The organism is Streptomyces sp. NPDC031210 (genome assembly GCF_055570395.1).
This window is the reverse complement of sequence record NZ_JBVIHH010000003.1, coordinates 1-49174: the sequence shown is the minus strand read 5'-3', so window position 1 is coordinate 49174 and position 49174 is coordinate 1. Positions and strand designations below refer to the sequence as shown.

At 67.1% G+C, this 49174-nt stretch carries 53 protein-coding genes and 7 pseudogenes; 26 read left to right on the top strand and 34 right to left on the bottom strand.

Annotated elements, in window-relative coordinates; translation table 11 throughout:
- Positions 1-999: SDR family oxidoreductase (locus ACZ45Z_RS07380; protein ID WP_468358705.1), on the bottom strand; the 999-nt coding region annotated here is incomplete at its 3' end.
- An 829-nt stretch (positions 1000-1828) separates the two neighbouring features.
- Positions 1829-2326 carry a hypothetical protein gene (locus ACZ45Z_RS07375; RefSeq protein ID WP_468357589.1) on the bottom strand — a complete coding sequence of 166 codons (498 nt, stop codon included), beginning with the start codon at positions 2324-2326 and terminating at the stop codon, positions 1829-1831.
- A gap of 312 nt (positions 2327-2638) precedes the next feature.
- Between ACZ45Z_RS07375 and ACZ45Z_RS07370 the strand changes: the two genes are divergently transcribed.
- Positions 2639-3127, top strand: a complete 489-nt coding sequence (locus tag ACZ45Z_RS07370; protein ID WP_468357586.1) for a ricin-type beta-trefoil lectin domain protein — start codon at positions 2639-2641, stop codon at positions 3125-3127.
- 489 nt (positions 3128-3616) lie between these two features.
- On the opposite strand, the gene ACZ45Z_RS07365 is transcribed toward ACZ45Z_RS07370, so the two are convergent.
- A complete protein-coding gene (locus ACZ45Z_RS07365; RefSeq protein WP_468357583.1) occupies positions 3617-3871 on the bottom strand; it encodes a hypothetical protein in 255 nt (84 codons plus the stop codon).
- Positions 3872-4002: 131 nt separating this feature from the next.
- Here ACZ45Z_RS07365 and ACZ45Z_RS07360 point away from each other — a divergent pair, with 131 nt between their 5' ends.
- The 3 genes from ACZ45Z_RS07360 to ACZ45Z_RS07350 all read left to right on the top strand — a co-directional run bounded on the left by ACZ45Z_RS07360 (position 4003) and on the right by ACZ45Z_RS07350 (position 6284).
- Positions 4003-5472: a hypothetical protein gene (locus ACZ45Z_RS07360; RefSeq protein WP_468357580.1), complete on the top strand. Its 1470-nt coding sequence runs from the start codon at positions 4003-4005 to the stop codon at positions 5470-5472.
- Between the two features lie 8 nt (positions 5473-5480).
- Positions 5481-5870 carry a hypothetical protein gene (locus ACZ45Z_RS07355; RefSeq protein ID WP_468357577.1) on the top strand — a complete coding sequence of 130 codons (390 nt, stop codon included), beginning with the start codon at positions 5481-5483 and terminating at the stop codon, positions 5868-5870.
- Positions 5871-6032: 162 nt separating this feature from the next.
- Positions 6033-6284 (top strand): hypothetical protein, encoded by a 252-nt coding sequence (locus ACZ45Z_RS07350; protein ID WP_468357575.1) that lies wholly within the window; start codon positions 6033-6035, stop codon positions 6282-6284.
- A 290-nt stretch (positions 6285-6574) separates the two neighbouring features.
- Here ACZ45Z_RS07350 and ACZ45Z_RS07345 read toward each other — a convergent pair whose 3' ends face one another.
- A complete protein-coding gene (locus ACZ45Z_RS07345) occupies positions 6575-7357 on the bottom strand; it encodes a transposase (protein ID WP_468357573.1) in 783 nt (260 codons plus the stop codon).
- 176 nt (positions 7358-7533) lie between these two features.
- Here ACZ45Z_RS07345 and ACZ45Z_RS07340 point away from each other — a divergent pair, with 176 nt between their 5' ends.
- The 5 genes from ACZ45Z_RS07340 to ACZ45Z_RS07320 all read left to right on the top strand — a co-directional run bounded on the left by ACZ45Z_RS07340 (position 7534) and on the right by ACZ45Z_RS07320 (position 11556).
- Positions 7534-8052 carry an SLATT domain-containing protein gene (locus tag ACZ45Z_RS07340; RefSeq protein ID WP_468357570.1) on the top strand — a complete coding sequence of 173 codons (519 nt, stop codon included), beginning with the start codon at positions 7534-7536 and terminating at the stop codon, positions 8050-8052.
- Positions 8052-8531, top strand: coding sequence for a nucleotidyltransferase family protein (locus tag ACZ45Z_RS07335; protein ID WP_468357567.1), 480 nt, complete (start codon positions 8052-8054; stop codon positions 8529-8531). Before ACZ45Z_RS07340 ends, ACZ45Z_RS07335 begins: the two co-directional genes overlap by 1 nt.
- Positions 8426-8923, top strand: a complete 498-nt coding sequence (locus tag ACZ45Z_RS07330) for a hypothetical protein (RefSeq protein WP_468357564.1) — start codon at positions 8426-8428, stop codon at positions 8921-8923. The genes ACZ45Z_RS07335 and ACZ45Z_RS07330 overlap by 106 nt, the downstream gene beginning before the upstream one ends.
- Before the next feature lie 1091 nt (positions 8924-10014).
- Positions 10015-11265, top strand: coding sequence for an IS701 family transposase (locus ACZ45Z_RS07325; protein WP_468357561.1), 1251 nt, complete (start codon positions 10015-10017; stop codon positions 11263-11265).
- Positions 11266-11385: 120 nt separating this feature from the next.
- Positions 11386-11556: a hypothetical protein gene (locus ACZ45Z_RS07320; RefSeq protein ID WP_468357558.1), complete on the top strand. Its 171-nt coding sequence runs from the start codon at positions 11386-11388 to the stop codon at positions 11554-11556.
- Positions 11557-11629: 73 nt separating this feature from the next.
- On the opposite strand, the gene ACZ45Z_RS07315 is transcribed toward ACZ45Z_RS07320, so the two are convergent.
- The 6 genes from ACZ45Z_RS07315 to ACZ45Z_RS07290 all read right to left on the bottom strand — a co-directional run bounded on the left by ACZ45Z_RS07315 (position 11630) and on the right by ACZ45Z_RS07290 (position 16577).
- Positions 11630-12631 (bottom strand): hypothetical protein, encoded by a 1002-nt coding sequence (locus tag ACZ45Z_RS07315; protein ID WP_468357555.1) that lies wholly within the window; start codon positions 12629-12631, stop codon positions 11630-11632.
- 378 nt (positions 12632-13009) lie between these two features.
- Positions 13010-13423, bottom strand: a complete 414-nt coding sequence (locus tag ACZ45Z_RS07310) for a lasso peptide biosynthesis B2 protein (protein WP_468357552.1) — start codon at positions 13421-13423, stop codon at positions 13010-13012.
- On the bottom strand, positions 13420-13677 hold the full coding sequence (locus tag ACZ45Z_RS07305) for a lasso peptide biosynthesis PqqD family chaperone (protein ID WP_468357549.1): 258 nt from the start codon (positions 13675-13677) through the stop codon (positions 13420-13422). Before ACZ45Z_RS07305 ends, ACZ45Z_RS07310 begins: the two co-directional genes overlap by 4 nt.
- Positions 13658-15430 carry an asparagine synthase-related protein gene (locus ACZ45Z_RS07300; protein WP_468357546.1) on the bottom strand — a complete coding sequence of 591 codons (1773 nt, stop codon included), beginning with the start codon at positions 15428-15430 and terminating at the stop codon, positions 13658-13660. The genes ACZ45Z_RS07305 and ACZ45Z_RS07300 overlap by 20 nt, the downstream gene beginning before the upstream one ends.
- Positions 15431-15663: 233 nt before the next feature.
- Positions 15664-15804, bottom strand: a complete 141-nt coding sequence (locus tag ACZ45Z_RS07295; RefSeq protein ID WP_468357543.1) for a burhizin family lasso peptide precursor — start codon at positions 15802-15804, stop codon at positions 15664-15666.
- Positions 15805-15893: 89 nt separating this feature from the next.
- On the bottom strand, positions 15894-16577 hold the full coding sequence (locus tag ACZ45Z_RS07290) for a hypothetical protein (RefSeq protein ID WP_468357540.1): 684 nt from the start codon (positions 16575-16577) through the stop codon (positions 15894-15896).
- Between the two features lie 365 nt (positions 16578-16942).
- Here ACZ45Z_RS07290 and ACZ45Z_RS07285 point away from each other — a divergent pair, with 365 nt between their 5' ends.
- On the top strand, positions 16943-17470 hold the full coding sequence (locus tag ACZ45Z_RS07285; protein ID WP_468357537.1) for a DinB family protein: 528 nt from the start codon (positions 16943-16945) through the stop codon (positions 17468-17470).
- A 913-nt stretch (positions 17471-18383) separates the two neighbouring features.
- Here ACZ45Z_RS07285 and ACZ45Z_RS07280 read toward each other — a convergent pair.
- The 3 genes from ACZ45Z_RS07280 to ACZ45Z_RS07270 form a co-directional block, all read right to left on the bottom strand.
- Positions 18384-19217: a PIG-L family deacetylase gene (locus tag ACZ45Z_RS07280; RefSeq protein ID WP_468357534.1), complete on the bottom strand. Its 834-nt coding sequence runs from the start codon at positions 19215-19217 to the stop codon at positions 18384-18386.
- A 652-nt stretch (positions 19218-19869) separates the two neighbouring features.
- Positions 19870-20052: a DIP1984 family protein gene (locus ACZ45Z_RS07275; protein WP_468358702.1), complete on the bottom strand. Its 183-nt coding sequence runs from the start codon at positions 20050-20052 to the stop codon at positions 19870-19872.
- Positions 20049-20258, bottom strand: coding sequence for a DUF6243 family protein (locus tag ACZ45Z_RS07270; protein WP_468357531.1), 210 nt, complete (start codon positions 20256-20258; stop codon positions 20049-20051). The genes ACZ45Z_RS07275 and ACZ45Z_RS07270 overlap by 4 nt, the downstream gene beginning before the upstream one ends.
- Positions 20259-20479: 221 nt before the next feature.
- Here ACZ45Z_RS07270 and ACZ45Z_RS07265 point away from each other — a divergent pair, with 221 nt between their 5' ends.
- Entirely contained in the window at positions 20480-20920 is a 441-nt protein-coding gene (locus tag ACZ45Z_RS07265) for a recombinase family protein (protein WP_468358699.1), read from the top strand.
- Between the two features lie 419 nt (positions 20921-21339).
- Here the strand turns inward: ACZ45Z_RS07265 and ACZ45Z_RS07260 are convergent, their stop codons facing one another.
- Together ACZ45Z_RS07260 and ACZ45Z_RS07255 are read right to left on the bottom strand one after the other, a co-directional pair.
- Positions 21340-22359 (bottom strand): transposase, encoded by a 1020-nt coding sequence (locus ACZ45Z_RS07260; protein WP_468357528.1) that lies wholly within the window; start codon positions 22357-22359, stop codon positions 21340-21342.
- Between the two features lie 38 nt (positions 22360-22397).
- Entirely contained in the window at positions 22398-23246 is an 849-nt protein-coding gene (locus ACZ45Z_RS07255; RefSeq protein WP_468357525.1) for a helix-turn-helix transcriptional regulator, read from the bottom strand.
- A gap of 138 nt (positions 23247-23384) precedes the next feature.
- Between ACZ45Z_RS07255 and ACZ45Z_RS07250 the strand changes: the two genes are divergently transcribed.
- The gene (locus ACZ45Z_RS07250) at positions 23385-24164 is read left to right on the top strand and encodes an NAD(P)H-dependent oxidoreductase (RefSeq protein ID WP_468357522.1); all 780 of its coding nucleotides are present in this window, start codon (positions 23385-23387) and stop codon (positions 24162-24164) included.
- A 103-nt stretch (positions 24165-24267) separates the two neighbouring features.
- Here the strand turns inward: ACZ45Z_RS07250 and ACZ45Z_RS07245 are convergent.
- From ACZ45Z_RS07245 to ACZ45Z_RS07225, 5 genes and pseudogenes are all read right to left on the bottom strand, one after another.
- Positions 24268-24438 (bottom strand): annotated as a pseudogene (locus ACZ45Z_RS07245) (transposase); the annotation flags it as partial.
- Positions 24439-25060: 622 nt separating this feature from the next.
- Positions 25061-25603 (bottom strand): hypothetical protein, encoded by a 543-nt coding sequence (locus ACZ45Z_RS07240; RefSeq protein ID WP_468357519.1) that lies wholly within the window; start codon positions 25601-25603, stop codon positions 25061-25063.
- 338 nt (positions 25604-25941) lie between these two features.
- The gene (locus ACZ45Z_RS07235) at positions 25942-26571 is read right to left on the bottom strand and encodes a pentapeptide repeat-containing protein (protein ID WP_468357516.1); all 630 of its coding nucleotides are present in this window, start codon (positions 26569-26571) and stop codon (positions 25942-25944) included.
- A gap of 59 nt (positions 26572-26630) precedes the next feature.
- Complete coding sequence (locus ACZ45Z_RS07230) at positions 26631-27467, bottom strand: FAD-dependent monooxygenase (protein ID WP_468357513.1); 837 nt, start codon at positions 27465-27467, stop codon at positions 26631-26633.
- Positions 27448-27741, bottom strand: coding sequence for an FAD-dependent monooxygenase (locus tag ACZ45Z_RS07225; protein ID WP_468357510.1), 294 nt, complete (start codon positions 27739-27741; stop codon positions 27448-27450). The genes ACZ45Z_RS07230 and ACZ45Z_RS07225 overlap by 20 nt, the downstream gene beginning before the upstream one ends.
- A 156-nt stretch (positions 27742-27897) precedes the next feature.
- Here ACZ45Z_RS07225 and ACZ45Z_RS07220 point away from each other — a divergent pair, with 156 nt between their 5' ends.
- The 8 genes and pseudogenes from ACZ45Z_RS07220 (at position 27898) to ACZ45Z_RS07185 (ending at position 34341) form a co-directional block, all read left to right on the top strand.
- Positions 27898-28884, top strand: a complete 987-nt coding sequence (locus ACZ45Z_RS07220; RefSeq protein WP_468357507.1) for a GntR family transcriptional regulator — start codon at positions 27898-27900, stop codon at positions 28882-28884.
- 522 nt (positions 28885-29406) lie between these two features.
- Entirely contained in the window at positions 29407-29967 is a 561-nt protein-coding gene (locus ACZ45Z_RS07215; RefSeq protein ID WP_468357504.1) for an isochorismatase family protein, read from the top strand.
- 119 nt (positions 29968-30086) lie between these two features.
- On the top strand, positions 30087-30335 hold the full coding sequence (locus ACZ45Z_RS07210; RefSeq protein WP_468357501.1) for a hypothetical protein: 249 nt from the start codon (positions 30087-30089) through the stop codon (positions 30333-30335).
- Positions 30336-30532: 197 nt separating this feature from the next.
- Positions 30533-30854, top strand: a pseudogene (locus ACZ45Z_RS07205) (lamin tail domain-containing protein); the annotation flags it as partial.
- A 423-nt stretch (positions 30855-31277) separates the two neighbouring features.
- Positions 31278-31481, top strand: coding sequence for a cold-shock protein (locus ACZ45Z_RS07200; protein ID WP_468357498.1), 204 nt, complete (start codon positions 31278-31280; stop codon positions 31479-31481).
- 594 nt (positions 31482-32075) lie between these two features.
- Positions 32076-32201: pseudogene (locus ACZ45Z_RS07195) on the top strand (IS21-like element helper ATPase IstB); the annotation flags it as partial.
- A gap of 239 nt (positions 32202-32440) precedes the next feature.
- Positions 32441-33196 carry a hypothetical protein gene (locus tag ACZ45Z_RS07190; protein ID WP_468357495.1) on the top strand — a complete coding sequence of 252 codons (756 nt, stop codon included), beginning with the start codon at positions 32441-32443 and terminating at the stop codon, positions 33194-33196.
- Positions 33197-33393: 197 nt separating this feature from the next.
- Positions 33394-34341 carry a YcxB family protein gene (locus tag ACZ45Z_RS07185; RefSeq protein WP_468357492.1) on the top strand — a complete coding sequence of 316 codons (948 nt, stop codon included), beginning with the start codon at positions 33394-33396 and terminating at the stop codon, positions 34339-34341.
- Positions 34342-34477: 136 nt separating this feature from the next.
- Here ACZ45Z_RS07185 and ACZ45Z_RS07180 read toward each other — a convergent pair.
- A pseudogene (locus ACZ45Z_RS07180) lies at positions 34478-34600 on the bottom strand (IS5/IS1182 family transposase); the annotation flags it as partial.
- A gap of 342 nt (positions 34601-34942) precedes the next feature.
- Between ACZ45Z_RS07180 and ACZ45Z_RS07175 the strand changes: the two are divergent.
- Both ACZ45Z_RS07175 and ACZ45Z_RS07170 read left to right on the top strand, forming a co-directional pair.
- The gene (locus ACZ45Z_RS07175) at positions 34943-35479 is read left to right on the top strand and encodes an SMI1/KNR4 family protein (RefSeq protein WP_468357489.1); all 537 of its coding nucleotides are present in this window, start codon (positions 34943-34945) and stop codon (positions 35477-35479) included.
- Between the two features lie 263 nt (positions 35480-35742).
- The gene (locus ACZ45Z_RS07170) at positions 35743-36771 is read left to right on the top strand and encodes a S66 family peptidase (RefSeq protein WP_468357486.1); all 1029 of its coding nucleotides are present in this window, start codon (positions 35743-35745) and stop codon (positions 36769-36771) included.
- Positions 36772-36813: 42 nt separating this feature from the next.
- On the opposite strand, the pseudogene ACZ45Z_RS07165 reads toward ACZ45Z_RS07170, so the two are convergent.
- The 7 genes and pseudogenes from ACZ45Z_RS07165 to ACZ45Z_RS07135 all read right to left on the bottom strand — a co-directional run bounded on the left by ACZ45Z_RS07165 (position 36814) and on the right by ACZ45Z_RS07135 (position 41053).
- Positions 36814-37684: pseudogene (locus tag ACZ45Z_RS07165) on the bottom strand (IS5 family transposase).
- Between the two features lie 37 nt (positions 37685-37721).
- On the bottom strand, positions 37722-38135 hold the full coding sequence (locus ACZ45Z_RS07160; protein ID WP_468357483.1) for a hypothetical protein: 414 nt from the start codon (positions 38133-38135) through the stop codon (positions 37722-37724).
- A 3-nt stretch (positions 38136-38138) separates the two neighbouring features.
- Entirely contained in the window at positions 38139-38906 is a 768-nt protein-coding gene (locus ACZ45Z_RS07155; protein WP_468357480.1) for a DUF6192 family protein, read from the bottom strand.
- A 36-nt stretch (positions 38907-38942) separates the two neighbouring features.
- On the bottom strand, positions 38943-39149 hold the full coding sequence (locus ACZ45Z_RS07150) for a hypothetical protein (protein WP_468357477.1): 207 nt from the start codon (positions 39147-39149) through the stop codon (positions 38943-38945).
- A 552-nt stretch (positions 39150-39701) separates the two neighbouring features.
- Positions 39702-40181, bottom strand: coding sequence for a hypothetical protein (locus ACZ45Z_RS07145; protein ID WP_468357474.1), 480 nt, complete (start codon positions 40179-40181; stop codon positions 39702-39704).
- Positions 40182-40234: 53 nt separating this feature from the next.
- Positions 40235-40894: a JmjC domain-containing protein gene (locus tag ACZ45Z_RS07140; RefSeq protein WP_468357471.1), complete on the bottom strand. Its 660-nt coding sequence runs from the start codon at positions 40892-40894 to the stop codon at positions 40235-40237.
- 21 nt (positions 40895-40915) lie between these two features.
- Entirely contained in the window at positions 40916-41053 is a 138-nt protein-coding gene (locus ACZ45Z_RS07135) for a hypothetical protein (RefSeq protein WP_468357468.1), read from the bottom strand.
- Between the two features lie 347 nt (positions 41054-41400).
- Here ACZ45Z_RS07135 and ACZ45Z_RS07130 point away from each other — a divergent pair.
- From ACZ45Z_RS07130 to ACZ45Z_RS07120, 3 genes and pseudogenes are all read left to right on the top strand, one after another.
- Positions 41401-41880: pseudogene (locus ACZ45Z_RS07130) on the top strand (Tn3 family transposase); the annotation flags it as partial.
- Between the two features lie 122 nt (positions 41881-42002).
- A pseudogene (locus ACZ45Z_RS07125) lies at positions 42003-42089 on the top strand (hypothetical protein); the annotation flags it as partial.
- A gap of 65 nt (positions 42090-42154) precedes the next feature.
- The gene (locus tag ACZ45Z_RS07120) at positions 42155-42361 is read left to right on the top strand and encodes a cytochrome P450 (RefSeq protein WP_468357465.1); all 207 of its coding nucleotides are present in this window, start codon (positions 42155-42157) and stop codon (positions 42359-42361) included.
- A gap of 36 nt (positions 42362-42397) precedes the next feature.
- On the opposite strand, the gene ACZ45Z_RS07115 is transcribed toward ACZ45Z_RS07120, so the two are convergent.
- The 3 genes from ACZ45Z_RS07115 to ACZ45Z_RS07105 all read right to left on the bottom strand — a co-directional run bounded on the left by ACZ45Z_RS07115 (position 42398) and on the right by ACZ45Z_RS07105 (position 45431).
- Positions 42398-43333 (bottom strand): terpene synthase family protein, encoded by a 936-nt coding sequence (locus tag ACZ45Z_RS07115; protein ID WP_468357462.1) that lies wholly within the window; start codon positions 43331-43333, stop codon positions 42398-42400.
- A 27-nt stretch (positions 43334-43360) separates the two neighbouring features.
- The gene (locus tag ACZ45Z_RS07110; RefSeq protein ID WP_468358696.1) at positions 43361-44290 is read right to left on the bottom strand and encodes a recombinase family protein; all 930 of its coding nucleotides are present in this window, start codon (positions 44288-44290) and stop codon (positions 43361-43363) included.
- A gap of 124 nt (positions 44291-44414) precedes the next feature.
- A complete protein-coding gene (locus ACZ45Z_RS07105) occupies positions 44415-45431 on the bottom strand; it encodes a helix-turn-helix transcriptional regulator (RefSeq protein WP_468357459.1) in 1017 nt (338 codons plus the stop codon).
- A gap of 96 nt (positions 45432-45527) precedes the next feature.
- On the opposite strand from ACZ45Z_RS07105, the gene ACZ45Z_RS07100 reads away from it, so the two are divergent.
- On the top strand, positions 45528-46766 hold the full coding sequence (locus ACZ45Z_RS07100) for an FAD-dependent oxidoreductase (protein ID WP_468357456.1): 1239 nt from the start codon (positions 45528-45530) through the stop codon (positions 46764-46766).
- Here the strand turns inward: ACZ45Z_RS07100 and ACZ45Z_RS07095 are convergent.
- The 3 genes from ACZ45Z_RS07095 to ACZ45Z_RS07085 are packed head-to-tail and all read right to left on the bottom strand — an operon-like array spanning position 46760 to position 48798.
- The gene (locus ACZ45Z_RS07095) at positions 46760-46963 is read right to left on the bottom strand and encodes a hypothetical protein (RefSeq protein ID WP_468357453.1); all 204 of its coding nucleotides are present in this window, start codon (positions 46961-46963) and stop codon (positions 46760-46762) included. The two genes, ACZ45Z_RS07100 and ACZ45Z_RS07095, sit on opposite strands and share 7 nt — an antisense overlap.
- 33 nt (positions 46964-46996) lie before the next feature.
- Positions 46997-47500, bottom strand: a complete 504-nt coding sequence (locus ACZ45Z_RS07090; protein WP_468358693.1) for a Tn3 family transposase — start codon at positions 47498-47500, stop codon at positions 46997-46999.
- Positions 47440-48798, bottom strand: coding sequence for an MFS transporter (locus ACZ45Z_RS07085; RefSeq protein ID WP_468357450.1), 1359 nt, complete (start codon positions 48796-48798; stop codon positions 47440-47442). The genes ACZ45Z_RS07090 and ACZ45Z_RS07085 overlap by 61 nt, the downstream gene beginning before the upstream one ends.
- Between the last annotated feature and the right edge of the window lie 376 nt (positions 48799-49174).

Sequence of the window (49174 nt, the reverse complement as noted above, 5' to 3'; positions counted from 1 at the left end):
ATACCCCCCGAGCGCCCCCATCGACCCTCCCGCTCCTCCCCCCCTCCCCCCCCCCCCCCCCCCCCCCCCCCCCCCCCCCCCCCCCCCCCCCCCCCCCCCCCCCCCCCCCCCCCCCACGCCCACGTACAGACTGAGCGCCGCCATCACTTCGCGCACAGGAACATCCTGCGGGTGCACGACGTGGTAGGTGGACAAGCCCTGAGCCGGACAGCGACGCACGGCCTCGGTCATCACGCGGGCCGCATCCTCGACCAGCAGAAAGTTGACGCAACAGTGTTCGGCGACCCCGTACACCGCGACCCCCTGCGGCCGGGACGCCAACCCGGGAACTGCTCGAATCCCGCCCGCCACGAAGTCCGCCACCACCTGCATCAGATGCTGCGGGTCCCCTGAAACGGCACGGCACGAACTAACCAACCCGCTGGGCCGGAACACCACAGCCGTGCGCTGTTCCTCCCGTACCCAGCGACGGACCAACTGCTCCGCCTCGAACTTCGAACGCTCATAAGGGTTGTGGAAGCCGTAGGAGTCGTCGAGTTCATGCTCCAGCACCGTCCCAGCGGGCCGGGCACCGGCGACCGCCACAGTGCTGATGTGGCACAGGAGCGGCTTCCTGACGCCCTGTGAGACCAGGTCGATCGCCCGACGAGTTCCTCCGACATTCGTGTACCCAGCTCGGCTGTTGACCGAAGACAGCGAAATGTCCGCTGCGCAGTGCCACAGGACATCGATCCGATCGGCCAGCTCCCGGAAGGCCCCCTCCGACAGTCCGAAGCGGTGCTGCGTGATGTCGGCCGTCACCATCTCAATCCGTCGCAGGAGATACTCAACCTCGTCCAACGGCACCCCCGAGGAACGGAGAAAACGCGCGATCCGCTCATCAGGGCGAAGCGGCCCCGGCCGAGCCAGCACCACAAGCGACCCATGATCACGCAGCAGCTCGGGAACCAGCCGAAGCCCGAGAAACCCAGTCGCACCGGTGATAGCGGCAACGCTCATCGCGCGCCCTGAGGCACCATCCGTCACCAGGTGCACAGCTCCACCCGCCTCCTTGTGGAAATCCGACTCGGATGGATCGTTCCTCGGAAAACCGGGTGCCCGGCGTGAGCCATCGCCGTCGGTCGGGCGAATACGCCGCTGTGGGCCAGGACTCCGTAACTCATGCGGCAGCCTCCGCCGACGGATACCCGACGCGGCGGGCTCCAGCAACGGCTGTTTCCAGGAACCCCTTCACGCCAGCGGCACCTCCGCGGCGCACGAGGCACGGGGAGCAAGTCGTATCCGCGCGCCCCACCGTCATCACGTTCCTACCCGGCCGCTCAGCTACGATTCTTCTCACGACGACTACAACGCCGCCGGCACTGAGAGGTCGCGGTCTCCGGCGGGACGGCCCCGCACGAGCGGCACTGGCGAATTGCTGACCGCACGGGGGCCGATGCCGAAGAAGCGATCCTCCATACCCCGGGTGGCCCAACATCCCAGCCTGGTGGCCTTCGCCCAGCCTCCACCAACGCCCGCCCGGAGCTTCCCACTTCCAAGGCTGCGCCCGCCGCCGAGCGGACCTCCCTGTCACCGCTCGTCCTGAAAGGGGGCAGCCGGAGTACGCCAGAAGCAGGCAACAGGAGCGTTCAGGGGAATGTGTCCGCTCGCCGGACGCTGCTATGGCCGTGCTGGGGCTACACGATGGAGAGAACCGGCGTTCGACTGGTACAGCGGTTGGCGCTGAGAGTGATCACGGCTGAAATGCCAGGACATCGGTGGTGTGACCGTGTGGTGACGCGGGGGCGTTCGGTTCGTTGAACGACCCCGCGGAACCGGTGGCCGATGGTCAGGAAGAGGTCGTCCCGGGATACCAGTTGGCGATAGCGGTGATTTGCTCCCGGGTGAGGGTTGCTTCTTCGTGAGTCGCGGCGTGGAGGGTGGCCGCGATGATGTCCCGCAGCAGGTGGCAGAAGTTCCAGACGGGTCCGGGGGGAAGGGAATCCAGGTAGTTGGTGGCCTGATTGAGGTTGCGTTGGGCGCAGTCGCGCATGTCTGCGGGAGTCCAGCCGTCCGGGAAGAAGTCCACACCTCGGGCGAGGTCGTCGTCATGGGCCCAGAACATGTGGACCGCCTGGAGTCCGCGGCCGTATGCGATGGCGTCGTTCGGGTCGGTGGTGACACTGGCGTGCCGGTGCCAAAGGTTGCTGAGGCCGACGCCGATGGACCCGGAAACGGTATAGGTGTAGTGGTCCAGGTCGGCTTCGGTGGCCATATGGAAGTCGCCGGGCCGGCCCGTCGCGTCGCAGCGGGCACCGGTCAGACAGGATGACCGCCATGCCCGCACCGCCGCCCTCCACCCGCAGGTTCAAAGCAGCAGTGTCACCGGATGGGGGCCGTTTCGTGTTTCAGATGCCGGTGGTAGTCGCCTGGGTGATGACACGGTCCGCGAGCTATTCCTGGCCGGGCGAACAGAAAGGCGCTCCAGGCTGCCCGACAGTCTCCGACGGTTGGACTAACGCAGTGTCTCCCAGCGACCGCACGAGCTGTTGAGATGAATACACGATTGGGTTAAATCGGGGGATTTGGCTCAGATTTCGATCTCCTAGGTCATACACTCTGAACCTCCTGTTGATCTATAGAGAAGGCAATTCGAGCTGTGACCAGGAAGAAGCCTGTCTTCACCCATGCGTTCTTCGCGCTCGCGGCGGCGGCCACTGTATGGGCGGCTGCAGCCGTCCCCGCTCAGGCAGTGGAATTCCCCTCCGGTGAATTCATCATCAAATCACATGGCACAGAGACTGATGGCAAGTGTCTCGGCCGATGGGCGAGCAACCGCGGGCCGCAGGGGTTGCAGTTCGAGGAATGTAACTCGGGTCCGGAACAGCGATTCAGTTACGACCCGGCAACGCAGCAGATCCGTCAGGCCGCCACCGGGCTATGCGCTACGGCAGACTTCGGCGTTGTGACGCTCCGCCCCTGCGACGGCCGCCAGAAGCCACAGAAGTGGATGTCATCGCCCGACGAGGACATCCGATGGATCAACGGAAAGGCCTGCTGGCGCGGCCCAACGGACATCGGGCGAGTCACGTGGGGTAACTGCGATTCGAAGAACGTGAAGTACAGCGTGGATCCCGTCATCGGCTAACCGGTCTCTCGGCTGAGGAGAGGCCCTCTTCTGGCGGGGAATCCCACGGTGAACCCAGATGTCCGGCACCCCGATCGGCCACCGCGCTCGCCGACCTGACTGCCACCAAACCTCTGCTCCTCCTCGTCCGCGACCAGGCGGGCGGCTTCACCGCCCGCTACGCGGACAGGTGACCACCGTCCTGATCACCGTCGGCTCCGCACCGCGGCTGTCCCTCAACCGCCCACAGCCTGATTACTGTTCGCGCCGCTGTTGCTCTCCCTCACTGGTCGGCTGCCCCAGGCTGAGCGGGAATGCGGAACAAGGCATGACGAGCCTTTCGGCGGACTACTTCCAGCCGGCCGTCGGCTACCATGGCCTTCAGGCATGTCCTGACCTGTTTGACGGACTCCCGTCCTAGCCCGACCCGGACGTCGTCGGCCTTCCACAGCCGTCGCGGTTCCTGTGCCATCAGCGCGAGAACCTCCTGAGGCTCCAGGTCAGGTTCGTTCACAGGTGCTTTGGTTTCCGTTGCAGGGCGGGGCCGGGGGTGGCGATGTCGGCGTGGTGGACAGGGCCCTTGTGCAGCTCGCGGTACAGGTCCTCGTGTTCCTGGCAGTCGCGGGCGGATTCCAGGAGTTCTTCGTAGTACCGGGCCTTGGAAAGGGCGACGTCGCGCTGCTGTTTCCACTGTGCTTTCAGCGTCTCGAATCTTTGCCAGGCTCTGCGGATCGGGCCACGACATCGGGATATCCACGTCCGCACGCTAGCTCCGCGGCTTTCGGTCCTTTCTCCGGCTGTTTTGTAGCCGATGCCCACTGTTGGGTGGTTGGGGTACGTAGCGTCCAAGCTGGCCTGTTCCGTCGGGGGGCGGGCAGTAGGAGAGCGAGGCACGCATGGGCGTTGGGGACACGACTCCGCGACAGCGGCTGGAACTGCTGGAGGGTCTGCTGTCGGGCACGCGGTCGGACTCACGTGCGGGGCGGATGCTGGCGGGTTCGCAGCATCGCAATGTGCTGCTCGGGGCGGCGTTGCATGCCGCGGACCGGCTGCGGGCCGGGCAGACGGCGACCGATCTGGAGCAGATGCTGCTGGAGACGCTACGGGCGGCGTTGACGGATCAGGAGATCAAGGACTGGGGGCAGGTCTACCGAGACTCGGTGGACAAGTCCGGCGGCCGACTGGACACACTGCCCGAGACCATCACCACCCGCCCGGTGACCTCGGGTTACACGCTCGACAACCTGCGGGACGGCTTCGCTCCGGTGGCGCAGGAGCACCTGTCGCGGGCGAACCTGTCGGTCATGGACCGGGAAGTGCTGGCAGCGGGAGGCAAGGTCGACAATGACGCGTTCACCGCCGCCACCCGCGAACTCAGGCTTGGGGTCTCGGTCCCTCGCACACCGGAGCCAACCGAGACAATTGCCGCGCCGGCGTACCAGGTGAAGCTGGAGCTGGAGAGCTTCTACGTCGAGCGGGAGGTGGGCGACGGGTTCACCGGCGGCAAGGACGAGATCTACTGGTGTATCACCGCCTCCAGTGACAGGGCCAAGGGCCCGGCTTTCAGGTCAGAGGAGTTCGGGGCGGTGAAGAGGGGGGAAACCCGCTCCTTCTCGTCGTCGCAAAAGGTGATCTTCGACGGGCAGGCGAGCAAGGGCCTGGTTGTGCACATCATGGTCTGGGAGGCCGACAACAGCACCAGCGAGTGGTACGACAAGCTCCAAATGGCAATGCAGAAGCTGAATGATCAGCTTTTCAGTACCTGGCAGTGGCAGATCGGCACCGCGATCGGGGACGCCGGACTCGCCGGCGGCTTCTTGATGGAAGCCGTCGGGATGCTCGCAACCTTCATCGCCATCTGGCGCAACGAGGACGACATGTCCTGCGAGCGCGGGTTCGTCCTGGACCAGTACACCCTGGCCGTGATGGCGCACCGCGGGATCACCGAGTGGGACTTCAACGGTGACGGCTTCCACAAGCTGAAGGTCAAGTCGACCGGTGGGAAAGTGCCCTTTCCCGAAGGCACCCTGGAGTACGCGGTACGCACCGGTGAGAGCTGGGGCACACCGATCGCCCTGCCGTGGAAGAGCGTCACACCTCCCGCCCTGGCCTCGTACAACAACAAGCTGTACGCGGCGTTCGTACGTTCCGACCATGCGGTGATGTGGACACGCCTGGAAGGCGGGGTGTGGAGGAGCCCCGAGCGGATCGGCCAGGACCAGAGCAACTTCGCTCCCGCCCTGTGCGCGGCCCACGGCAAGCTGTTCTACGCCGTCACCGGCCGCGACGGCGGGCTGTATTGGCGCAGCTTCACCGAAAACACGTGGGGGCGGTGTCCAGGTTCCATGGCTACGGTGCGTCCATAGCACCGGGCGTGGACTGGAGCGGGCCCTACAAGGACACCCTGGACTGGCAGGTGGGTAACCCCCTCGGCCTGGCTGTCCACAACAATCTGCTCTGGCGGATCACCAGCGGAAGCGGTGGCACGTACTTCAGCACGTCCGACGGAGGTGCAACCTGGACCAACCAGGGCACCCACACCAATCCAGGGTGGGTCACCCCGCGAGGATCGGCCGCCGTCGCCCACGGCGGGAAACTCTGGGTCATCCTCCGCGCAGAGGACGGCACCGTACGCGGCGTCGCCAAGGGCAGCACCGCGTGGGGCAGCTTCGAAACCGTCAGCACACAAACAGCGACCCCGGCCATGGCCGAGCCGGCCGCAGCCTCCCACAACAACAAGCTCTACGTGATGTACCGCCGCTGATTCCTGCGGGCGCCCTCGCTGAACCCGCAAGAGGGGCGAAAGGCGAGCGGGGGCCGCGCCCTGATCGCCGTCTCCGGCCGCACGGACGTCGTCGCGGAACTGATCACCCGCCGCCTCGCCGCGCTCACCCGCAGCGGCCTCCAAGCCCTCCATGAGCCCGCGGTGCGCGCGGTGGTCCGCCAGGCCGTCCGCACCGCCCCACCCCCGCCGCCCGCCGATCCGCCGGCGGATCCCGCGCTCGCCGCACTGCGCCGCGTCGTCGACGACCTCGCCGCCAGCCCCCACGCGATCGGCGAGCTGATGCTCGAAGTCGCCCCGGCTTACTGGCTTCGTTCACTTCAACTGACAGCGTTTGTTCATGGGTTCCGGCGGCGTTTGGCGATCGTCGGACCTCTGGATGTTCACGGGAAATGACGTCAGTCCACCTCTGGCGGTGTCCCACCTCTCGCCCTGCATCACAGATCAGTCGTGATCATCAGCGCATAATGATCACTCTGGCCGGCTGCGGGGGTGGCAGCATGCCATGTCATGGCAGACGACAGCACGAGTAGGTTTCAGGCGGGTCAGACGGGCCTCATCGTCAGGATCCCGGACGCCGAGCCGGCAGTCCGCGCATGGCGTGGACGGTTCGATCCGTAGCGGCAGCGACACTGTGCTGGCCTGCCGCGTTTCCCGCCCCTAAAGGTTGTCTCGTAGCGCCGTGATCAGCCTCCGCTGAGGGCGAGGTTGTGCATGTGGGCGACGCCGCTGGTGGCCCAGAAGACGCCGTCGCCCTTGAGGCGGCAGTTGCGGAGGATCTTCCAGTTCTTCATGCGGGCGAAGGTGTGCTCCACGCGGGCCCGGACCTTCCGGTGGGAGGCGTTGTGCCGTTCTTTCCAGTCGGGTAGCCGGTCCTGTCCGGCCTGGCGCCGGTGGGGCATGAGGACGCCGGTGCCCTGGTAGCCGCCGTCGGCGATGACGGTCGCGTTGCCGCAGGCGTCCTTGATGCCGGATTCGGAGAAGGCGGTGCAGTCGTTGCGGTTGCCCGGCAGGGGCTGGCCGACGGCCAGCACGAGCCGGGTCTCGGTCTTGACCAGGACCTGGAGGTTCGCCGAGTAGCGGTGGTTCTTCGATGAGGCGGACACCCTCCTGTCCCGGGTGGGCACCAAGGTTCCGTCGACGATGAGGGTCTGATGCCGGCCGGGCTTGCGCTTGCCGGGCGCCAGGGCCAGCAGAGGGCCGTGTCCGCTGATGATCCTGCCGACCGCCGCCGGGGAGATCCCGAAGAGTGGGGCGAGCTGGCGCATGGTGAGGTTGGTGCGGCAGTACATCGCCACCAGCAGGACTCGGTCCTCCAGTGTCAGTGCCCATGGGCGGCCCGGTCGGTCCGGGGCCAGGGCCCGGCTGCCCTCGCGGTGGACGGCCCGCACCAGGCGCTGGAACTGAGGCAGGCGCAGCCCGGTGAACACCTCTATGAGCTCACGGCGTTGAGCGGTGACGATCTGCACAAGAAGCCCAACGCAGCAGCCGACCAGGAGTTACGAGACAACCTTTAGCCGATCTCCGTCCTGGCAAAGCGGCGACCCGCGCTTTACCGCAATGCAGGGGATTGCGCGATAATGGGCGTGGGTGCGCCTGAGTCACCTCAGGGGGCGAAGGCCAGCCCGTCGAGAGGCGGTGCACGTTGAACGAGGAAGCCGACGGCCGGGATGCGCTTCACGCAGAGTTCAGCCGCATCGAGGAATCGTGCATGTACTCGGCGCAGGGTCAGTTTGAAGCAGCCAAAGTGTGGCGCAAACTGAATCTCATCCTTGGCTCAGCCGCAGCCGTGCTGGCCGCTGTGGCGGGCAGCACGGTACTCGCCAGCAATTCCCTCGATGCGGTTGCTGGCGGCCTCGCACTCGGGGCGGCTTTCACGGGTGCAGTGATGACCACGGTTAATCCCTCGCAAAAGGAGACTCAAGTCACCGACTCCGCCAAGGCGTATCAAGTCGTGCAGGCAGCGGCGCGGCAGGCTCGCAAAATCGACCTTCCGCGTTCCAGTTTCCCCGAAGCTCGATCTTCCCTCACCGAGCTGACGGACCGATGGCAGGCGGCCAATCAGGCGGCGCCGCCGATCTCCAAGCGAGCCCGCAAGCGTGCCCAACGGAACATTGCCTGTGGCGGCCAAACCTATGCAGTCGATAAAGGGATCACAGGCTGATGGCGACCACCGTGAGCAGCGCGTTCGACGAGTTCGAGAGGTGGCTTAGGGTCGATGGCCGGGAGCTCGACCAGGTCAAGGGACGACCTGCCAGCATCGAGAACTACCTCGGCGGCACCTTCGATACTGCCTCCAATATGCCGCTCGTCGACACCAGACTCATCGGCTCCGCCGACCGGGGCACGCTCATTCACCCAGCCGACGAAGTCGATGTTTTCGCGCAGTTCAGCTGCGCAAAGGGCGCCTGGGATCGCTACCGGGAAGACTCCCAGGCCTTCATCTACCGCGTCCGCGACGCCTTGTCGGGCTACCAGGCGGAGATCGTCGGCACCCTTGGCAGGTGGTACGCCTGTTCTGCAACTCAGGCCCGCACGTGGAGATCGCTCCGGTGTTCGCCTTGTCGGCGGGTGGGTTCCTGCTGCCAAACGGGAGAGGCCGGTGGCTCACCACCGACCCGCCGGCTCAGAGCACCTGGCTGAACCGGCAGCACGCTGCGCTCGATGGAGACCTGAAAGGGCTGATTCGGCTGGTCAAGGCGTGGAACCGGGCCCACAGTGCCCACTTCAAGTCTTTCCACCTCGAAGTGATGGTCGCCAGCGCCGTCTCAGCCCTGGGCAACACCAGCCGCACGGCCCTGCTGAAGATCTTCCGGACCGCTCCTAGATTCCTGAATGTCCAGGACCCCGCTGGGTGCAGTGAGGACCTTTCCGCATACATGACTGCCAACCGTCGTGTCAGCGCTCTCACCGTCATGCGCTCGGCTGCGGAGCGTGCGGAACGCGCGATCGACGCAGAAGTTCACGGCGATACCAGAGAAGCCATCAGGCTCTGGGGGATCACCCTCGGCGTCGGCTTCCCGTCTTACGGATGAAGCGGTAAACGGGAGGGCCAACAACCCCTCCTCGCTCACTCGGCACTTCGCACGCTCCCAGTGCGTCACCTCCTAGACTGGGGCAGCCCAGAAGACCGGGCGCCCGGGGAGGCCCTCTGCCCGGCGTCCTCAAGCGTACCGAGGACGCCCGACAAAGTGACCTCCATCACCGAATGGACCGCTGAAAGCGACACGATGGCTCACACGAGCACGCCGCGTACCGACCGGCGAGACCCGGTGTAAAGCGACACAGCAAGCGTGGGACACGGGGAGTGCCGGGATACCCTGGGTATACCTCCCGGGATCTGGCCCTGCCGGTCCTGGAAACGCTCCTCTCGGCACGATGGCTCCACCGCCTCGTACCCGGCCCCCGGGCCGGCGACCCCATCAAGATCACGCTCACCCGGCACGCGCGCCGCCTCACACCAGGTGCCACACCCCCACCGCCGCCCACGGGACCTTGCCCCAAGCCGAGTCCCATCACCGTGCAGGGGCGCGGCTACGAGATCGCCGCCTGGGTGGACGCCTACGTGGCACGACACCACCACGGGCCACAGACCCGCGAACTGCTCGCCGCGCACTGTGAAAAGGCCCCCAAGGCGCCACCGTGGACGGAGCAGATGATGACGGCCACGCTCCAGCGACTCGCCGAGGACGGCTGGCTCCGCATCGACGGCTCCCGCTGGTACCGGAGCCCGGCCCGGCCCGACCTACCTACGGCGGCTCGCCCGCGAACAGGCCGCCGAGCCCGCGGTCGTTCCTCATGCACAGCACCGCCCCTCGGCTGATGCTGAGACCCAGGCCTTGCGCGGCTTGTGGGCAATCCCCGGTGCCACAGCCGTTCTGGGCCCCCGCGCCCGCTGACATCCCGGCGCCAGCACCGCGTTCGTGGACCGCACCTGTGGACGGATGATCGTCATGGGGCCCCGGCCGGAGGAACAGGCAGTGACCTCGCGTGCCCGTACACGTTGAAGGGCCGTGCCGACGCCTTCCGATACCTCTCTCGCCCCGACCGCGCCCGCTGCCAAGAGCACGCCCTAGTACTCCAGCAGCGGTTCGTGTCCTGAGCTGGTGGTTGTCGTTGTCCTGGTATGGAGGGGATGACTGAAGTCGCAGGCTGGGCGAGTGAGTTGGAGTCGGTGTTTGCGCGGGTGGCGGGTCGATTCGCTCGGGCGGATCTGCGGTGGCGGATGCGGGACTATGTCCGGGGCCTGCTGGGGCAGGCGGCACGGAAGAACGGCTGGCAGCTTGCGGAATGGGCAGGTCATCGCACTCCGGACGGCTTTCAGCGGCTGTTGAACAGCAGCGTCTGGGACGCGGATGCGCTGCGTGACGATGTCCGTGCTTATGTCGGTGAGCGTCTCGGTCCGGGCGGGGTACTGATTATCGACGACACCGGGTTCATCAAGAAGGGCACCACGTCGGCCGGGGTGGGCCGGCAGTACACCGGTACCTCCGGGAAGATCGACAACTGTCAGATCGGGGTATTCGCCGCCTACGCCACCAGCTCGGGTCGGGCCTTGGTCGACCGGGACCTCTACCTGCCGAAAGCCTGGACTTCCGACCGCGACCGCTGCCGGGCGGCGAAGATTCCTGACGAGCGGGGCTTTGCCACCAAGGGTGAGCTGGCCCGGGACATCGTCCGCCGCTGTATCGCCACCGGCCTGCCCGCCGCCTGGGTCACCGCGGACGAGGCGTACGGGCAGGACTGGCACTTCCGCCGCCTGCTCGAACAACTCGATGTCGGCTATGTGGTCGCGGTGCCCAAGTCCCAGCAGATCAAGTCCCTGGCCGGTATGTGGCGCATCGACCAGCTCATCGAGGATGCCCCTGCCGATGCTTGGCAACGGCTGTCCTGCGGCGACGGCGCCAAGGGCCCGCGCGTCTACGACTGGGCCGCGGCCAAGCTGCCCGCCAACCTGATCTTCGACCCCGATCCGCCGACTCATCACCGCTGGGTTATGGCCCGCCGCAGCCTGTTCGATCCCGGCGAGCTTGCCTACTACCTCGCCTACGCACCCGTCGGTGTCGAGTTGGCCGAGTTGGTCCGGATCGCTGGCTCCCGCTGGGCGATCGAGGAGTGCTTCCAGGCAGCGAAGAACGAATGCGGCCTGGACCAGTACGAGGTCCGCCGTTGCATCGGCTGGTACCGGCACATCACCCTGGCGATGCTCGCCCACTCAGTCCTGGGCGCACTCGCAGCCCAGGCCGGTGATCCGGCAAAGGGGGCTGCAGAAACGGATCAGCCCTCGTCCCGCTCACCGTGGCAGAGATACGGCGACTCCTGGACGCTCTCCTGCCCCACCCGCGAGCCGACCGCGATCCCATCGCCCATGCATTGACATGGTCGGCCTGGCGACGACACCGCCAAGCCATCGCCCGCCACTGCCACTACCGCAGAAGAACCAGCTCAGGACACGAACCGCTGCTGGAGTACTAAGACGGGCAGGTGGCCGACTCGAGTGTTCGCCGAGCTGGAGGAGCAGATGATGACGCTCGCCGACCAGGGGGAGACGGAGGACTCCCCGGATCTGCTCGACAGTGCCGTGTGGGCGCTGTGGGACCTGTTCCTGGACCCGACGATGCCACCTCCGAGGGCGAGCGAGGAGGGGCGTTTCTCTGGGCGGCGGTGAGTACTCGCTGGGTGTCTTCGATGCCCTTCGTTATATCTCCGCTATCGCTGGCCTAGGCATGGCAGAGCCATGCCTACTTCCCCGGAAAGAGCACTGGGTAGAGGAAGGCCAAGGCACCCAAGCCGGTGAGGACCCTGTTCCGGTAGATGGCAGCGACAACAAGGACGGAGGCTGCGGCAGATACTTGGACCGGTAGGCCCAGGGCTGGGGTTGCGATCGCCGCACACGTAGCAGCCGTAACCGCAGCGACAAGTTGCAGGGCCTCGTAGCGCCGCTCAGGCGTAGGAAGTCCTTCGAGATCACTGTCGTCAAGGAGAGCTGCAACTCTGCCCTCGGCATAGCGGGCGCTGACGCGCAGTGTCAGTCGGGCCAGTTCCTTGGCAGCTTCCTTGGGTTCTTTGTCGAGGTCTGCCTCGGCGGATCGCAACGCGGCGGCAACCTTGTACGCATGGTGACGCATCGCCCTCCGGCGTCTCCACGAAGTGAAACCGGCCGTTCCGCGCATAACCCGTGCGCCGTAGACCCGGCTCCCAGCACGGCGGGTGCTGAGCCAGTAGTGCTCGTCTTCGTTTCTTGAGGCTTGAACGATCGCGGCGCACCGCTTGATCACATCGACCCACACGAGTAGCGGTAGGTATATGCCTGCCTTCGCGCCGAATGTGGTGCCGAGCATCACTGCGGTACGACGCACGAACAGGAACGTGGCGAGAAGAGCCAGCGCCGGTACCGCCAGATCGAGTGCTTCCAACCAGAGTGGTGCGGAGCCTGTTCTCATCAGGTCATAACGTGCTGTGTACGGGGGGTAGAGCCGGATCGCAGCGCGACGCGCCAGCAGGTTGAACACGACCCATGTGAGGAAAATGATGGGGGCGAGCATGAGGAAGAACACCGGGCCTGTGTGAAACCGCTGCCGTATGGCCCTGCATAACTCGCCCGGCACTGGGCCGATGCCGAGAGAGGCAGCGTCTTTGCGAAGCCGTTTTATGGTCTCGCTGGCGTGCTGCGCCTGGTGGCGCACGACGCGTTCCCGGAGCGGACGGGTGACGGCTCGCCAGGTGTTGGATCGATCAGACATGCCCGGCAGCGTGCCACAACCAACTGACAGCCGAGGAACATGGCGGCGCCTCTGCGTTGTCAGCGAACGGAGATTGTCCCTGGGGGTCTGACGGCGACAGATGTGAATTCAGACGGCTGGATGGAGTGGGCTGGGGCGTTGGGCCAACACCCAAGGGGTAGTCATGGGTCTGCGTCAATTCGTGATCGATGCCTGGTCGTGGCTGAACTACAAGCCGGTGATGGCGGAGGCCGGCAGGGCTGGGAACCGTTCATTCCCGGAGTGCGCACGAACTACTGACAAGCCAGCGTCGGAACCGCTGACACTTCCAGGGACCGTGCCGTTCCGGGTGGTCCTCGCCCTGCCGCCATACCCGGTTCTGGTCGTCCTGCTGTGGGCTCAGCGTGGTGGGACGGTGAGCATGGTGTGGTAGGTGGCAGTGTCGGCGGGTTCGCCGACGGGCCGTCCTTCGGCTTCGACCCAGGCGTGGGCGGCGAAGGGGGAGGTGCGTACTCCGGTGCACCAGGTGGGCCAGGTTCCACCGATGCGGCACAGCAGCGCGGTAGCCAGGGAGCGTTGGAGGCAGTAACGGCCCGAGCAAAGGACGCTGACCGCGGTTACGTCCCCTCGCGCGCTCAACGCCCGGTCGTAGGAAGCGCTCTTCGCTCCCCGGCGGGCGGCCCGCAGTACCGCTTGGAGGCGTGCGGGAGGCAGGTGTGCCAGAAGCCGGGCGGCGCCGACAGCGGTGTGGGCGGCCAACCGGCGTAGTGCCGGGGGGCGGGTCCCGGTGGTGTCGAGTGTCTGCCGGCTCACGGGGCGCTCACCAGCCCGGCACGGGTGAGCTGGCCGATCAGGGCGGTGACATCGGCTTCGGCATGCTCACGGCTGACGGGGCGTGCCTTGACCAGGGCGTCGGTGATCTGCTGGGGCGTGGAACCGTTCAGGAATGCCTGCAGGACGGTGGTGCCGGTGGCGTTGAGCTGCCAGTACCGGCCGGCGCGCTGGTCGAGCAGGACCATGCCGTCTTCGGTGGCGGTGCAGGTGACATCAGCGCGTAGTCGGCTCAACGGGGTGCTCCTCGGGTTCGGTGGGGGTGAGGTGGGCGGGGAGGGGGTGGGCGGCAAGGTCGCGCAGCCACAGTTCGGCTGCCAGGAGTTGCTCCAGCCCGTGCGACCTGCCGGTGAGGAGTTCGGGGCTGTGCAGCACGCGCCGCAGCCCGTTCTCGTCGGCGATGCCGGCGGCGACCAGGTGGGAGTTGCAGGCGAGGTCGGCGAGGTCGCGGCGGTGCTGCCGCAGGCTGTGGTGCCATTCCTGGGTGACGTGGTCCTTGGTGACTCTCTCCAGCAGGTGACTGGGGACGATGCCGTCCACCGCCGCCGTCAGGAGCGGTTTGTAGGTCCAGGGACTGGTTGTGTCCTGCGCGCGTACTGCCAGGCACGCGGCGATCACCGTGTCGTCGCAGAACGGGCTGTCCGCGGGCAGCCCGTCGACCGTCGAGTCGTGCGAGAAGATGGAGGCGATCCTGCCCGCTTCCCTTGCCTGGTGGAGCCGCCCGTGCAGGCCGCATTCGGGGACCAGAGGCTGTGCTTCTTGCGCGGCAGTGTCCAGGAGGCCGGCCAGGAGGTCCACAGCACTGTCGGTGGCCCACTCCGGAAGGCGCGGCCCCATGCCCCAGCTGTCGGGGCCGGGCCGGTCGGCTGCGGGCTCGCGCAGTCGGCCGCCGGCCGCAGACAGCCAGCGGCCGTAGGAGCGGCCGTTGAACAGCATCTTCGCGGTGGCCAGCAGCGGCCAGCGCGACCGCGCTCTCCACCCGGCCGCGTGCCGCAGCGCCGTGACCGGATAGCGGCGCACCAGTGTGTGGAGATAGGACCGGGGAGGCAGCAGGACGTCGTCGCCGCCGTATCCGGTCAGGCGCAGTTGCGCGCCCCGGTGGCGCAATGCGTGGGCCAGGTGTTCCTGCACGGCCCGCCCCCGTGTCACGGCTGTGGGCTCGTCGGCCGGGTCGTGCCGTTCTCCCATCCCGGCGAAGTAGCCCGGCAGCTCGGCGAACGTGAAGACCAGGGACTGGGAGCCGGGCAGGTGCTCCGCGGCATACGGGCCGTAGTGCCGGTCCTCGTTGCCGGGGGTAGTGCTGTGCAGGGATGCGGTTACCAGGCGGGCCCCGGCCTCGGCAGCCAGGAAGCACAGCGAGGTGGAGTCCATGCCGCCGGAGAGATCCGCTCCCAGGACCTGCCCCGGCCGCACGCGCAACGACACCGCCTCTCGCAGCGCATCGCGCAGGGCAGGCGCACCCTCAGCGAGGGGGAGCTGCGGCGAGGACGGCTGCCACCACGCCCTCGTGCGGTGACTCCCGTCCCGTTCCAGGACCAGCGCCCGGCCCGGCGCGACGGCGTGCACTTGGCGCCACATCGCGCCGCCGGCCAGGGGATGGGGCGGCGGGTCGGTGGTCGCGATGCGGGCGGCGAGCTGACCGGTGTCCACCGGCGCCTGCGTGAGCCAGGCCAGGGTGCGGGCGCGGTCCGCGCATACCGTCACCCCCTCAACCGTCGCCTGGTACAGGCGGCGTGTCCCGAAGGCGCTGCCCCGTAGGTAGCTGCGTCCGTCGAGGGACGCGAGCACATGGAAGGTGCCGGCGGCGCCGCGCACCGCTGTCTCGACATCTGCCAGATCGCGCACGCCCTTCAAGCGGACGCTCAGGTCCTGCGAGGTGAGCGAGCATCGCCCGGCCACTGCCAGCAGGGACGTGCCGGCCGAGGCGAACGCCCACTGCTCCTTCGGCCAGTGACCGAACAGCCACGGCCGTCCCGACGCGTGCGGCACGCTTTGCGGAGCATGCCTTCGCAACCGGTCCAGGACATCGGATGCCATCGCCCGATCCGGAACCACCACGAACCAAGCTGCCGAACCCTCGCCCAAGAACATTCCCCCTTCAAAAGGGGCGGGCGCGGACTCGCCGCGCCCGCCCGATGGGCCGAACATGCTCCGGCAGCGGCTCAGCCCGACGCCGTCACCACCGCCCGCGGCCCTAACTCAACGAACACGGCGCCCGCTTGTTAGTCGTCGTCATACTTGCCGAAGCCCGCCTCATTCTTTTCGCCGACCGCGCCCTGGGTGTGTTCGGCGAAGTCGCCCACATCGACCATCAGCGGGCTCTCATAGATGTCAGCGGGCTCGATACGCAACGTCGCGTCCACAGCAACTCCCCTTTCTCATGAGCAGGCGGAAACCTGCCCTCTCATAGGTATTAACCCGCAAGCCTGGTCAGCAGGAACGAATCCGCCCGTCAAACCCCTCTGCCGTGTGATTGATCGACCTGAGGCACCAGAACGCGCTCCAGGAGCTCGGAATCACCCTCGGGCCGCACACCGCGACGACCGCGCCAACCGCCCGCCGGGACCCCACTGACACTTCTCGTGCCAGAGCCCACTTCCATGTCGGCCGACACGGGGGTTCTTGCGCCCGGCGATGGCGTCGGCGTGGTGGGGGCGAGGGCGTCGCGCCCGTCGGCCGGCCGATCCTGATCGATATCGGCGGGGTACTCGTCCCGGACTACCTGACCGCAGCCGTCACCGAATGGAGCACCCGGCTTGGGATGTCTCAACAAGCCTTCCTGGCTGCTGTGTTCGGTCGGAACGGCGATCAGGTCCTCATCGGTCGTATGAGTGAAGCGTCTCCACGCGATTCGGTTCCCGCCATCAGCAGACAACGACATCATGGCGCTCGTCGTGCCGGAGAACACCGAGAAGGACCGAGAAGGACGGAAGGAAGTGCCCGCACGGCTCGCCCGCGGAAGGCTCCGAACCAGATCAGAGGAGAACGTCATGCCCCCACCAGCGACGAAGCTTCGCCCGAGGCTCCATGCACCGAACGGTGCGCCCGCTGCGGCAGGCTCATCGACGACACCGACTGCACGCCATACACCTGCCAGCATCCCTGCGCCGTCTGCGACCACGTCGGTGATGTGCACCGGGACTGGTATGTGCACCTCGGTGAACAGTGGATCTGCCGCCGGTGTCCCGAAGGCAAGACGCACTGGCACGACTAGATCCCAGCCCCCGCCCTCGGCCTTGGGGAAGGGCACAGCCAGCGACGGTGACGTTCCGTGTCCAGCGCATCGGAGGGGCCAGCCCAACTGGCCGCCGGTGGGGACCATCAGTGGGGAGCAGATGTCCGTACGCGGGGAAAAGATCTGGCTCTGATCAACATTTCGGGATGACCGAGCGTGAGCGCTACGACCTGTCCGGCGGACCATGCTGAGAGCCCAAGGTCTTCCGAGGCTCATCGCTGTCTCGTTTCCCCGGTTCCGGTCGATGGCCTGTGCAAGGGTGCGTCATGAGTGTGACACCGGACGGGCGTCCCATTCCGCCCCCGCAGGCCGATGAACGCGCCATGCTGGAAAGCTGGTTGGACTTTCACCGTGCAACGCTCGCGTTGAAGTGCGCGGAGCTCGATGACCATCAGATGCGCTTGGCCGCGGTAGCGCCTTCGCCGATGACGCTGCTGGGCTCGGTCCAACACATGGCTGAGGTGGAACGCAACTGGATCCAGCGGGTGTTCGCGGGACGTGAGATCCCGACGGTGTACGCAGAGAGCAAGGGGGACGGCTTCGACCTCGTCCCGGACCGCGGGGTCGATGAGGTGCTGGCCGTCTGGCGCGCGGAAGTGGCGCGGGGCTGCGAACTGATCGTCGGCTCATCGCTGGAGGACTCCGGCAAGCTCTCGGAACAGGAGGCCGGTCACGTCGGGGACCAGGGGGTCTCCTTGCGCTGGATCCTCGTCCACATGATCGAGGAGTATGCGCGCCACAACGGCCATGCTGACCTGATCCGGGAGCGCATCGACGGCGTCACGGGTGCGTGAAGCACGGCTGTGGCAGCTCAGGGACGGAACCATGAGCGTCGGCGGGTCCTGCCACGGGACACCGGTCTGTTGCCAGAACGAGCCCGATGGGCGACAGGCGCATGATTCTCGGAGGCGCTTAACAGATGCTGTGGAGGTGTCGAAGCCCATGGTGGAGACAGTTCGCACGGCAGATTGAGAAACGCTCCGTGTCCCACTAGGCGCGTTGCGTGTAGCGCGGAACGATGCTGACAGTTTGCTGACCTCGCAGCGTGAATTCTGACCCATCTTGCGGTGATTTCATGGCGCCAGCGAGGTCGCCGATTTGCCAATAGCGTGGAACTCTGGACGAGTTGATACTCTTCATCTGGAGAGCGAAGAACATTGCGAATTTCGCTAATTCCTAATTAGGGAATTAGAGGGGACATGGACTACACCTGCATGCCCCAGGGTGATGTGACCCTACGATGCCCCTGGTGAGGCGGCAAACTTGCAGGTCAGATGGGTCTTTCGCAAGCCTTCGATCATGTGCGGGTTCGGCAGCGTGGAGGCTGGTCTGGCAGGGCTGATGCTGGCCCGATGCTGACTTTTCTGACCAGGTGTCAGGTCTAGTGTCCGAGAGTGCAGATGCTGTTTGCCGGCGGTGCGTGACCCAGGTCGGCAGGTGGACAGGGAGTAACCCGGCTATGCCGATGAAGAGCGGCACGGGGGTGCCCTTGCCGCCTATCCCGATCAACGGTGAAGCGATCGCCCAGGATTCCGAGCACGGCTGAGCTGGTTCCGGCCGCGCGCGGTATCCGCCTGTCGACGCGGCCGGCGAGTGCCTCGACGCGGGCTGCCGGAGCGGAACTCGCGTGGACAAGCCTCCGGGTGTGTCCGCTCGATCGCACCGTGTGGCCGATGAGTGTTCCCGCGCCTCGGTCGGAAGGGCGGATTAGCGCAGTCCGGCGAAGAGATCGTTCTCGGGTACCGCCGCACCGGTGGCGTCCTTGACACGTACAAAGGTCTCCATGCCCATCAACTCGCCGAACCTCTCCTTGGCCATCTTGAGGAAGAAGATGTTCTCGCCCTGACTGGCGTGCGCGGCCAGCGCATCGAACTTCTGACCGCTGAATGCGGTGGTGTCCACCCACGTGGTGATCTCATCGTCGGGGAGGCCGATTTCGGCTATCGCGGCGGCCTCGGCAGGATCCGGCTCCGGCATGTCCTCATGAAACTCGCGCATGGTCTCCCCGAACCGCTGCATCGTCGAGCGGGGCATCGTCGTCCAGTACACCTTCGGTGTCAGCGCGGTCATCTCCAGCGCCGCCATCGTGATGCGGTGGGCCTGGATGTGGTCGGGGTGGCCGTAGAAGCCGTTCTCGTCGTAGGTGACGACCACATCGGGTCGGTAGTGCCGCATGAGTTCCGCAAGTCGGGCGGCGCCTTCCTCCACGGGGGTCTGCCAGAAGGAGCCGGGGGCGTCGTTGCTCGGCCAGCCGATCATCCCGGAGTCGGCATAGTCCAGCATCTCCAGATCGCTGACCTTCAGGACGTCACAGCTCGCCTCGAGTTCTTGACGGCGCATCAAGGCGACGGCCGCCGGATCGTGCCCGGGATCGCTCGGCTTGACACCCCCCGGTCCGTCACCGCAACCGCCGTCGGTACACGTCACGAGAACCGTGCGGATGCCCTCCGCCGCGTACCGCGCGAGGACCCCTCCGGTTCCGGTGGCCTCGTCGTCGGGGTGTGCGTGTACTGCCATGAGCGTCAAGGGCCGGTCAGTCATGAAACAGTCCTCCTGCAGAAATACGTCTTGTTCTGAGTGCGCGGCGGGGTACAGCGATCCTGGGGCCCGGAACCTGGTGGGGCGGACGACCTTGTGGTCTCCGTGTTCCCCGCCCGTGCGGCGCCGGTCTCTCGGTCGATGCAACCGTGCCGACCGGCCTGGCTGTTCCCGGCGCGGCCGTGGCCTTCCAGCCTTCGGATTTCAACGCGAACGAGGTACAGGCGCGACCTGCCGTCCTGTCGCATTGCGTCTGGCGTGTTGTGGGTTGCTGACCAGCGCGGTTGCCAGGTTGTTTGAGACCGACTGTGGCCAGCGTTCGTAAACGACCTGGCTTTCGCGGAAGTCTCGTTCGCGATGGATGACTGGAGCGCTGCCAAAATCGCCAACGCAATGCCGGCGATCGCCGTTCTCCTTGGTGCTGCGATGCGAAAAGCCCGAACCCGCCCTCGCCGCCTCGGATCTGCACGTGGTGATGTGCTGTGCAATGTGCACCTTTACCTGTAAGCGGTGCTGAGCTGCACTGTTGATGGGGAGTCGAACCCCCGCGTTGCTCATCACGCGCCAGGTGCGGGCTGGAAAGCCGTCAGCCCTCGGTGGGTGCACGCCTCCGAAGCTGCCTTCTGCTCCACATCGTCCCAGCCAGATGGACTGCTCAGTCCAGCAGATCGACCTCCCAGTTCGTACGCTGGATACGCACATTGACCTCGCGGATCTCCCGGGTGAGTGCATCCGCCTGACCGCGCAGTTCGGCGACGTGAAGCGCGGAAGCCCGGACCGCGCGTCGCGGTCCGGGCCCTGCCCCGTGCGGTGCCGCCCTGCGGCGGCGGTGCGTCAGCTCTGTGCAGTGTCGTCGTCCGTCTGCCCGGCGCCCTCAGATGCGCCTGCCTTCTCGCGCATCTTGCGCACCAGCTCCGCCTTCTGGTCGGCGGCGCCCTGGCGGTCGAGGTTGCGGTGCGGACCGTTGTTCTGCCGTTCGGCGCGGGACAGCTTCTTGCGCTGGCCGCCGCCCATGCCCACGGGGTTGTTGATGTTCTTGCTCACGGGTTCTCCCGGAATGATGTGAAGTGATCTACGGATTCATCGGTGGGGGACAGGCGCTGCGGCGTCGAAGGACGTCAGCAGGGGCCCATCACGCTCTCACTCGTAAATCGGCGTCTGGAAGAACATGACAAAGACATTACCCGGTTCCGTCGGCCCCGCACACCAAGTTTCTCGCCGCCCCTGGCGGTACTCCCCGCGTCCGCAGCCGGCGCCCGGATGGGATACGCCCGGGTATTCACCAAGGGTCAGCTGCTCGATCGGCAGATCGGCGGATCTTCGCCGACAAGAAGTCCGGCAAGAACGCGGAGCGCGAGGAGCTGTGGGCCGCGCTGGACTACCTGCGCCCCGGGGACCCCCTCGTTGTCCCGGCCCTGGACAGGCTCGGTCGCTCGATCCAGGACCTGATATCCATCGCCGGCGGGCTTCGGAAACGAGAGCGCGCCGTGCGCCGCCGGCCAACGACGACGTGGAACTTCAGCAGGCCGTCCAGCACGGTGCGCAATCGGTGCTGGCCGAAGACGATTATCCGGTCGGTGACTTCGGATCGAGCTGTGTGCACGAACCTCTCGGCATACGCATTTGCTCGCGGGCTTCGGGGCGGGATCTTCACAGCCTCGATGCCTGCTCCTGCTAGGACCGCGTCGAACGCTGCGGTGGACTGACCGGCCCGGTCTTGTACAAGACACGTGAACTCGACAGCACAGTCGCCGGCAGCCGACCCGAATCCCCCCGGCGGACACCCGCCGAGCAGGATCAGGTCACGGAGCTGCGCGCCCGACGACTCGACCTGGTCACGCCCGTCATGACTCGCCCTTACTCGGACACACCTGGGACGACGCGCCCCCGGGCCCGTTTCTCGCTCAAGCACGCCCCCGAATGACCGACGGCGAGGCGACCACCGTTTCTTCTCGTGCTAGCAACCGGATATTCACGCGTTTGCGAGGACACCTGGCCGCACCGTCTCTCACCGGCGGAAGCGGAAGTTGATGGTCACCTGGATGGCCTTGATGCCTCCCCCTAACAGGCTGCCCCGCGATTGGTCTTGAGGCGTGTTGGCCTGGAGGTTCGGCTGGTGGGTGATTCAGCAGGCCGTGGGGCGGGCGAGCACGAGTTCGGTGCTCGGTTTGCGGCGGGTGGGCCTGCGTGCCGCGCGGTCGGAGACAAGTCCGGCGATGGCGCTGTGGGTTTCGCTGTAGGTCTCACGGTGCCCGGTGTATCGCTGGAGCGGACGCCACTGCCGGTGTTCGGCGTTCGCGCGCTCGATGCAGATCCGGCGGGAGGACGGGCGGCGCTTCATCTCGCGCCAGCCGTAGTTCTCGGTCAGCGGGGCGTCGTCGTCGGTGTGGCCTTTCGCCTTCTTCGGTGGGGCCGAAACCTGTTCGGGGAACTCGTTGGCCAGGCCGCGGTAGCCGTCGTCGACCTCGGCCTTCACGCTGGGGCGTCGGCGGAACTGCTGGGCGATGCCCTCGGTGCGCATCGCGGTCTGATCGTGCATCCGGCCCGGCCGGGTGGCCCCGGACCACAGGGTGCGGCCCTGGCCGTCGCTGATCGTGGTGGTCTTGATGGTGTTCTGCTTGCGTTTGCCGGAGATGAAGGCCCGCCGTCCGGGCCTGCCCGCCTTCGGACGGCGGACCTGGGTCTCCATCCCGTCGATCCTGAGCGTGACCTGCTCGGCCTCGGCGTAGGCGAACACGTCCTCCAACGTGCGCAGCCGCAGCCCGGGCCGCTCCGGGATGGCGAACCCGCGCTCGGCGAGCAGCGGACGGATCTCACTGATCGCTCGGCCGATCGTGGACGAGCCCACCTGGTAGATCACACCGAGGGCGGCATGAGTGAGCCCGGTCCGCAGATGCACCAGCGTCACCAGCAGCCGGTCGACGAAGACCAGCTCGTACTTCGGCCCGGCCCCCGCCTCCCGTTTCCGGGAACCGTGACGCCGCTCATGACGCCCGGATTCACACCGCGCTTCCCAGCGCGCGGCGAGCTCCGCGGCAAGCTCACCCAGGTGCTCCTCCGACAGACCGCAGAAGGCGGAATGGGACATGGCCGCGTGGGCCTGACTCGGCATCACACCCGAATCAACTCGCGCGACCTTCGCCATGTCCCAACTGTGACCAAGATCAATCACGAGGCAGCCCGTTAGCGGCGGATCTGAGCGTTCACTGTGGGATGCGCGTCATCGCTGTCCGCGCCCAGGCCCACGAGCAGGCGCAGTCCGTCCTCGGCGGGGCTGCCGGGAGCTGCGGACAGGACCAGCAGCTCCATACCCGATTCATCCGGTAGTGCGAAGTTCTCCTGGTGCAGTTCCAGCAGTCCGACCAGCGGGTGGCGGTACGCCTTGTGTCCATGGGTGCGGGCGCGCACGTCTGCGCGGGCCCAGAGGCGGCGGAAGCGCTCGCTGCCCATCGCCAGTTCGCCGATGAGCGAGGCCAGGCGGGGGTCCTCGGGGTATTTGCCGGCGGCCAGGCGCAGATGCCCGACCACGTCGAGGGTGCATTTCTCCCAGTCCGCGTAAAGGCCCCGCTCGGCCTCCTCAAGAAAGATGTGCCGGGCGGTGTTCAGGCCCGGCATCGGCCGGCCGAAGAGGAGCCCGGCGAGGCGGTTCCCGGCGAGCACGTCCAGACGGTGGTCCATGATCAGCGCGGGTGCGTCGGCGACCAGGTCGAGGACGCGCAGCAGTTCCGGCCGGACCCGTCCGGCCGGCGCCTTCGCGTGGCGGCGGCGCTGCCGGGCGAGCCGGAAGAGGTGGCCGCGTTCGGTCTCGTCGAGCTCGAGGACGCGGGCGAGCGCGTCGAGGACCTGCTCGGAGGGCTGGGTCGCTCGGCCCTGCTCCAGACGCACGTAGTAGTCGACGCTGACGCCGGACAGGTGCGCAACCTCTTCGCGGCGCAGCCCTTCGACCCGGCGGCGGCTGCCGGTGGGGATGCCCACGACCGCCGGGTCGACCCGGGAACGCCGGGTCCGCAGGAAGCCCGCAAGATCGTCCATGCCCCCAGTATGGCCTCGGTGTTGCCCGTGAAGGTGGTCCTGCCAGTACCAGGAAGTCCCGTCCGATGGAAGAGGCGCCCCTGAACGCCGGGCGCCGCGGCGCCCAGGATCGGAGGCATCCGATCCGAAGGAGTTCTCATGAAGACGCTGATCGTCTACGCCCACCCGGAGCCGAAGTCGCTCAACAGCTCGCTGAAGGACCTCGCGGTGTCCACCTTGGAGAACGCCGGGCACGAGGTACGGGTGAGCGATCTTTACGCGATGAACTGGAAGGCGGTCGTGGACGCCGCGGACTACGGCCCCGACGCCTCAAGTCCGCTGAAGGTTGCCCTGGACTCGGGCCGGGCCTTCGACGCTGGCACGCTCACCTCGGACGTCCTCGCAGAGCAGGAGAAGCTGCTGTGGGCCGACACGATCATCTTCCAGTTCCCGCTGTGGTGGTACACGATGCCCGCGATCCTCAAAGGCTGGGTGGACCGGGTGTTCACCTACCACTTCGCGTACGGCGTCGGTGAGCACAGCGACACCAGGTACGGCGAGCGCTTCGGCGAAGGGACCCTCGCTGGCAGGAAGGCTCTGCTGTCGGTGACCGCAGGCGGCCCGGAGTCGCACTACGCCGCTCGCGGGATCAACGGCCCCATCGACGATCTGCTGTTCCCGATCCACCACGGCATCCTCTACTACCCGGGCATCGAGGTGCTGCCGCCGTTCGTGCTGTACGGGACCGACCGGATGACCAGCGTGGAGTACCCGGACGTCGCCAAGGCCTGGGAGCAGCGCCTGCTCACCCTGGAGTCGACCGAGCCGATCGCGTTCCGGCGGCAGAACTTCGGTGACTACGAGATCCCCTCGCTGCACCTGAAGGAGGGAATGGAGCCGGCGGGTCGCACGGGTTTCGGGCTGCACGTGCGCGGCTAACGGGATGCCCGTGACTCGTGCTCGCCCGCCCCACGGCCTGCTGAATCACCCACCAGCCGAACCTCCAGGCCAACACGCCTCAAGACCAATCGCGGGGCAGCTCGTTACCAAACCGGGATGGCAGATCGCGCCACGGGATACCGGTCCGCAACCGGAACGGAATCCCGTTGATCACCCTGCGGTGACACTTCCAACGGCCGCCCCGCCCAACGTTTTTTGGCAAGTACGGCTTCAGCTTGGCCCACTCCGCGTCACTGAGATCTCCCCGTCCCACATGCCTGGGAACGAGTTCTCCTCTCGGTTCGTCACCGACCCATCAGACAGGCCCTAGGCAAGAGCCCGGCCGCTTAGGAGAGGCAATGCGTAAGGACGATTCTCGCTGCGATGAAGCCACCGCAGGTGGCGGCCTGGTGTATGGCCTCGGTGTGGGGGTCGTTGTGGCGGCGTCAGGACCGCCAGGCTGGGTGATTGCGGCTATCGCTGCTGCGGCGACGATCGGCGGCATGCTGTACGCGCACGGCAGCGCGGACGCCTGCTCGGAGGGCCCGGAGCCGAAAGACGGAGGAGCAGACGGCGGACCGGATGCGGGCGGCAGTAATGGCGTCAACAGGGGAATCCTGTTGGGTCTGCTCCCTGTGGGGGTCTCGGCTGCCGTCGCGGTGATGGAGCGGGAAGGCCGGGAATCCCCACGGACTCGGAACCTCGTGACCGTGGCCGTCTTCTCAGGGCTGGTATCGGCGATGGGGACCCCTCTCCTGACGGCTCGGACCGCCAGGAGGTGACCAACCGTCCGACGGGGCGCCGTCGCACCCGCACAGGGCCGACATCGCACCGTTCGCCCCCCGACCACCTCTGGATCCCGGACAAGCTCCCCATATCCGCGACATAGCGATGCGTCAGAAGAGCGCGGCAAGGGCTGCGGCCGCTGAAACAAGAAGAATCCCGACCACGAGGACTTGCGTCTTCTCTGTCAGTGACAGCCGCCTCCACCAGGTTCCTCGTGGTACTTCACCGTTGACGAGGAGCTGCGGTCTTCTGGACAGCCGCCGAGCCCACCACCAAGTAGCCAGCACGCCAGCCAAGCCGAAGGCGATCCCGGCCATCAACCGAGGTGATGGCTGGGGATTTCCCAAATTGTCCAGAATGAGGGCCGAGCACCCAATGAGGATCAAGAGGACGACCAGCCCGGGGAGCTGCGCATGTGGATCCTTGCCCTGCTCAAGAGCGCCAGTCCCGGACAGCAACAGGTAGAGCCGAGCAGCTTGCCCGTACACCCACGTCGCATCTTGCCCGGCGATGCGGATGGAGGTCCGTCCTTCATTGATTGACACCATCACTTGGCGCTCATGGCCTTGATCGGCTTCTAGTAAGAGGCTTTTCCACTGCTCAACGTCGCCGGACGTCGTCCCTCGATTGACCGCCTCGATCAGCTCATCCAATGAAGGCTGGCGAAGCCTCGTCCCATTCCGCAAGGTGGAGACAGAGACGACCTCTGCAGGGACTCCCTCAGAGATCACCGCGAAGATCCGGTCCAAATCACTACGCCCAAGGCGGCATCGAGGGAAGATATGCACCTTTTCGTGAAGTTCGCGAGGGTACGACATGTTTGCACGTTACTTGAAGGTGGTCAGCGACTGAGCCATGCCGAGACGACGCTGTCACTCGGCTAGAGCAGATGCGACGTCAGAGGAGCCCGGTATTCGCTTTGGCAGGGCTTGAGGGTGCGAGACTCCGACGTCCGCGTGGCGTCACCGACCTGCTTCCGGGAGCCGATCGGCTACGGGAAGGCCGGTTCGAGGGTGCCGGCCAACACATATGCCGGCTCTACGGCGTTTTCTGAACGGCGGTCAGCGTCACAGTTATGCCACCTTCTGTGACACCGCAAGTCAGGCCTCTGGCGACCCTTATGAGGTGCCCTCATGTCCCCATGCGGTCTAAAGCGCGGTTCAGTCCACCGGAACCGGAGAGGGCAGGCTGGGCTCACGGTTCCAACTCTCGTCACACTGCGGATGCGGAATACCCCCGGCTCGATCTCCTCCGACCGCCCGCGGATTTCCCAATACAACTCGGCTGGCCACTCCGTCACCGACGTCCAGCGGACTCCAACCAGGTCGGCGTCAGTCAGGCGAGCGTAGGTCAGGTTGGCGCCAGCCAGGTTGGCGCCGGGGGGCTGGGTGCCGTGGTCGGGGTGTGACTGAGCGGCCGAGTTGGCCCGTGAGCGCTTGAGTTGGCCCGGGTGAGCGTCGTGGTGGGCCCGCTGCGGCTTTTCACGGTAGATGACACCTGATCGCGGCGGTTGCCACCTGGGCCGATGGAACGAAGTGCATGCGGATCTGAGTATCCGAATTGGCGGACGGGGGCGGGCACGGAGGAGTGTCCGGTTGATCGTGTGGATCGTTTTCCGCATGGCCTGCCGAGCGAGGGATCTGGTAGGTCGTTGGAGGAGGTACGCCCCAGGCCCAGCGGTCAGCCGTCGAGGGAGATCGCGTTCTTCGCTCGTTCAAAGGACTCTTCGGACGCCTCACCGCCGGGATTCTCTGTGGCGAGTGCCTGGTTGAGTTCGACGAACGGGCGCAGACGTTCCTCGTATCGCGGAAGCGCGGCACGCTGGTCGCCATCCGCCCTGTCGAGTTCATCGACCAGCACGTAGGCACCCACCAGGGCCAGGCTGGTGCCCTGCCCGGACAGCGGCGACGGACAGTAGCCCGCGTCACCGATCAGCACGGCCCTGCCATCCGACCAGCGATCCATGGGGATCTGAGCCATCGCGTCGAAGTAGAAGTCGGACGCTGTCCGCATGGCTTTCAGCAGCCTCGGGGTGTCCCCACCCAGATGCGACATCCGCACGGCGAGGATCGACTTCTGCTGCTCGGTGTCGCGGTAGTCGTAGTCGAGGGGCTCGGACGTGAAGCCGAGCGTGGCCCTGATCTCGGAGTTGTCACGCACCGGGTAGACGCAGTAGCTGGCGGTGTCGTCCTGGAGCCACACCTGCCAGTTGTCGAGGCTCAAGAAGTTGTCCGTGCTGAAGACGGCCAGGTGAGAGCCGAGATGGCGGATGAACTGACGCTCCGCGCCGAAGGCCAGTTGCCGCACCTTCGAGTGGAGGCCGTCCGCCCCGACCACAAGGTCGAAAGTCCGGCGCCGGCCGTGCTCGAAGCTGACGTTGATGCCGTGCGGGTCCTGATCGAGGGCGATCACAGAGTCACTGAAGAGGTATTCGACATCGTCCCGTGTTTGCCGGTACAGCAGTTGCGTGAGGTCTTCCCGCAACAACTCGATATCTTCACTGTCGAGCCGTGCCACTGCTGAACGTCATCTCGGTGGAGCGCCACAGCTCGTTGCCGTCACCGTCGTGCATCGACATTCCGCGCATGTGGGTACGTGCCCGCTGCGCCTCCGCCAAGAGGCCCATCCGCTCAAGGACGCCGAGTGCAACGCCGCGGACGTCGATCGCATGGCCGCCTGGACGTATGCCGCGAGCGCGTTCGACGAACGTCGGCGCATAGCCCCGACGCCGCAGCCAGTAGGCGGTTGTAAGTCCGGCAACGCTCGCACCGGAGATGAGCACGGTCTTCACGGAAACCCCCTACGTACGGTGTACGCGCTTGAATGTACGCCGTACGCCCAGGGGTGCCAAGTGCTCATTCTGTGGCTGTGTACTAGGGCAGGTAAGTGTCTCACTGCCATCTTCCCTGCTAGGTTCTGTACTAGTACAGGAAGAAGGAGGAGGCAGGTGGCCGCAAAACTCGTCCCGCCCTATCTGCGTGTCGCCGCCGAAATCCGGCGACGCATCACCGATGGGGAACTCGCTCCCGGCGACCGGGTTCCCTCGACGCGTCAGATAGCCAGGGAATGGAATGTCGCACTGGCCACCGCCACGAAGGCGCTCACCGCTCTGAGCCAGGAGGGGCTGGTACGGGCAAAGCCGCGCGTAGGCACTGTGGTGGCCGATCCTCACCGCCGCCCCGCTCCAGCCCACCCCCGCACGACCACCGCTGCGGAGGGTGAGCTCAGCCGTGAACGCGTCGTGCACACCGCCATCGAGATCGCCGACGCTGAAGGGCTGACCGCTGTGTCCATGCGGAGCGTCGCGGCACGCCTGAACGCCGCCACAATGTCGCCCTACCGCTATGTGAGCAGCAAGGACGACCTCGTGCTCCTCATGGCCGACGCTGTTCTAGGTGAGCTCCGCCTTCCCCCTGAAGCGTCTGCCCACTGGAGAGCCCAGCTGGAGTTGGGTGCCCGGTCGCTCTGGGCGCTGCACCGCGCACATCCTTGGCTGGCGCAGATCGGCCCGCTCACCCGCCCGTTGATACTGCCCAACCTGATGGCCTACTCGGAGTGGATGCTGACTGCGCTTGGCGGTCACGGCCTCGACCCGACGACGATGCTCAATCTGAACGTGCTGCTCTACAGCCACGTACAGGGCATTGCAGTCCAGTTGGAACGAGAAGCCCACGCCGCAAGCATCACGGGCCTGTCGGAAGACCAGTGGCTCAACACCCAGGCCCCCGCCCTTGCAGCGATCACCGCGTCCGGCCAGTACCCGACATTCACCCAGGTCATCGAAGCCGTCGGAGAATCCGGCTACGACCTGGACCTCGACGCACTGTTCGAAATCGGCCTCGCCTCAATGCTGGACGGCGTGGGCACACTCATCGAGGGCCGACCAGCCGACCAGGTCCAGACACCCGGACATGCTCAAACAGCCGCAGAGTAGTCCAGGGGAGTTTCGCCACCGCCTCCGTGCGCGCTCGCGAAAGTACGTCCCCCTCACAGGGAAGCGCCAAGGGCGTCCCCGACAACGCCGTTCTTCGCGTTGGTGGTGTCAACTGGGCCGAAAAACAAGCGAAAATGTCGACAAGAACGACCTTCCGGTGTCAAGAAGAGCGATCAGACTGTCCAAAGACTCAGCTCAACTCATCATCGCAGTGTCAGCTATCTCGAAAAGTCGCACCCGCAGGGCAGAGGTCGCCTTGCTCACCTGCGTGGTTTGCGCAAGAAGCGGACGGCGGGCCGGGTTGGACGGCCGCGGATCTGGCCGTTTTCCCGGCGCCGGCGTCGTTCCCGGTATGCGGGTTCACCTCGCGGGCGGGACAGCGGCATCGCCCCGGACTGCAGTACATACCGGACTTCCTCGTGCTGCTGCCGGGGCGGCGGTGCTGATCGACGACCGGTCCGCTGTCAGTGGGTGGGGCTACCCTGCGTGGGCACAAGAGCCAGCGTGAATCAGGGGGAGACCATGACCACACTTGAGAACCGGCCGAACACCGCACTTCTCGTCGTCGACGTGCAGAATGTCGTCGTCAAGGAGGCTCACGAGCGCGACGTGGTCGTCGCGAACGTCGGCAGCCTTGTCGAGAAGGCGCGGCGGGAACGGGTCCCGGTTGTCTGGGTCCAGCACTCCGACGACCAGCTTGCGAGGGGGAGCGACGACTGGCGGATCGTCCCCGAGCTGACTCCGGGCGACGCCGAGCCGCTCGTCGAGAAGAACTATGGCGACTCCTTCGAGGACACCACCCTTGAGACCGTGCTGTCGGGCCTCGGGGTCGGACGACTCGTCGTTGTCGGCGCACAGACCGATGCGTGCATCCGCTCGACGCTCCACGGCGCGTTCGTCAGGGGGTACGACGCGACCCTTGTCAGCGACGCCCACACGACGGGGGACAGGACTGTATGGGGGGCGCCGCCGCCGGACCAGGTCATTGCGCACACGAACCTGTACTGGGCCTACCAGACGGCGCCGGGGCGGACGGCTGGGGCGGTCGAGACCAAGGACGTCGTCTTCGGCGGCACATCCTGACGACTTGAGTTGCGCCCTGCGGGCCAACCGCGACGCTTCCGGGCCAACTCGGCCGCTCAGTCACACTGCGCAAGGTCCAATCGGAGCTGTCCGCCATATACAGGCGGTTGCCGTGGTCGGTGGAGCCCCTTCCGGGCTGGACACACACCAAGGAGGGCGACCGCTCGTACGAATCAAAGCGCCCCGACTCCCCAGGCTGGACCGACGAGGAAAAGCAGCAGGTCAGCGAATTGCGCACCCGCCAGATGCAGCTCGTCACCCACATCTTCGTCCACGACTTCTGGGCCTCGTGCCCAGATTCGGTCACTGCGCGCTCGGCGCTCAAGCACGTCGCGGCGCCCGACGCCGCCTCGACCCGTGATGGATGACAAGGACGAGCTGGCGCCGGACGTCTCGGCCCCACGGGCAGACGTCACGCTTGCGGACGGTCAGCACCTGCAGGCGGCGGTGATCCGTCGGCGCCGGGACCGTTCGGGCGTGTGGTGGTACGACCTGGCCATCGAGCTGCCCGACCGGGTGGAGGACCGTCGCCACGGGCCGTCCCTGGCGTCCCGGACGATCACTCCGCGACGACCGCTCCAACTGGAGCCTGAACGCCGAATGGGTCACCGTGAAGAACACCGGCCGCTGGCCGGTGAACCTCAAGGCTGGACCCTCTCCGACAAGACGGGCCACAGCTACCGCTTCGGCAACGTCCGCCTCAACGGCCACTTCCAAGTCCGGTCCACACCGGCATCGGCCGCGACACCTACCACGACCTCTACCAGGACCGCCGCGCCTACGTCTGGGACAACGACGGCGACACCGCCACCCTGCGCAACGACCACCGCCGCATCGTCGACACCAAGACCTGGGGCCGCCACGGCCACTGGGGCCACCACCACTAACCCCCACGGGCCGGCCCCGCCTTGGTCCCTCCGGCCGGCCCTCCACGGTGCGCCGCAGGATCCCGCTCCTGCGGCGCACGGCTTGATGTGACGGTGGTGTCTCTTCCCAGAGGGTGGGGTAGACGCTTGGCCGTCCCCGACTGGCACCCCCGTCCAGCCGGGGACGGCCTACGCGGAGAGTGTCGCGCTTAGGGCGGTCGCCGCGAGGCGCTAATGGGTACCGCTGGGGCGTTGGGCGTCGGCGACCTGGTCAAGCACGCCGACGGCGAGGGGTGCGATCCCCGGCTCTGTGCCGACACCGGCGGGTTAAGGCGAGGCCGCGAATGGGCGTGTCGGCGCCCTGGGATCCGGCGGAGACCTCACGATCGCTTGGCAGCGTCAGGCGGGACAGCGACTCCTGTCCCGGGCACGAAGGAGAGCGCATTGGCTACCGGCACAGTGAAGTGGTTCAACTCGGAGAAGGGCTTCGGCTTCATCGCACAGGACAGCGGCGGCCCCGACGTCTTCGTCCACTACTCGGCTATCGCCAGCACCGGATTCCGCCAACTCACCGAGGGACAGAAGGTCCAGTTCGATGTGGTCCAGGGGCCCAAGGGGCCTCAGGCGGAGAACGTCACCCCCGCCTGAGGCGGCCGGCAGCCTTCTTGGGCCGAGCGAACGTCCCCCGGGTGAGGCCAAAACCCTGCGGCGTACCCGTGATGTACAGGCTGTCCCGGGCCTTCGACGGCGTCGGCTTCAGAGGGGTCCATGGATCACGACGAGGTGGGCGTGCGCACATAGGCGGGCCAGCCGACTCAACCGGCTCACAGCCCTTCCTGCGTGCTGCCACGTCGGTTCGTGGAGAGGGTCGCCAACCGTAGGTCGGGCAGGGCGCCGACGTCGGCCTCCGAAGGCAGCGACTCCCGCCTCGGGACTCCACCACACCCCGCTGGCATCCCGGCCTCGGCCAGCTCATGTATGTCAGACGGAGGCCTGGGGAGCCGGCCATGGACGGTGGCGTGGCAGGGCGGGAGCAGGGAGCTCGGACAGGAGCCGCTCGGTGAGGTTGCAGTTAACGCGGTCGGTGACGGGAGTCGAAGGGCCCAGGTCTCCGGGCTCGCGCACTTCGTCGCTCCACAGAGGCCTGGCGTCCGCGCGCTTCAGTCCGGGTTGGCTTCGAGGTGCTGGTTTTGCCATGCGATGGTGCGCGGCGCGTCCAGGTCCGCCCGCAGTGGTCGCGTCCCCCGGCTCTGCGCGGCCATCGTCGACCGCCTCACCTTCAACGGCACCATCATCGAGACCGGCACTGACTCCTATCGCCTCGCCAGCACACGAGCCCGGGCTGAGAAACCCGCCAAGGTCGGCTGAGTGCGATAGCTGCCGATCTTGCCGTGGGCGACTGTGCGACATCCCACGAGTTCCCCGGACCTCCGCTGAGCACTTGACCCTGTGGCCAGGGGGTCCTTCCTTCGTCGGGGGCTCGACTTCCTGCTGACGTAACTTCGGAATTCCTGAATGGCTCTCGCCTTGTCCGACCGATCTGTGTCCTGGATGTGAAGGCAAGGGTCGATGCACCTCGGCGCAGTGACTGGGGGATGATCTCCTGCGTGACGAAGGAAGCGGATGCGGGTGCGGGCGTTGATGAAGCCCATGCGTGGGACGCGCGGTTGGGCTGGGCGTTCGGGCTCATAGCCGACGATCCCGCGGAACGGGCTGCGGCGCTGGTCCGTCTCGCTGATGCCCAGGGGAACGTGCGGGATGCTCTTGGCCGGTTCAACGAGTTGTGGCGCTTGACGCTGCCGCTTGGAGGACAAGTGCAGTGGCGGGATCCGGCCTTCCTGCAGGCACATGAGATGTACCTCGAAGCCGGGAATTTTTCGCTGCCCAACGCGTTGTGGAACCGCCCGCCCGGGGACGTCAGGACGTGGCAGGGTCTGCCCTATGCGCTCCTCTTCCTGGAATGGGAGGCAAGCTATCCGCAGGAGTGGACCCGGCATGCCAAGGAGTGGGGCACGAAACAGAGCCTCATACGGGACGTGGCGGTCGCTGGCCACAGTGAGACGGTCAGGGCGAAACTCACTGACCTGGTCGAGATCGTCGTTCAGAGGGCCTACCGCTGCAAGGACCGCGAGTACTTGCGCGTTGCTCGAGCCGTTGACAGTGAAGATCTGCGCGACAGGCTGGAAACTGCCGCTCGGTCTGACAACCCATGGGCGCGGAGGCATGCCGGCTATGTTCTTTGGCTCCTCAATCGCCCCGAGGTGCCGAACACGATCCACGTGTGGCAGAACTGGATTGCGGCCGAAGCCGGAGAGCGAGGTCTCCATCCGCCCCCCTCCGCGAGGCGGTCGCCGACTCGGTAGAGGCGCTTCCGGCCACTGGCGTCCCGAGGCTCTTCGGCCTCGGGGAACAACGGAACGGCGATTGCTGTAGCGGTAAGCACGGTTCCAGCAGGCCACGACCAGGGCGGCGACGCTCTCAGAACTGCCTCCTGACCCCCAGCACGCCCCCTCCCTCTCCGCCGCTACGATCCGGTTGATCACCGAACCGGGGAGGGGACATGGCCGAGGGCCGGGAAGCGACGGACGCTGTCGCGGAGAGACCGATAAAGCTGGCCTACCGGCCCACCGTCGACGACCTCGCAGCAGCGATCCGCACCCGGGCGAAGAGCACCAGAGCGGGCCCTTTCCGGCGCCGGCTGCTGATCTACACACTGGTGGTCACGGCCGTCGGAGTCCTGCTGTCGACGCTCGGCGACAGCCACCGTGACACACCGTGGCACCTATACCTGGCGCCGGTGGCCTTCGTCGCCTTCATGACCGCCGTGCCGCGGCTGCAGGCCCGCCAGTTCCACCGGCTCAGCGAGCGGCAGGGCGACTTCCGCGCCGTCGTCGACGACCCGGGGATCCGCCTCACCACCGCCCACAGCTCGGCCACTCTCGACTGGCACCTGTACCCGCGCTATGCCGAGACCCCGGAGCTGTTCGTGCTGCTCAGCGCCGACAAGTCCGCTGTCGGCGTCGTCGTCCTGCCTAAGCGCGGCCTGAGCAACCCGGAGGATGCGGGCCGGCTGCGGGCGATCCTCGATCGGCACCTCGTACGCGCGGATGCCGCTGCGGCGCCGAACGCCGACAGGACGCCGAGCCGGGGCCGGGCCGTCGGGCGCGGAGCGGGCGCCGTCGGGCTCCTGTTCCTCGGGCTGGTGCTGTTCTTCTTCGCCTACGCCGCCGTCCAGAAGGCCGCGGACCCAGATTCCTTCCCCGGGCTCCAGCACAACAACGCGCCAGTCTCGGCTATCGCCCTGATCCTGGGGGCGTGGGCCGTCGCCGGCGCATGGTGGGTCGTACGGCGGATGAAGGTGATGCGGATCGTGACCGCCGTGCTCGCCGCAGCCGTGCTGCTGGTCAGCGGCGCCGCCCTCTACCGCATCGGGCCGATGCTGCACTGCTGGGGCTCGGACCGGATCGCCCGAGGCCCCGACGGCGACTACGCCTGCTACGACTTCTGAGCGGGCCCGGAGCTCACTCCTCGGCGGCACCTGCGGCGGCGCAGCTGCCGCAGGTGCCGAAGATCTCGATGGTGTGGGCGACATCGACGAAGCAGTCCGGAGGCGTCAATCACCATACCGACGGCCACTCACGAAGAGGTGCCTGTTTGCGGGCGCCGGTGGCGTGCTGGTGGGCTCTGCACACGGTGGAGTCCACGCTCACGATGGACCAGTCGATGCGGCTCTCCGCGTCGGCGTCGGCCTGGACGGCCCGCAGGATTGTGCGACATCCCGTGAGTTCCCCTGAGCCACACTGAGTCCCCAGGCTGGTGGCCGGGGACTTCTTCCTCCTCCATGTGCTCTGTCGGCCTGTGACGTAACTTCGGGATTCTCGAAGCGTTCTCATCTCGTCCGACCGATCCGCAGTCGGGTCGAAGGCGAGGAGGCTCGGGTTGGCGGCGCTGGCAGTCGTACGGGACCTGCGTGAGCACTGGCCCGACGGGCTGTCCTCGGCTTCATGCTGACGAACATTCAGTTTCCGCGAACTCGCTGGCCTCCAGGGGGCTGAGGGACATCGGAACGAAGGTCGGTGCTAAAAGACTGTTGTATGTGGGTTCAGCGAGTGATCGAACTGACCGGGTGGGAGCCGCTCGGGATCTCCGTCGACTGGGTGGCGATCGAGGGAGAGCTGGGGGTTCCGCTGCCGGAGGACTACAAGGAGCTCTACGAGGCGTTCAGTGGCGGCGTCTTCAGTGATTCCGTCTACTTTCTGGGGCGCGACGAGGGCCTCGCGTTCGACTTCCTGACACAGCGGCGGGTCTCCCTGTCGGTCGACCAGGACAGCAAGCTCGGAAGCGTCTCCGCCGTCGATCCCTATGCGATCTACGCGCCGGGCGGCAAGGGGCTGGTTGAGTGGGGCTCCACTGAATGGGCCGACGAGTACTGCTGGCTGATCGATGCCGAGCGGCCGGGCGATTACCCCGTCCTTGCGCGGTCCAATGACGTCGGCGGATGGCACCGGTACGACATGTCCACCTCTGAGTTCCTCTACCGCGTCCTTGCCGATGCCGATTTTCAACCCTTCGGGATCGCGCAGTACGACCTCGGCACGACGTTCAAGCCCGGCTCCGGCGCCCCCATCGATGGCCAGCCGCTCTGACGAGAGGCTGGCCGTCCCACGTTCGTGGACACGACAGTGCCGTCGTTTCTCAGGTTCTGGATCACTTTCTGTGGAGCGCTCACACTGTGTGACGTCAGGCGGAATCCGCGAGATCTGCAATGGGGCGTAGTTCGGCCAGGTGTCCTGCCAGTGCTTCACGGCCTGACTAGGTGTTTTTGAACCTGGTGACCCGGCATCCGGGCCGTTGGGAGCACATAGAACTCGGTGTCCTCCGGGTATGGCGCTGTGTCAAAATCCAGCGCATGGCTGTTCGATACCCGTCCCCCCTGCGTCCCGGTGACCGTGTTGGTGTTACCTCTCCATCGAGCGGGGTCGCGCAGGAATTGCGTGAGCGCCTCAATGTCGCCGTTCGTGACGTCCAGGACCGCGGGTACGAGGTCGTCATCGGACGGTGCATGGACGGCTCCGGACACGTCAGTGCTTCGGCCGCTGACCGCGCGAGCGAGCTGATGTCGATGCTGACCGACTCCACCATCAAGGCCATCGTGCCGCCGTGGGGCGGAGAGACCGCGATTGACCTGCTACCGCTGCTCGACTGGGACAGGCTGCGGGAGGCAGAGCCCACCTGGCTCGTCGGATTCTCCGACATGTCGACCCTGATCACGCCGATGACTCTGCTCACTGGGACGGCGACAGTCCATGGCAACAACCTCATGGACACGCCCTACCGAGTGCCCGAAGGACTGCGATCGTGGCTCGACATCGTCGCAGCGCCCTGGGGGCACCAGTTCACCCAGACCCCGCCCGGTCGCCATCGGGCCACCGGCTTTGACGACTTCGCCGCCTTCCCCGACATACGCGAGTACACGCTCGACTCCGTGGGCGCCTGGACCCGGCTCGACGGGTGCGGTGACGTGGAGGCCGAGGGAAGGCTGATCGGCGGCTGCATCGAAACTCTGTGCAATCTCGCAGGGACGGCCTACCTCGACGTCTCGACCTTCGCTCGCAACGAGTCACCGGATGGGCTCCTCGTGTATGTGGAGGCAGCCGGCGACGATGCTTTCACCATCTGCCGGAACCTCCATGGCATGAGGCTCGCTGGGTTCTTCGATCGGGCGAACGCGGTTCTCGTTGGCCGGACCAGCGCACCCGACAACCGTTCCCTCAGTCAGCACGAGGCCGTCCTCGATGCACTTGGTTCTCTCAACGTGCCGATCATCGCCGAGATCGAGTGCGGCCACGTGCCGCCCTACATGCCGATCGTCAACGGAGGGTACGGCCGTATCGTTCACACACCGAGCCGGAGCGAATTGACGCAGACCTTGGACTGACGCATCAGACCGGCCGCCCAGTTCTGACCGAAGTGGGTCGGGTCAACAGGGCGGCTCCCCGCTTCCGGTGCGCTTTTTCGTCCAGCCGGTGCGGGGGCTTTTGCGGGTCAGGCGCCGGGTCATCATGGTGATGAGTGCCCAGTTCAGGTGTGCTTCGGAGTGCTGGGGAAGACGTTCGTAGTCGCGTGCGTTGCGGCGGGCGTTCATGCACCAGCCGATCGTGCGCTCGACTTTCCAGCGGCGGGGCAGGACGACGAAGCCCTTGACGCCTTTGGGCCGGGAGACGATGCGCAGGGTGAGCCAGAGGCGTTCGCGGGCCCAGTCCACGAGTTCGCCGGCGTAGCCGCGGTCGGCCCAGACCTGGGTGATCTGCGGCTGGGTGAGGCGCAGGCGCCAGAACACGTCGCGGGCAGCGTCGCGGTCCTGGATGTCGGCGGGCGTCACCGTGATCATTACTGGCAGACCGAGTGTGTCTACGGTGATATGTCGCTTGCGGCCGTTGATTTTCTTGGCGGCGTCGTAGCCGCGGCTGTTCCTGCCGACGGTGGAGGCGCCTTTGACCGACTGGGAGTCCACGATCAGCGTCACCGGATGTGGGCAACGGCCCTTGCCGGTACGGATCCGGCGGCGGAGCTGGTCACGGATGTAGGTGACGACCCCGGCCCGGTTCCACCTCCAGAAGAACCCGTAAACCGTCTCCCACGGGGGGGAAATCCGCAGGCAGAGCCCGCCATTTCGCGCCGTTGTCGACGATGTAGCGGATGCCGTCGACGATCTCCCGCCGGGGCCACTTCTCCGGATGTCCGCCGGTCTTGGTCTGACAGGCCGGTACCGGTAGGAGGGGTTCGAGAAGGGCCCATTCGGCGATGGAGGTGTCGGACGGGTAGCGGCGGCGACGGACAGCAGCGGGCATGGCGGGCTCGGCAGGGGTGATCGGCGGTGGACAGGGGCTATTTGGAGAGCTGGGCGAGGGTCGCGCGCACGCCGGTGAGCTGGGCAGTGGCGAGCTGGGCCCATTCTTCGTCGGGGTAGCGGGCCAGATGCGGATCGAGCGTGCCCGTGATCACCCGGGTGAGGCGGCCGAGGATCTGCCGGAACTGCCGCTTGTCGTACTCGATCCAATCCGCGGGGTCGTCGGAGAACATGAAACCGTCCCGCCGGGTCCAGGTGATCGGAGTCAGGTTCTCGGCGGCGACGACGTCGCGGACGTGCCGGATGCCGCGGCCGACCTGCGAGCGGGTCAGGCGGGTGGCGGACATGAGCTGGTAGGTGTGCAGGCCCGCAGGGCGTGCTTCCATCAAGGCGACGCGGACCAGGTCGCCGTAGTGCTCGGCCAGCGGCCGGGCCTCCCGGCGTCGCGGCATGGCCTACTCGCCCTTGAGCAGATGGACCAGCTGCTCGTCCAGGGTGAACTCGCCGTTGTCGAGGGCCCCTTCGAGCCAGTCCGCCGCCGCGCGGACCCGGCCGATCTGGCGCCTCACGGTCTCGCGCTCGTCGTCGGTGAACTCCTGCCCCCGCATCTGCGGGACCAGTCGGCCCAGGGTGGCAACGAAGCCGTGGCAGGAGCCGACCAGGTCGAGGTATTCGATGGTGTGCTCGATCGCGCGCACGGCCGGGGTGCGCTCCCGAATCCGGTCCCGCGTCTCGTTGGAGTTGTCGAACTGGGCGCGGTTGACGAGCATCCGGGTGGTGTCGTCGCGCATCGTCTTCCGAGCGACGTCCGGGCGGCGCAGCAGGTCCGTGGTCACCTGCTGGGCGACCGTGTCGTCCCTGGTCAGCTCCGTGACGACCCGCACCCGTTCGGCCGGGGTGACGTGCTCGGTAACCGCTGGCCGCTTCAGCAGATCGGTGGCGACCTGGGCGGCGACCTCGTCGTCCCGGGCCAGGTCGGCCACGGCCTGGACCTTCTCATCGACCGTCACGGGCCTGTCGACCCGTTGGCCAACGACCCGCTTGGCGCCGTCCGGCGTCCACTGCCGGGTGCCGGTGCGCGGGTTGAACGGCGCGTCCTTGATCGCCGCCCACCGCTCGTCCTCGTCCACGACCGACGCGAGGATGCGGTGAACGGTGAACGACACGCCCTCCTTGCGGCGCCTTTCCGGCCACCGGTTGGCGGTGTAACGCCAGTCCTCCACCGTCCGGCGTTCGACACCGATGTCGTCCGCGAACAGCTACAACGACTTCGTGACGGTGAACAGGTCGTCCGTGCCGTTCGGCATCGACCCGCCCACCGCCCTCATCGGCTCGATCTCCAACGCCATGTCACCCAGGGCGAACTGCGAGCGGGCGATCTGCGCGATCAGTTCCTTGGCCTGGGTGACGAGCTCTTCGTAACGCTGCCGGGTGACGTTCCCGATCCGTTCGGTCACGTCGGTCATGATGACCACCGCCCTCGCCCCGTTCCGGCCCAGCCACCACGACGTAACCGGTCAAAGGGGCGCAGGCCCCGGTCACCGTCCACCGTGACGCGGGCGCGACACGCCGGGGTAGAGCGTGAACCAGGGGCGCTCGAAGCACCCGACGGCCACCCACAACTACCCTGCAAAACAAGGGGTGTACGAGGTACTCGCGAGGCGTTCGGCTAGGGCGTTTCCGTAACGCTGTTCCGCGACGCCCGCCGTTGACGACAGGCCCGCACCCGGCAACGGTCCGAGCAGTACACCGCAGCCCTCGACCGTTCCACCCCCACCGTCCACGACCGCCCGCAGACCGGGCACTCCGCATGCTCGCCCCGTTGTATCGCAGCCACCCGTTGCCGGGTCTGCTGAAGCCTCCGCCACCGCCGTGACCTGCACCGACCCGAGCAGAACACTGCCTCTGCCGCCATCGTCTGCGGTAGCGGATCACCACACTCCCGGCAGTACCGCCGAGCCGTCCCGCCAGCCACCACACGACAGATCATCCAGGTGTGCGCACCTCATGGCCAGGGATCAAAAACACCTACTTACCGTGGCGGCCTGAGCATCCACCAGCTCCCCGGCGACCGCAGCGGCGTCGGCGACCGTCAGCTCCGCGGCTGCCGCCAGATCGGCCAGCGACACACAGCCCCCGCCCAGCAGGCGCACCAGCAGCGGTTCGACGGCTGGGTCGAAGTCCACCTCCTGGCCCGCCGCGGCGAAACGGACCACCACCGCACCCTCACCATCGGCCGCAGACGTCAGGCGCGCCCGCCCCGTCGTCAGCCGCACACCCAGATCCGGATCGGCGGGCACGCCGTCGAGGTGGGGGAGGGCTGGGCGGAGCCGACCGAGATCCTCACCATCGCGGGCCGCGGCGAACTGCTCCATCAGCCCAGGCTCCTCCAGCGCGGCCACCAGATGCCCGCGCAGGGCTTCCACGTAAGCGGCCTGGGCTTCGGCACCTGTGTGCAGGGGCAGGTCGGCACGCACCTGCTCTGCGGCCCGGAGCATCTCGGAGAGCCACCCGATCAGGTCGGCGCCCGTGTGTGGTGTGAGCCCGCATGTCAGGTGGAGGGAGCGGACGCCTTGGTCGGCGGCGACCGCGTGCCACCAGCCACGCGGCAGATACACACATCCCCTGGTTCCAGAACCAGGTCGGCTATCGGCTGCTCGGGCGGGGGGTCGGGCTGGGCGGTGTCGCGGTGCATTGGCGCGATCCGGGTCGGCCCGAAGAGCCGCCAGTGCTTGGAGCCCTCGACCTGCACCACGATCACGTCATGGTCGTCCCAATGAGTGCCGAAGTCTTCCTGGGCACTCCACGAGGCGTAGGCGTTGACCTGAACGTGCGTACGCAGCCAGCCCTCCAAATGCTGGGCGAGGTCAGCGACCGGCTCATGGAGTTCGTCGATCGCATCGATCACCAACGAGGCGCCCCCGGCCAGGCACTGATGCAGTTCCGCCGGGTGGATGCGCTGCCAGACGGTGTGCCGACGGGTGGTGACAGGCACGGCATAGCGGTGCTGCGGCAACATCTCCCCGCCCGTCGACAGCCGCAGCCGCGGCACTTCAAGGCGGTGCGTGGCGATCAAGTCGTTGAGCGTGTCGAAAGAGACCAGAGCGCCGGGATCGCTCACGGCTCCAGGGACGTAGCGGTAGTCGCGGTGCAGCGACCGGGCCAGCAACTCCTCCTGGCCCAGCCGCTCCGCGATGAGCGGGGACGTCATCGCTTCGGTCACCGTCGCCTGTCAGTCGTTGCCGTCCGAGCGGCCGGTGCCGCCGCCGTCGGAGGGCGTCGCGCCCCGGGCGCGGGCGGCCTGGATCTGCCGGCGGGCGCGGATCAGACCGATCCCTCCGGCAGTGGACGTTTCGGTGTGCTGCGACATCGCTGCCTCCATGAACAGATCGTCCGGCACTCCGGCCGGCGTAGAACCAGACTCGCGCAGCAACTGCCGCCGGACCATTGCCTGTTGAGAGCGAAGACATTGCGGGCCGGCCCGCAATGTTCAATCGATAAGGCGTACTGCCTCACCGCACCAGGCTCGGCTACCGTGGGCAGGCTGACCGCTCCACACCGGGGGTGCGCCATCGCCACGATCACCCGCTCACGCCGCGCCGCCATCGTCAAAGAGGCGACGCAGATCCGCATGCACTGCCAACGCCAAGGCCGCAGTACCGAGCGGACCGTGACCGCCATCCGCAACGCCCTGCCGGAAGTCACCGCTCTTGAGGCCTGGCGTCTGGCCTTGGGCTGGTCGAGAGCCGATACAGTCGCGCAGATCAGCGATCTCTACCGAGCCGACGGGGCACCGCCAAGGCCGAGCAGGTCCTTCGCCGGTTCACCCGGGGAGGGCCCAAGCACCCGACGTACCGGGCGATCGAGGAGCTGGGCCGGGCGGTGCGTGCCTCGTTCGTCTGTGACTACCTCGCGGACGTCGAGATGCGCCAGGAGATCCACGAGGGGTTGCAGGTGGTGGAGAACTGGAACTCCGCGAGCAAGGACCTCTTCTACGGCAAGGACGGCGACCTGGCCGGTTCGGACAAGGAGTCCCAGGAGGTCAGCATGCTCGCGCTGCACCTGCTCCAGTCCGCGCTGGTGCACGTCAACACGCTGCTGATGCAGGAGGTCCTGGCTGATCCGAAGTGGGCGGACAAGCTCACCGACGCGGACCGCAGGGCGCTGTCGCCGCTGTTCTGGACCCATGTGAATCCGTACGGCCGGTTCGAGCTGGACATGAACAGCCGTCTCGATCTGGACCTGTCCATCCGGGCGACGGTGCCTGGCCCGCGCCCCACGCAGGGGAGGCAGCCACAGCCCCGGCGTGACAGCCGACGATGCGGACCTCCACCACGTCGATGCGGGTGGCGGGGCATGAGCTGCCCGCCGGCAATCGCCATCTGCCCTACGTGATTCACCGCGACCCGCGGTTCTTCACCGCTCCGGATGTCTTCGACCCCGACCGCTGGGGCCCTACGTCGGCGGGCAGGTGCCCAGGGAGGCGGTCCTCCTCCCCTTCGGCCTGGGTAGACGCAAATCCATCGGCGAGTCCTTCGCTCGTACGGAGATGGCCGTCGTCGTGGCCGCGATCTGTGCACGCTGGCGCCTGGTTCCCCTGCCCGGCCGCACCGTACGTGAGGTGCTGGGCGTCATCCTGAAGGTCGACAGCCTGCCCATGACCGCCGAACCACGCTGAGCGGCCGGGTGGCCTCGCGCCCGCCCGGCTGCCGGTTCACACATAGCGGGCGGACTCAGCGTGCCAGTCGTAGTTGGCGCGCTGCCAGTTGGCCATGGCCATGACGAACTGGTCCACGTGCTTGCGGTCGGTATCGGTCAGGGACCGGTATTCCTGATGTGTCCTCAGGGCCCGCGCGTCGGCCTCGAAGCGCTGTACGGCCGCGTGCACCAGTTCGCGGGTCGCCGCGAGGGCTTCGTCGCGGCTGAGCCCTGTCCGCTCCCGCAGGATGACCTGGTTGAGGACGCCCCCGATCGCCGTCTCCTTCTTCACGCTGAACGCGTCGTTGACCGCAGCGACGATCATGCTGGTGTCCGCGCACATACGGTCGATGACCTCCAGTTCCTGGATGGACGGGGGGACTTCCCGGCGGTGCCCCCGCTCCCACAGGTCGGGAAACTCCTCCACGCCGACCGTGTCGCGGCGCAGGTCGAGATATGCCTCCAGCGAGGGCGCCCGGCCGCTCGCCCTGATCTCGGCCTCTCTCACGAATCCGGCGGTGATCTCCGTCCAGTGCCGGCGGTGCCGGGCTACCCACTGCGGAGACATGCCTGTGGTGATGCGCGACCACAGGTCCGCGAACGACCGGGCGAAGCTGTGACCGGGCCGATGGTCCTGGTTCGCCATGACCCGGGCCATCTCCTCGATGTGCTCCCGGGCCAGCGCGCCCGTGCTGCCGGTGAGTCCGTCCATGTGGTCGTCCCAGCAGAAGGCCCAGGCGTTCACGATGACGACCAGGCACAGTCCTTCCAGGTCCATGAAGGGGTTGGCGCGGGCCATCAGCCGCGCGCACTTCGCGGCTTTCCAACGGCGGAGGTTGCGCTGCCGGGTGATCAGCCCCCACTTACGCATCCACTCCGCTTCGAAGGCAGCGGCCTCGGGCTCCCACGGATTGATCCGGACGGGATACGGGATGTCGAACCGAATGCTCATCGAGCCGCCCCTCCGATCTGGCAGGTGTCAGGACAACGACAGGCAGCAGACCGGGCCTCCCATCGCACACGGCGGTGAAGCCCCTGCCTCCTTGGACCGTGCCAACAGCAGCTCACCCGTGGCGACCGAGGGACGCCGGCCCTTGTTCTTGCCCGAGGTGATGACCAGCTTCTGGGCGATCTGCGGTACGGACACACCGTTGGCCCGCAGGTTGCGGGCGTAGTCGGCCATGTCGTCGTCGACGACGTTGGGACGCCCGCCGTGGCGGCCGCGCTCGCGGGCGGATGCCTGGCCTTCGAGGGATTTCTCCCCCCGGATGTACTCGCGCTCGGACTCGGCCATGCCGGCGAATAACGCGAAGAGGGCGGCGCCGTGGCCGGACGGGTCGTAGATCCCTTGGAGGGGGCCGGTGAGGAGTTCGAGCTGGATGTCGTGGTGGCGCAGGTCCTCGGCGATGGTCAGGAGCTCGGCGGCGCCGCGTCCCAGGCGCTTCATCTCATGGACCGTGAGGATCACCCGTTGGTAGGGGACGGCCTTCTTGATGGTGCGGGCGAAGTCCATCGCGTTGACGGACTCCGGCCGGACCTTGATCCGGGTGCTGATCTTCTCGGAGAAGACCGGGGCGCACCCGGCTTCCGTCAGGGCGTCGAGCTGGCTCTGGAGTTCTTGCTGGGCGGTACTGCAACGGGCGTAACCCACTCTCGTGGGCGCCGTGGCGGCCTCGGGCACAGCAGCCACGATGGTCGGCCCCATCTCCCAAGCGCGGCCGGGGCCACGATCGGCGGGGGTCTTCACCTCCAGCTCGGCGCGGAGCTGAGGGACGAGCATGAAGCGGGGGGTGTGGTACTTCGGGGCGCCCTTGCCACCGCGGGTGCGGCAGGTGCTTCCGGCGGGCACCTCACACGGGGGGCAGTCGAACTGTTCGACGGCGGAGGCCGGTTCGGCGAGCTGGGGCAGGGCATGTCGCAGAAGCTACCCGAGGGAGCTTTGTGCGAAAGCTGTTCTGCGAGAGGTTGTGAGAACGAAGATCAGAGGCAAACCGGACGCGGCCGGGTGGAGGTCCGTGATCTCTCAGAATTACTCATTCATGAGAAGGATCGAGGTTCTCGGGGTCGGCAATAGTGGCCCATCGGTGTGTGAGGCGGCGGCATGCGTGGACGAGTTCGGGTGGGTGGAGGTCGGTGAGTTCGGTGTCGAAGGTGGCGAGGATGCCGGCGATGCCGGCCCAGGACCAGGCGCCGAGAGTGAGTCGGCAGTACTCGGTGTCGAGATGCTCCACGACGGAGCCGCCTGGTGCCCAGCGGGCCACGATGTGAGCGGGCAGGTTGAGCCGGGCAGAGCCGGTGCACTGCCAGGCGGCGGGGGTGTCGCCGCGGTCGTGGGTGCTCATCACGAAGTGGGCGAGGTCGGGGTGGGGAAGCGCGCGGGCAGCGAAGTGCTGCCTGGTGGGGTGGGGGTGCAGTCGATCGACGCGGCGCACGCGCCATTCATTGTCGGTGAGGTCGTAGGCAACCAGATACCACCGGGCGGCCCAGACGACCAGATGGTGTGGCTCGATGCGGTGGGCGGGCAGGTAGTCGGGGTCACTGGGTTCGGGGCGTGTGCCGTCGGGACGCAGTGTTTCGGTGACGAGGAGGTGGCGGTGGCGTACCGCGGTTCCGACGGCGGTGAGGGCGGCCGGGTCGGTGGGGGGCGCGGGGAACTCCCAATAGTTCTGCAGCCGAGTCAGGCGCAGGGATTCCATGGATGCCCGCAGCGCAGGGGGCATGACCTGGTGCAGAGCCGCCAGTGCCCGCGCCGCGTCGTCCCCAAGGCCCAACATCGTGCTTGGCGCGGTCTGTAGGGCCACCGCGACCGCGAGGGCCTGGTCGTGGTCGAACAGCAACGGCGGCAGCGTTCGCCCGGCTCCGAGCCGGTAGCCGCCGTCGGGGCCGTGGATGGTAGCGATCGGGTAGTCGAGCGCACGCAAAGTTTCGATGTCGCGGCGGACCGTGCGTTCGCTGGTCCCGAGCCGGGTGGCGAGCTCGCGCAGCGACCACTGCCGCCCTGGTCCGAGCAGAGACAACAGCCGCAATGCCCGGTGTGAGGTGTTCGCCATGGTCCCACTCTGACACCGGTAGTGGCCACTCGGTGTCCACTACCGGTGTCAGGGTGGGTTCTGTTCAGTGAGCAGCGGCGGAAAGGACGGTCGGGTATGCGGGTGGTCGTGGTGGGTGGCGGGATCGGCGGGCTTGCATTGGGGGCGGGGCTGCGTCGCCGGGGGTTTGAGGTGGCGGTATTCGACCGTGACACCGATGTGACAGCGACGGGCGGTTACCACATCACCCTGGATGAGCGGGCACAGTCGGCGCTACAAGATCTGGTGGAACCGAAGATCATGCAGCGGCTGCTGGCATCGGGGTCGGCGCTGCGACTGCGCGAGCGCGACGCGTTCTGGGATCGCCGGGGCCGGCTGCTGGGCCACGGGCCGGACCTCAGCGACAGTGCGAGTATCGACGTCGATCGGATCACCCTGCGGATGCTGCTGGCCGAAGCCGTCGGAGATGACCTGCACTTGGGACGCAGCGTGTCCGGCGTCGGCCACGATGACCACGGTGCGCCCCGAGTGATGTTCACCGACGGGGCGCCGGTCTCGGCGGACCTGGTGGTGGGCGCGGACGGCACGCACTCAGTGGTTGCCCGCCACCTGGCGGGAGGCCCGACCAACAGCCCGGCGGGCATCATCGGGTTCTCCGGCCGCACCCTCCGGCGAGATCTCAGCCCCGGCGAGCATCAGCGACTTGGGCCACGATCGGGGCTGGCGATCGGCCCGCGCGGAGCAGCGCTCTACGTCGGTTTCCTCGACCCGGTCGGCAACACCGCGCTCGACGCTCCCGAGTTGCGGATGTCGGTAACCACCGGCCCCACCTACATCTGGGGCGCCATGTTCCCCGAATCCACCAGTACCGATTCCCTGCGCGACCTGCGTGGCGGCGAACTGCAGGGCGCGCTGATCGGCCGATTCCGCGAGCGGGGCTGGGCCGAGCACACACTCGAGGTCATCGCCCGGGCCGACCCGCACAGCGTGGCCGCATTCCGCTTCAACGCCGCCTCCACCCGTGCAGAGGATCTCGCGCCCTGGCCTGCGGGTCGTATCACCGCGCTGGGCGACGCTGTCCACGCCACACCGCCCACCGCCGGAATGGGAGCGGGTGCGGCCATCCGCGACGCCGCCAGCCTGCTCACGCACGTCAGCGCCGCCGCCGACGGCACCCCCACCCTCACCGACGCCGTGGACCATTTCGAGGCCGGCATGCGCCAGCGCGGCAGCGAAGTCCTCACCCTGGCCATGAAGACCGTCCGGTGGATCCTGGCCACTGATACCACACTCGGCGCCGCAGCCACCGTCGTGAGCACCCCAATTCTGGCCGCAGCCGCCCGGCTACGTCACTGACGAGCCGCGCGACGCCCGTGCCTGCAGTCAGAACAAGGGGTCGCGCACGCGCACGGGCCGGTAGCCGGTGGGTCCAAGCTGGCCATCACGAACCCTTCTTCGCAGTGACACGCGCTCGCGTCCCCGCCGGCGTCGCGGTCCTTGCCGTCGAGCAGGTCGTTCACCTCGTCCTCGGTGAGCTCGCGCGTCTCGTCCATGACCCTCATGATGCCGACCCGCCCGAGGCCGGCTCAGGCGGCTCGGCCGAGGCCGGCGGCGCTCAGGTCCTGCTCGCGCAGATGGGTGAAGTCGACGTCCAGCTTCGGGTCGTAGGCGGCGGGCTGGATGCCGAGCTCGTGCGTGCTGTACTCGCCGAACCGGTTGATGTGCTCGGTCAGGTACGGCGAGATGTGGGCCAGGTACTCCGGCTCGATCGTCCAGCCCTCTTCCAGCAGCTGCCGCACGATCTCCGCGATGTCCAGGGCGTTATGGAAGATCACCGCGTTCGTGAGCAGAGCATTGAATTTCATCGCCTTCTCCTGCTCGACCGGGTCGTTGTCCGCGATGACGCCGCGGTTGCCGAAGCCGATCCACTGGGAGAACCCGTTGAAGGACTCCGTCTTGTTCGTCGCCGCGGTCACCCGCCGGCGAAGCGCCGGATCGGAGAGGTAGCGCAGCATCTGCACGGTGCGGATCACGCGGCCGACCTCGCGGAAGGCGGCGTAGGTGGCGTTCTTCTTGGAGCCCGAGCGCAGCCGCTTGAGCAGCGTGGCGAGGGGATCGCCCCCTCCCGTACGGAGACCGCGACCTTCGTCAGGTGCCGGAACTGGGACTCGATCAGGTCGAAGTCGATGACGTGCTTGCCGCTCTCGCCGAACAGGGCGTCGATGTGCACGTACTCCGTCTGCTTGGAAGGCCGGTAGAAGATCAGGTCCTTCCAGTTCCTGATCCTGGGCATGAGATCGAAGCCCAGCAGGTGCGCGAGCGCGAACACCGGCTGGGACTGGCCTTGGGGGTCCGCGTGTACGGTGGTCGGCTTCACCTCGGAGGAGTTCTTGAGCAGGCCCTCGATGAGGTAGACGGCCTCCCACACCCCGCACGGGATGATGTGCGTGATCAGCAGCGGCGCGGTGACCGCCGCGAGCAGTGGCACCATGACGCCCGCCGTCCAGCAGCAGAGGGTCACCGCGGACCGGGTGTGCTCGAACGCGCGAAGCCGTGGCGCGAGCAGAGCACCAACAAGCGAGCCGACGGCGGCCAGTGCGACAATCGCTCCGCTGGAACGTCCGCTGGGGTCGGTGCGGGCACCGGTGGTGAGCGCCACCAGCATGACTGCGCCGAACGCCGCGTTGAGCCCGCCGCCGAACACGACCAGGACTGTTCGCACGTAGCGCTCGCGCCACACGAACCGCAGTCCGGCCACCATGTGCCGCGGAGCGAGCGGGCGTTCTGTCCGGCCGGGTGCCGACCGTGCCCGAATCGCCCGCAGGCACGAGAACGACACGAGCAGAGCGCCTGCCATGGCGGCGAACGGCACCGCCGGTGAAACCCCGAACAGCACACCGCCCAGCAGCGGGCCGGCGACCGCGGCTCCGGCCTCCCGTGCCTGCAACCGGGACAGGGCAGGACCGACCTGACCGGCGGGGACGACCGCACGCAGCAGCGCGTTGGCCGCCGGGAGATACACCAGGCCCTGGACCGACACCACCGCGACGGCCGACAACATCAGCCACAGCATCGGATTCCCGGCCAGAACCGACATGGCCAGCGTGACGGACACCGCCACCCCGGCGAGCTCACAACCGAGCATCAGCCGTCGACGCTCGACGGCATCCGCGACCGCGCCGGCCGGGATGACCGCGGCGACCAGGGTGATACCGGCAACCGAACCGACCAGCCCGGCCTCGGCCGGAGAGCCCGTTTCCCGAAGGACCAGCAGCGGCAAGGCGAGTGTCCACATCCGGGAACCGAGACCCGCCAGCAGCCCGCCGAACCACAGCAGCCGGAAATCACGGTTCCTCCGCAGCGGAAGGCCGGTCATCGTGCCGTCCACGCCGATGCCTCCTCGACCGCGGCAGGCGACGCGGTTCGCCGACTGCACCCGGCAGTGACAAACCGCGCCGTTCCCGCACAACTCAGAACCGGAAGTTGGTCTTGCTGGGGGACTCGAAGCTGAAGCAGCTCCGGCTGTCGACCGCGTCGACCACAGCAAGGTTCTGCAGTTCCAGAATGGACGCCATTGTTTTCACCTCCCTCCCTTGACTAGCTGGGCTGTCGGCGACCGCAGGTCGAGGAGCGGCAAAACCGCCGCCGTACCCTCGTACACCGCGTGCAGGGTGCGATCTTTCGGTTTGGTGTCGGTGGTGGTGAGAGTCAGTGGTGCTGGTCTGGGTCTGTGGTCTTTCGGTGCTGGTCTGTGGGGTCCGCGG

What these genes read in the sequence shown, in the direction of transcription:
- ACZ45Z_RS07360 (WP_468357580.1), top strand. Translation starts at nt 4,003, where the DNA reads ATGGGCGTTGGGGACACGACTCCGCGACAGCGGCTGGAACTGCTGGAG.
- ACZ45Z_RS07335 (WP_468357567.1), top strand. Translation starts at nt 8,052, where the DNA reads ATGGCGACCACCGTGAGCAGCGCGTTCGACGAGTTCGAGAGGTGGCTT.
- ACZ45Z_RS07325 (WP_468357561.1), top strand. Translation starts at nt 10,015, where the DNA reads ATGGAGGGGATGACTGAAGTCGCAGGCTGGGCGAGTGAGTTGGAGTCG.
- ACZ45Z_RS07315 (WP_468357555.1), bottom strand. Translation starts at nt 12,631, where the DNA reads ATGTCTGATCGATCCAACACCTGGCGAGCCGTCACCCGTCCGCTCCGG.
- ACZ45Z_RS07285 (WP_468357537.1), top strand. Translation starts at nt 16,943, where the DNA reads ATGAGTGTGACACCGGACGGGCGTCCCATTCCGCCCCCGCAGGCCGAT.
- ACZ45Z_RS07280 (WP_468357534.1), bottom strand. Translation starts at nt 19,217, where the DNA reads ATGACTGACCGGCCCTTGACGCTCATGGCAGTACACGCACACCCCGAC.
- ACZ45Z_RS07260 (WP_468357528.1), bottom strand. Translation starts at nt 22,359, where the DNA reads ATGGCGAAGGTCGCGCGAGTTGATTCGGGTGTGATGCCGAGTCAGGCC.
- ACZ45Z_RS07255 (WP_468357525.1), bottom strand. Translation starts at nt 23,246, where the DNA reads ATGGACGATCTTGCGGGCTTCCTGCGGACCCGGCGTTCCCGGGTCGAC.
- ACZ45Z_RS07250 (WP_468357522.1), top strand. Translation starts at nt 23,385, where the DNA reads ATGAAGACGCTGATCGTCTACGCCCACCCGGAGCCGAAGTCGCTCAAC.
- ACZ45Z_RS07235 (WP_468357516.1), bottom strand. Translation starts at nt 26,571, where the DNA reads ATGCGGAAAACGATCCACACGATCAACCGGACACTCCTCCGTGCCCGC.
- ACZ45Z_RS07215 (WP_468357504.1), top strand. Translation starts at nt 29,407, where the DNA reads ATGACCACACTTGAGAACCGGCCGAACACCGCACTTCTCGTCGTCGAC.
- ACZ45Z_RS07185 (WP_468357492.1), top strand. Translation starts at nt 33,394, where the DNA reads ATGGCCGAGGGCCGGGAAGCGACGGACGCTGTCGCGGAGAGACCGATA.
- ACZ45Z_RS07170 (WP_468357486.1), top strand. Translation starts at nt 35,743, where the DNA reads ATGGCTGTTCGATACCCGTCCCCCCTGCGTCCCGGTGACCGTGTTGGT.
- ACZ45Z_RS07160 (WP_468357483.1), bottom strand. Translation starts at nt 38,135, where the DNA reads ATGCCGCGACGCCGGGAGGCCCGGCCGCTGGCCGAGCACTACGGCGAC.
- ACZ45Z_RS07150 (WP_468357477.1), bottom strand. Translation starts at nt 39,149, where the DNA reads ATGACCGACGTGACCGAACGGATCGGGAACGTCACCCGGCAGCGTTAC.
- ACZ45Z_RS07145 (WP_468357474.1), bottom strand. Translation starts at nt 40,181, where the DNA reads ATGCTCCGGGCCGCAGAGCAGGTGCGTGCCGACCTGCCCCTGCACACA.
- ACZ45Z_RS07140 (WP_468357471.1), bottom strand. Translation starts at nt 40,894, where the DNA reads ATGACGTCCCCGCTCATCGCGGAGCGGCTGGGCCAGGAGGAGTTGCTG.
- ACZ45Z_RS07135 (WP_468357468.1), bottom strand. Translation starts at nt 41,053, where the DNA reads ATGTCGCAGCACACCGAAACGTCCACTGCCGGAGGGATCGGTCTGATC.
- ACZ45Z_RS07115 (WP_468357462.1), bottom strand. Translation starts at nt 43,333, where the DNA reads ATGAGCATTCGGTTCGACATCCCGTATCCCGTCCGGATCAATCCGTGG.
- ACZ45Z_RS07105 (WP_468357459.1), bottom strand. Translation starts at nt 45,431, where the DNA reads ATGGCGAACACCTCACACCGGGCATTGCGGCTGTTGTCTCTGCTCGGA.
- ACZ45Z_RS07100 (WP_468357456.1), top strand. Translation starts at nt 45,528, where the DNA reads ATGCGGGTGGTCGTGGTGGGTGGCGGGATCGGCGGGCTTGCATTGGGG.
- ACZ45Z_RS07095 (WP_468357453.1), bottom strand. Translation starts at nt 46,963, where the DNA reads ATGGACGAGACGCGCGAGCTCACCGAGGACGAGGTGAACGACCTGCTC.